Raw genomic sequence first — 56356 nt, 5'->3', positions numbered from 1 at the left:
CGATAAGGATAGTGACACCCCGGTCATCGCCAGGCGTCAGTGCCTTGGGCATGACGTTCAGGCAGTGCATGCAGCGTACGCAGTTGTGGTTGTCAACGGTGAGTGTGTCGTCGTCATTCAGTGTCAGCGCCTGTGTCGGGCAACGGCTGATAACGTTGTCCATCAGGTATTCACGACCCTTCTTGGCAACGTAACCCTTGATCTCTTCCTGGTCGACCTTCATGTCGTCGCGCCAGGTACCGATCACGGCAAAGTCAGAGCGTTCGATGGAGTTCTGGCAGTCATTCGGGCAACCGGAAACCTTGAACTTGAACTTGTAGGGCAGGGCCGGGCGGTGAACGTCATCGGTGAAGTTGTTTACCAGGTGACGGTGTGTCGCGTGCTCGTTGGTGCAGGACATTTCGCAACGGGCCGCGCCGACGCAGGACATTGCCGTACGTACGCAAGGACCGGCGCCGCCGAGATCCCAGCCGTACTCGTTGATTTCATCAAAGAAGTGCTGGGTGTTTTCAGTTGTAGTGCCGATAAACATGATGTTACCGGTCTGACCGTGGAAGGTCTGCAGGCCTGAGCCCCATTTCTCCCAGCTGTCAGCCAGCTTGCGCATGCTTTCGGTGGTGTAGTAATTGGCCGGTGTCGGCTGAACACGCAAGGTGTGGAATTCTCTGGATTCGGGGAAAGCATCGCCGACTTCCGAGAAGCGCGGGATGATGCCGCCGCCATAACCGAACACGGAAACGGTGCCGCCTTTCCAGTAACCCTTGCGGGTTTCGTAGGAGTGCTCCAGCTGACCGAGCAGCGAGTTGGTCACTTTACGAATACGTTCGTCCGGGTGATCGTCACGCAGTCGCTTGATGCCGGAAATAAAGCTCGGCCAGGGGCCGTTCTCCAGTTCGTCGAGCATGGGCGTTGGATAATGCTTGTCAGCCATGGCCGTCTCCTTCCTGTTGTATGTGTCGTGGCGTAAGCCGCCGTTACATTAATTAAACTGTCTTCTGTACTTCACATTTAATGAGATTGAAGTTCCCGTATCGGAACCGGATTCCCGATACGCGGAACTCCCTCACTGGGCGAGATGAAGTCTAGGAGTCTCGTGCACCTCAGAGAACCCTACCCTTGGGGTGTGTTTGAACAGCAACACTATCCCCAATGGGATAGGCCGGAATCGGCCCCACCGCGGCGGGCGATTATACGGTCTGCCCGGCTAAATTGCCAAGATTGGAGAATGTTTGAATATTATCAGTTGCTTATAGATTGATTGGTGTATAAATTTTTCTTCGGTGTACGCTTCCTTGCAAGTAACCCTTGAAAAAACCATGCATTAGCGGATTCGCGAGGGTACAAATCTGGTAAAATGCTTTTTTCACAGCAGCTATTCAAGGTCACGCCAAAAGATGCCAAACGCTTCCTGCAGCACGTTGTCAGTGGTGGACTCGCCGTTCGACCCGGATACGGATACGGCCTATGTCGCCTGGCGCGAACGCAAACTGGCCGACTGGCCGGCAGACAGCGCCGGGCTGATGACGGAAATTTCCGATGGTCTGGCCCCGCAGGCAAGTGAAATTGGTGCGATTCTATCGGCGCTGGCGCACACCAATATCGCGTTTTACCGTATAAAATCCCCGCAGCCAGGTGGCAAGACTATGATTCGCGCGCTGGGTCGCTTGCTGGGGCTCGAACGTCTCGATAGCAACCTGTGTGCAGATGACGACGGTATCACTTCTCTCACCGTGGTGGAGAAACGTCAGCAGGGCGAATATATCCCCTATACCAACCGACCGTTGAACTGGCATACCGATGGTTACTACAACTCCCTTGACCGACAGATACGCGGTGTCATTCTGCATTGCGTGCAGCCGGCGGAAACAGGCGGGGAGAATGCTTTCCTGGATCATGAAATAGCCTATATACAGCTGCGCGACGAGAACCCCGATTTTATTCGTGCACTGATGGCGCCCGATGCCATGGCCATCCCGCCCAATATCCAGAACGGGCAGCAGTTGCGGCCGCGCCAGACCGGGCCGGTATTTTCCATAGATCCCCGGGGTTGCCTGCATATGCGCTACTCGGCACGCGCCAGGAATATCGAGTGGAAGGCGGATTCAACCACACAGGCTGCGGCAGAATGTCTTTTGAACTTGTTTCAACAGGACTCGCCCTATATATTTCGCCACCGGCTTGAAGCGGGAGAGGGCGTCGTCAGCAACAATGCGCTGCACTGTCGTACCGGTTTCAGCCATGGAAGCGACGATGTTTCGCGACTTTTATACCGGGCGCGTTACTTCGACCGTGTGATGGACTCCGATGCAGGCTCAGGTGAATAACATGTTATGTCTTAGTGAGATCTTGTTGCAGCACCACGAATTGAAGTCATTTGACGAGTTGGTCAGCCTGGTTGAGGAAAAGGCCCGTGGTGGCGAACTGTTCTTCCAGATGGACGTGCGGCCACCCTACCTGGATACGCCGGAAGGCTGGGAAGATCGTCTGGAAGCGGCATTTGCTGCCGCGGGGAAAAGGTAACGACCAATGTTCTGGGAAGAAGACAAGGACGAGAACACGCCCTATACCGTCCCCGGCGACGTTGTCGATCTTGTCTATAACATCAGCTGCAAGTGTTTGCCGCTGGATCACGCGCACAGTTTTTCGCAGGCTATCCTCGGGGCTTTGCCGTGGATTGCTGAAGAACCGTTGGCAGGTATCCACCTGATTCACGGTGCTGAATCCGGCAACGGCTGGATGCGCCCCGAAGATCCGGTCAATGAGCTGTTGTACCTGTCGAAGCGCTCGCGTATGACGCTACGCGTACCGGCCAGTCGAATTGATGATGCCGGCGAGCTGACCGGCACCGAATTGGACATCGATGGACATCTTCTGGAAGTCGGCAAAGCGAAAACCCGCTTGTTCAGTACCATGTCGACCCAGTTTGCCCGCTACGTGGTGGTGCCCGAAGGCATGGACCACGAAGACGAGGAAATTTTCATGCGCTATGCCGCAGAACAACTGCAGGCACTGGAAGTGCCGGTCCGCAAATTGTTGTGCGGACGCGCGCATGCCATCCAGCACCCGGAGGGCGACCTCTATACGCGCAGTGTCATGCTCGCGGACCTTGAGCCGGAGCAGGCGGTTCGTCTCCAGCAGGTGGGTATAGGTTCACACCGGAAAATGGGCTGCGGTCTGTTTTTACCCCATAAGGGCATACGCGCGGTACACGAGGTGACGGCTGACAAGAAGTGATTTGTTATGCGGCTGTAGATTCCCGCGTGCGCCAGAATGACAAGGTGCGCCGGGATGACGAAAGTTTTATTAACTAGAGTTAACCTTAACTATATATATTAACTTAATGAAATAGATGGAGATATAGCATGGCTCTTGAAGTTGATGGCAAAACGGTAGAAACCACAGACAACGGTTACCTGGTCAATGCGGAAGACTGGACTGAAGCCGTCGGTCAGGCAATCGCTGATGCCGACAAGTTGGAAATGACCGAAAAACACTGGGACGTCGTGATGTACCTGCGTGATGAGCACTACAATAACGGCGGTGTCGAGCCTAACGAGCGCACCATCCTCAAGGCGATGGCCAAAAAGTGGGGCGACAAGCCGACCAGTAAAACCATGTACAACATGTTTCCGGGCATGCCCAGCAAGCAGGGCCGTAAAATTGCCGGTTTACCGCAGTCCACACGCAAGGGTGGCTATTGATTCCCGGCCTGCCCATTGGGGATATGGCGGGAATTAGCAATTCGTAATATATTTCGCCGCACTCATATTGAGCGGCGTATGCCTGTAGAACCAAACGCTTTGGAGGCAAGACCATGAGCGAGAAGACAGAGTTGATCAAGAAGTTGATCGAGATGCAGAAGAAGTTCATCGAGTATGAACATCAGCACGGCGTTTCCCAGGAAGAATATTTCGCGGCCCCTGAAGGTCACGAACTGGCCGGGTACCGTCAGGAATACCGTGATTTGTCCATGAAGCTGGTTGATCTGGCGCACAAGGAAAAAGGCTCGCACCCTTAACTCCAGGGCATTCGGGTTTTATGGCGGGCCGATGTGCAGTGCACTCGGCCCGTTTTTTATGCGGCGGGCTATAATGCTGCCCACAGGCGCATCAGGTTGACGTAGGCATGATCAACCCGAGTGGTTTCGCTGTCGTCGGGCCGGCTCTTCAGCAGGCTCTCGCGGGCCTGGTAAAGCTGGTAGAGGATTTCACGCCGCGCCGGGTCACGCACCATGCTCTGGGTCCAGGTGACGGCTACCAGCCGTTCGCCACGGGTGACTTCGGCCACATGGTGCAGGCTGGAAGACGGGTAGATAATCGCGTCGCCGGCGGCCGGCTTGAAGGCCTGGTCGCCGAAACCGGTACGAATGACCAGTTCGCCACCTTCGTAGCAGTCGGGTTCATTCAGAAACACCGTGGTGGAAATGTCGGAACGATATTGCCCGCCCGGTGGTCCCATGACCGGGTCGTCAATGTGATCGCCGTAATGCATGCCTTTGGTATAGCGGGCGTAGAAGGGTGAGGCGACACGAACCGGCATCGCGGCTGCCTGGTAGTGCGGATGCTGTACCAGTGCGCCCATCACGATACTGTTGAGGCGCTCCATCTGTGCGGCAGCGGATTGCAGTTCCTCGTTCTGTTTGACCTGTCTGGCGCGTGTGCCCGCCGACAGGCGGCCATCAACAAACGGGCCGTTTTCGAGTAACGCGTGAACCTGTTCGAGTTGTGTCTTGCCGAGTACGGCGGGAATGACAACCAGCATGCTGTATCCTGAATTTTAAAACGTGAGTCGGAGAATCCACGATGATATTGAAACTGACCATCGACGATCAAACCTTCAACATCGAAGTCCCTGAACAGATGTTGAAGGAGGCGGAGGAATTCTACGCCAAAATGGATGCCGATATGGACAGGGGATGGCAGATGAGCCGCTTCTGGGTCGAAAAGCCGGATTTGTACCAGCGCTGCCAGATTGTCGCAGACCGTGTGCTGGGTGCATTTCACACCGAGAACAAAAAAATGGTCAGCCTGATGTCCGGTTATATTCTCAGCCGTGTCCCGCACGTTGAAGAAGTGATCGTCGATACCACGGGTGATATCACCCTGACAGAAATTATCGCCTGAGTCTGGCCGGTTTATTTGTCCTGGGCGTCATCCGGGCGACTGAAACGCGGGTCGCACAGGTCCAGGCCGGCCGCCCGGGCGGCGTGGGTCTTCATCAGTTTCTCTATTTCCGCGCGCTGCGGGTAGGCATCGTCGACCTGCATCAGGTAGGACTGCCAGCTGGAGAAATCACTGGCCAGTTGTGCATCGGTACCATGGCAGGCGAGTACGGCGACCACCGACTCGCCAATTTTCCACGGGCCATCACCCTTGATGGGCCCCGGTATAAATCGAAGCGCATCTTCAATATTCATTTCCGGCCAGAACGGTGGCAGGTAGATCAAACCGTCGCTATAGGACAGTTTTTCAACCACAACTTCCTTGCGCCCGTCGGGAAGACGGATTGCCAGCGGGGCGGTTACAGTAAACAGGTCAGCCATAGACAGTAATATAGCAAAGGACGCGTTGTAACAGTATCAGCAGAAGGGCTCGGGTTTGCCGATGGCGTAGCCCTGCGCGTAGTCCACTGACAGCTTGCGCAGTGCTTCCGTAATTTCGTCAGACTCGACATATTCGGCGATCGACTTCATGCCCATAACGTGAACAACGTAGTTGATGGCGTGCACCATGGCCTGGCTCACCCGGTTGGTCGCCACGTCACGGACCAGTACTCCGTCCAGTTTCACATAGTCAACCTGGAGCCGTTTCAGGTAGTCAAAAGTGCTCAGTCCGGACCCAAAATCATCGAGTGCAAACCGACAACCTATGCTGCGCAGTCTGTTGACGAACTGACCGGCTATATCCATGTTGGCGATTACCGCGCTTTCGGTAATTTCAAAGCATAGCCGGCGCGGATCAACGTCTGTTTCTGTTATCAGTTCAGTGATGAAATTGAGCATCTTCAGGTCTGAGACCGACTGGCCGGAGAGGTTGATCGAGCAGGTGGCGATATGGCGTGTAGTTGCTGTGTTATTCGCCAGGTGGTGTAACGTTTTCTTCAGCACCCAGCGGTCGATAATCGGCATGAGGTGATAGCGCTCCGCAGCCGGCAGGAATGCCAATGGTGCGATAATGCGTTCCGCGTCTGTGCCTTTGTCATCGACCATGCGCAGTAGAACTTCACCGTGTACACGTTCCTCGAGGCTGCCCTCGATAGCCTTGATAGGCTGGAAATGCAGGGTAAATTCATCTTCCTCGACGGCACGCTGAATGCGCTGCATCCACTGCATCTGACCGTGTTGCTCGGCAATTTTTGCGTCATCGGGGCGAGATACGTGCACCTGGTTACGGCCATTCTCTTTTGCCACGTAGCAGGCGGAATCTGCGGCGCGCATCAGCTCCGTCAGGTCGGTTTCAGTGCTGTTGATGGGGACAACGCCAATACTCACACCGATCCGGAACAGGTTTTCTTCCCAGACAAAGCGGAAATCTTCGACCAGCTGCCTCAGCTTGTCGGCAATGCCTTCTGCGATGGTCAGAGGGCAGCCAACCAGTAATACACCGAATTCATCACCGCCCAGCCGTGCCAGCAGGTCCGACTCGCGCAGCGCCGAACGCAGTTGCCCGGATATCTGCTTTAACAGTTCGTCACCCGCGGGGTGACCGCAGGTATCGTTAACCACCTTGAACTGGTCCAGGTCCATGTAGAACATGGCATGCTGCTTTTCGCCGCGATTGGCGCTGTGAATGGCCTGTTCGACACGTGTGTCGAATTCGACACGGTTGATCAGTCCTGTCAGTGCGTCATGGGTGGCCTGGTAGGCGAGCTGCATGGCGAGTGCCCGAAGTTTGGTAACGTCGTGGAAGACCATAACCGACCCGATGACTTCAGCGTTCAGGTTCTTGATCGGTGCACCGCTGAGCTCAATCGCAGATTCACTTGCCCGGTCACGACGGAACAGAATAGCGGGTTCCTGCAGGTCGGCTTTCTTGCCTTTTTCCAGCCATTCCTCCATCGGTAACTCGACGGGTTCCCCGGGGTCTGCCTCGTTGCCAAGTTGCATGACATCCTTCAGAGGTTGTTTCCGTGCTTCATCAATAGACCAGCCAGTCATGTGTTCCGCCACGGAATTCAGATAGCTGACGTGACCGGCAAGGTCGGTTGTGATGACCCCGTCAGCAATTGACTCAAGGGTGACCTGCCAAAGCTCTTTCTCCCGGAACAGGTTGTCCTTGGCCAGACGTGCTTCTGTCGTATCGCGAGCCACACCTTCAAACCCTTCGGTATTTCCGCGTGCATCCTGGCGGTAGTGGGCATTGATCGACACCCAGATTTCCCGGCCATCACGGTGAAGCAGGCGGACTTCATGATTTTGTATAACACCGAAGGCTGATTCGAGCCGGTTTCGGAAGCTGTCGGCAGCCTGACGTGTGGCGAACAGATCATTCCAGGGACGGCCCTTGATATCGTCGACTTCATATCCCAGCATTATTTCGACCGAAGGTGAAACACGTGCAATCTTCCCGTCAGCGGCAACCTGGAAATAGGTATCCATCATGTCATCGAGGATGCGACTCAGCTCCCGTTCCGAAGCAATGATTTTCTGCTCGGCCTTTTCCCGTTCTGCTATTTCCAGCTGGAGGGCCTGGTTTGCGGTCTCGGCCTCCGCCTGGGCGGCAAGTGCTTCGTCGCGCGTCTGTGCAAGGTTTTTTACCAGGTCGGTGTTGCCGCGGGAAATCTGCAGGAAGCGTTCTATCAATGCTTCAATGCCACGGCTTGCCTGGGCAACGGCGAGTAGTGCCAGCAGGGCAAGTGACCAGCTTGTCACTGCAGGAATCTGCTGGAGTTGCGCATGCCATGCGATCGGCAACAGGCAGGCAGGAAAAGCAAAGGCCATTAGCAGACGTGTGTTGAGAGCAGAGCCGGTGAATACCCCGAGTCCCACTGCAATAACGGCGAGGGGGAATATACTTTGGGTCGATATATTGGCGCCCAGTGTGTATTCGAGTGCAGTAGGAACAGCGCCCCATACCAGACCGAGTAGCACGGCACAAAGGTATTCAAGGATGCCACCCTGATGTCCGTAGGCGCCACTGATGGCGCCCTTGTTGCTTTCGGGCATGGCGGACAGTACGCGCAGCGCCGAAACCGCTGTTAGAAAGCCTGTCAGCTTGTAAAGGTCCTGGAGCGGGATTACGCTGGATTGAATCGTGTAAACAAGCGCAATTGCCAGCAAGTGAAGACCGGTTTCCAGGAGTAGAAACCCTTTTCGGGTATTGGGTACTTCACTGGCCATTCACGGTCCCTGCAGTGTGTCGGTATCGTTACGCAACATTATGAATGCTATCGATAATACGTATCGGCACGCAGTATTGAAAGGAAAATGTACATTCGTATAGTCTGTAGTGATCCAGATGCTGGTCGAAGTGATCTTTAAAGTTGTGCGGCCATGAGCTCAAGTTTTCGAGTTGTAATACCTTCAGCGAAGACAGGGCTATTGATGCGTGTTTACCTGCAGGAATTTTTCCATTTCATAATGCTGTATGACATCAAACAGCAGGTATGACTGGCGAATAACCCGGTAGCCGCAATGGAGGTAGAATGCCAGGGAGTTATCTCGCGCATGCAGAATGATATGGTTTTCTCCGTTGCTTGCAGCATTGCATTCCAGTGCCGCGAGCAACTGCTTTCCCAGTCCTTGCTTTTCGTAATCAGGGTGCACGGCAACATAGCGAATCTGCGCGGTGGATGCTTTAACTGAATGAATGCGTCCGGTTGCCAGTATGTTGCCTTGCGTATCAATCGCCAGGTAGTGTCGCGCTGAATCATCCAGCTCGTCGCGTTCGCTGCCGTGTGGCTTTTGCCAGGGTGCGCGTAGTACTTCCCAGCGCAGCGCGTAGCCGGCTTCCAGCTCACAGGCATCTTTTGGCGGGCGAATTTCTACGTCTGTCACGTTCAGGCGAATACCACCCAGGTCGTGGCGATGTACTTGACACCTTTCTTCAGGGTGGCGCCACGATGTTCGTGTGTCCAGAAGGGCGGGAAAAGTACCAGCTTGCCCTGTTCGGGTTTGATTTTGATGTTCTGGAACAGAAACTCTGTTTCGCCGCCCGGTCCTTCCACGTCGTTGAGGTACCACACGGCGACCAGCTGGCGCTGGCTGAATTCATGACTGCCGCCATCGATGTGCCAATGGTAGTGCTCGCCCGGCAAGGTGCGCTGGATGGCGTAGCCCATATCCTTGAAGGGGCCCTTGAAGTAGGGATAGCTTTCTCGAAACTCCAGAATGGCCTGCCCCATAGAACGAAACAAGGCCTGGTCGATGTCTTTCCAGTGCGCTTTCCCGCTGACCACCAGGTCGGTGGACTTCTTGATGCTGCGGTCTTTCTCGGCGAGTTGCCCAACACGTCCTTCGTACTGCTCCTCGCTGTGCGCTTCGAAACGTTCTATAGCGGCCTGACACAGTTCCGGAGAGAGTGCGTTGTGCTTTTCGAAAATAAAGGTATTGGGTTGAACCTCCACGATGGTCCGCAGGGGTGTTGACAGTCGGGTTTGTGACATTGCGTGTAGTCCTAAAGCGCTTTCTTCTCGATGAGTGTTTCCATGTCTGTCCAGGCTTTTTTGACGCGACCTTCGTGGAGTTGCATGAGTTCGTCCGCGACCTGCAGCCAATGATCCCGGCCGACCTCTAGCTGGCGTTGCAGTTCATCACGGTTTCCACATTCTACCCAATGATTGTAGGCCTGGAACAGGGCCGGGTAGATTTGCTTGCGCATGCCGGACAGGTTGCCGAAGTAAAAATGCAGTGACGCAGGGTGTTCCTGTTCCAGCAGGGCAGGCAGGGTGGACAGGGCGTCGGCGAGGTGATCTCGTACGGCACGTGCCATCAGCTCCAGGCGTGAGCGGGGGAGGCTGGCGAGCATTTCCTCCCAGCCTTTACCGAGCTGTTTCCCTGCCTCGATTTCACCGATTTCGTGCAGAATCAACGTATCGGTTTCATGCCGGGTCATTGAATCCAGCGATGAATCGAGATTGTTGTCGAAATCGTAGCAGCCTATTGCACGCGCCATGGCATTGTCCGGGCGGTTCCAGCGCCATTCTTCATAACGTTCCCAGAGCATGCGACGCAGGGATTCCTGGCGGATAAACATTTTTCCGTCCAGCGACATGGCGGGTGGTGCCACCAGGTCGCGTGCATATTCTTCAGTCGTTATATACACGGAGTTCCCGTCTTGCTCGAAGCTGCGCTCAAGGCGTGCCAGCATGAACAGGGGTTTGGCCATATTGCCATAGCCGGCACTGTATATTAGCCGGTCATTCTTCAGTGCATCGTTGATGGCATCGCTGTCGAAGGGGTCGAATTGCTGCCCATCGATTTCTACTGGCTGAAAATTTTCATTTTCCAGCGTTTCCCAGAATTCCTCGCGTGCCGTCAGCCAGTCGCCGACTGCATCATTGGAAATGCGGGTGCCATAGGGCAGACGCTGTTCCCAGCGATAATACTCACGCATCTTCAGCAGGTAGACACACAGTGTGTAATCGCTGGCGAAGCGGGCGTCGGCAATATGGCAGTTATGCTGTACGGCAGACTGCACAGTTTGCAGGCGGGGAGTCAGGGCTGTTTGCCGGGCTTGCATACGCGGAGAAATACCTGAGTAAACTACTATGGTTTTTGATGCTAGCATGATGTAATCTGATGCGCCAGCAAGATAGTGGAGTACATTAAGTGCGTATTCGAAGTCGTTGGAAAAACAAGGGAAGAGCGCGAACAATCGAAGAAAATGCCGGCGCGCTGGCGTTTATCGAATGGCGTATTGCCGGGCAGGCACTGCTCAATCTTGAGAATGAAGGTTTTCAGACCGACACGCAACTGCAGCGCCTTGCCGTACTGCAGGAGTTGAGTGCATTCCTGATCCATGTGACGGACCGGTTGGTACACGGTGATCTCGATGACGAACAGCGGCAGAAATTCATTGTCGCACTGGCGCTGAAAATGGCCGATACCTACCATGATAACCGGGTGGATTCTGAAGGTCGGGGCCAGGACTTCCGGCCGGGCTTTATCGATACGCTCAACCAACGTTTGGCTGACTATGCCGAGTGCAGTTTTGACAACGGTGAGCCGGGATACCAGTTCAAGCGCTTCCTGGGTGAGTGTGTAACCAACACCATGGGTGAAAAAGACCGTAAGTGGATCAGTGACCAGGTCATGGAAATCGAAGTCCCGGATATGCTGAAAACCCTGAAAAAAGGTCTCGGAGACCTGTTCGAAACGGGCAAGGCTGCAGATGCCCCACCCACACAGGTCGGCGAAGGCGAATAGAACGAACAGGGCGTCAGAAACGCCGTTTACTGCCGTTTCGGCCTGTTTCTGGTAAGGTGTGTCTGTGCGCGGGGGGCGTACAGCAACAAAAATAATAAGTACGATAAAGTAAAGACCTGTTGGGGGATTAAGTCGTATGTACGAGCAGCTCTACGGATTTTCCGAACGTCCGTTTTCCCTGTTGCCGGATCCGGACTTCCTGTTTCTCGGGGAGAAGCACCGTGCTGCACTCGATACGCTGGAGCTGGCGATCTTCAACCAGTCCGGTTTTTGCGTTATCAGTGGCGAGATCGGCGCAGGTAAAACCACACTTGTTCGTGAGCTCCTTAATCGGCTGGATGGTGATACCCAGGTCGGACTGGTTTCCAATACCCACCCCTCGTTTGGCGAACTGATGCAGTGGGTCATGACGGCCTATGGCTTGCCGGGCGGATCAGACAATCACATAGAACTGCACAAGCGGTTTATCGATTTTGCCATCCAGCGTTATGCGCAGGGAAAACGCACGCTACTGATTATCGATGAGGCACAAAACCTGTCGATGGAAGCGCTGGAAGAACTGCGCATGCTGTCCAACGTTAACTCCGAGAAAGACCTGGTGTTACAGATTATTATGATCGGGCAGAACGAACTTCGGGATAAACTGCGCAGTCCCGAACTGGCCCAGTTTGCGCAACGCATCAGTATGGACTATTACCTTGGCGGTCTGGACGCTGATGAGACCTGTCTCTATATACAGCACAGAGTCACGCACGCCGGCGGCGCTGCAGATTTGTTTACCCGGGATGCCTGCCAGCGGGTTTTTGAATTCAGTCAGGGTATTCCCCGCGTCATCAATCGGCTTTGCGATCTCAGCCTGGTTTACGGCTACGCCCAGCATCGAGAGCATATTGGCCCTGATGTGATAGAAGCTGTTGCTCAAGAACAGCAACTTGGAAAAGCCATGGAAGAAGCGCGACAGCGCGCTGCGGTAATAGCACCAGAAGAGATCCCGGTTGCTGCTGCGGAGAAAGAGGTGCCTGCGCAGGTTCACGAGCCTGAGCAGGAAAGCAGTAAACCCCAGCCGGAACTGTCTGCGGAGCCGGTCCGGGATGCTAACGTGCGAGCGCCCGCAGACAAGCCGGAGAAGGTGGTGTCGTCCGATTTACACAAGCTGGTTGTGAATGCCGAAAAAACGCATGGTTCACGCGGAGAGCGCAGCGCCCTGTGGTTATTCGTCGCAGTTGTCGTGATGGTAGGCGCAACCGCCTGGGCGAGTCGCGAGGCGTGGTTGCCGGGGTGGGATGATTTGCTGGTGTCAGGCGAGAAGCTGCTGTCGGCCCCTGTGGCGCCAAAGGCAGCAAATGTGCCTGTGGCGGCGGAGAATAAGGGTCTTGCGGAGAAGGCCAGACAGGAACAGCTAAGGTTTGAAAAAGCCCGGCGAGAGAAAGAAGCACGTCTGGCAAAGCAGCGTGCAGCGGAGCAGGCGAAGCAGGAACAGGCGCAGCTTGAAAAAGCCCGGCGAGAGAAAGAAGCGCGTCTGGCAAAGCAGCGTGCAGCGGAGCAGGCGAAGCAGGAACAGGCGAAGCTTGAAAAAGCCCGGCGAGAGAAAGAAGCGCGTCTGGCAAAGCAGCGTGCAGCAGAGCAGGCGAAGCAGGAACAGGCGAAGCTTGAAAAGGCCCGGCGCGAGGAAGAGGCGCGTCTGGCAAAGCAGCGTGCAGCAGAGCAGGCGAAGCAGGAACAGGCGCAGCTTGAAAAAGCCCGGCGTGAGAAAGAAGCGCGTCTGGCAAAGCAGCGTGCAGCGGAGCAGGCGAAGCAGGAACAGGCGAAGCTTGAAAAGGCCCGGCGCGAGCAGGCTGAACGTGAAAATGCTGTACCGACTACAGCCGTCAGGCCGGTCAGCAGAAGCAGGACTCCCGTTCCGGCAGGCTGGACCAATACCCTTGAATGGTCAGAAGAAGATGATGACGAATTGCCTGTTGAAACACCTGTAGAGGAAACGGCGGTGGCTCCACCCTCAGAAACGCCCCGGTTGCCGGAAACAACAGTATCGACTGCGCTGACAGGCGAAAAAGAAGACCCGGATAATATAACGGAAACAGAGGGGTTCGCGACCAACCCGTGCAACGGCCCGACAGCACGTTTTCTTTCTACCTGTCGCTAGGTGCTGCACGGCAGGGTAGAATGCCCCGATGGATATTCAGCGCGACCTTGTCCGTCACTACCGGTGGCTCCGCCAATACGGTTACAACGATTCCCATAGCGGTAACGCCTCGGTGCGTGACCAGGCCCAGTTCTGGGTTACACCTACGGGTGCCTGCGCGGATCTGCTGGAAGACACTCAGCTGATTCAATGTCCGGTTGATGGAAAGCCGGCAGAAGGCGCGTCACTGGACGCAACCCTGCACGCGCAGGTCTACCGGAAAAATCCGCGCGCCGGCGCAGTGCTGCACAGTCACGGTGCCTACAGTGTTGCCATGACCCTGCACGGTGAAGACTTTGTCCCCTGTGACTTCGAGGGGCAGTACTACTTCGAGCGTATTCCTGTCATCAGTATTCCCTATGACCGTTACCTCGAGCTGGCGGCCGATGCGGTTGCAGATGCGTTGGCGAAACACAAGGTCGTCGTGGTACGCGGGCATGGTGTTTATGCTGCCGCGGAATCCATTAACCTGGCCTATAAGTGGACCTGCTCGCTCGAACTGTCGGCGAAAACCTGTTTCCTTGCCAGGCAGGCCGGCACGCTCTGACTTATTCCTTCCCCGCCGGTTGATATCTTTCCGGGCCTGCCTGATACTGTATATCCATACAGTAAACAGGATGGACGCATGGAAAACATCCGCTGGCCGCGCATGATTGCCCTGGTCGATATGAATGCCTTTTTTGCCTCGATAGAGCAGGCCGATTACCCGGAATGGCAGGGGTTGCCCGTGGGCGTGACAAATGGCCGGACCGGCACCTGCATTATCACCTGTTCCTACGAGGCGCGCGCCTACGGCATTAAAACCGGGATGCGCATAAAAGAAGCCAGGCAACTTTGCCCGGACTTTATCCAGGTGCCTGCGCGCCCTGAACGCTACGTGGAAGTATCCACCCGGATTATGGCGGCGCTGGAAGACATCACGCCCCGGGTGGAGGTGTTTTCTGTGGACGAGGCTTTCCTGGAGCTCACCGATTGTCAGCGACTGTGGGGGAGTGCCGGGCGTATGGGGCACCTGATCAAGCAAACGGTGCACAAGGTCTCGGGGCTATCCTGCTCGGTGGGTGTGAGTGGCGACAAGACGACGGCAAAGTATGCAGCCAAACTCAATAAGCCGGATGGCCTGTGCATTATCCCGCCCTGGGAGGCACAGCAGCGACTGGCCCCCGTCCCGGTTACGGAGTTATGTGGTATCAGTACCGGTATTGGCCGGTTCCTGGCGGAACGCGGCGTTCATACCTGCGGCGACATGAAAAAACTGCCGATCGGCGAACTGGCGCAGCGTTTCGGGAACCCCGGACGACGTATCTGGTACATGTGCCAGGGACAGGACCCGGAGAAGCTTGTGACACAGGTGCCGGCGCCAAAGTCTATCGGGCACGGCAAGGTCGTCCCGCCGAATACACGGGACAGGGCAGTCATTCATACCTGGTTGTTGCACATGAGTGAAAAGGTTGCGACACGCTTGCGCCGTCACGCGCTGGAGGCCTGTAAGTTCAGTATCGGCCTGCGTACTTCACAAGGCTGGGCGGGCGACACCCTGAAGACGGCTTTCCCGACACAGGATGGCGGCAGGATCATGATGCTGTGCGAACTTGTCCTGGGCGAATACTGGGACGGGGAGGGAATCTTCCAGGTCCAGGTAACAGCGCTTCATCCACAGCCGAAAGGGCAGCAGTTGAGTTTGTTCGGCTATGACACACGCAAGGTGGACGCGTTCAACCAGGTCATGGATTGTGTCAATGAACGCTATGGTGAGTTTGTGCTGGCACCTGCCCGCCTGTTGAAGCGCTCGGACATGCCGAATGTCATTGCACCTGCCTGGAAACCCTTCGGGCACCGGAAAACCATCTAGTTATGTGTGTTGGTGCAGGCTACAGCTACCTGGGGGAGTCATTCCAGGTGTACTTCAGCAACCCGAAAGCCACCTTGCCGGTCAGGACCCGAAGTGGTGGGTGCAGTCTGCTGCCGTGGGGGCGACGAAAAATCCAGCGGGGAGCCTTGCCGTTTGGCTGCTGTGCACGATTGGACAGCATTTATGCCGGGCGTTGGGACAAGTGGTTCCCTGTGCCTGTAAAAATTTGCGTGCAGCGCTTTATGGAACAGGATATGGAGGGGCGTACACGCTGGTTTGAGTTGCCGAAGGGCAAGTGGATACAGGGGCTGGTCGCACACGAACGTCATGAACAGCGGCTTTACGTTGTCGTGGTCGAGCCGCAGCTTTCAGATGCCTTGTATGAGCGCTGGCCGAGGATCTTCTGTTCCTGAAGGGCAAATGTTTCATGCAGGCAAAAAATACCGCTTCCGTTTCCGGTAAGCGGCATTTCAGATCAGCAAATATCCTGCTCAGGGAATTCGCAGCAGGACCTTGACGCGATCATCCACCGAATCCCCGTCAATGTAGCCGATGTTCCCCGGGTCGGCGAGAACACGTTCTATAACGGCATCATCATTTTCGACAGTGCGTGGCGGGTGTCCCTTGCCGGAGAACATGCGTCGTGACCAGTATTCAGACAGTTCGGTTTCAGACATACCCAGTATGCGAGTGACAAATGCCTTGCGCTGTTCCGAGTCATTGCGTTGATCCAGAGGTTTCAGGGGGACTCCGCCAGGGAAACGATCGGCCCGGTTCAGGTATAACCGTTCCAGCTGTTCGGCGTTGATGCTGTCAATGTTAACGGACGGGGCAACGATGACAGCCAGTTCGGCCCAGGCGTTAAACGCCAGCAGTATGGCTGACAGGGGTAGCAGTTTTAAGAAGATTTTCATGAATTAGCCCCTTAGAAGATTGCGTCGACAGCGAGGCTGTAGATAGTGATGTCATCGACCGGGCTGATGAGTAATCCGCGCGTTCCGTTCTCCGGTTCGATGCGTTGTACTTCAAGTTTGAGTGCGGCGCCGGTACCCAGTTCATAACGCAGTCCGGCTGTAACAGATGCCTGTTCCAGCGCAATGCCCGGGTCACCGCTGCTGTTATTGTCTTCCAGCTTCGCGTACGTGATATGCGGAAGGAAACGGTCTATCCGGTAGCCCAGGGTAGCGTACCAACCCTTCTGGCTGGGGAAAAAAGCATTGGCCGCGCCATCGATCTCGCGCTCGAAATATTCGCTGTAGGCAATAATGTTGTGCCAGTCGAGGTTTCCGCCAACGCTCCAGAAAATAACATCTTCCTTGGTGTTGATACCAAAATCGCTGGCACTGACGGCGGTCTGCAGGTATCCGCCACGCAGTGTTCCGGCCGGGCCAGTGAGGGCGATATTGATACCGGCCATGTTTTTGGCGTCGAAATTGGCGTAGGTGACGGTGCCGGCAGGCAGGCTCAGGGCGGGCAATGCCTCCTGGGGTACCAGCGCTTCTTCGTCGCTGGCGGTACCGAAGTAGGGTTGCACCAGCAGGTCGCTGCTGCCGACACGGACACGCAGCAGCAGGTCGGCACCCGTGATAGCGGTGATCGGGTTGCTGTTGTAAACCTCGGCCGGTGGTCGAATCCAGGGATAGGCATAGCCGACTTCGATATATTCCGAAATCAGGAAGGTCGGGAATTTTATTTTACCGCCACGGATATCGGTGTTTTCCCCCAGTGCGTAACTGACATAGCCCCAGTCAAATGTGGCATCGAAAGACTGTTCCTGGTCGGATGCACCGAGCAGTTGAGCGGTCACTGACATGCGTTTGTTGATGTCAGCGGAGATCTGTACGCCAATGCGTGTATCTTCGTCAAAACCGATATCATCGCTGATATTCCCGTTCTGGGTGTCGATATCATCGTTGCTGACCGCGGCGCCAACGGTAAAGAAGCCGTTGAACTGGATATTTTCCACTGCGGGCAGGGTACCGGCGTGAAGCAGCAGCAACGAGGCTGCCACGGTTTTCAGAAACCGTATCTTCATGGTTAATTCCCCTTGGCTTTTCATATAAAAACACTGTTGCGGCCACATACCGGGTGTAGCTTTAGTTATTTTTTATCAGGCGGCCAGAATAATACGGGTGGTGGCTCCGGACCGGCTCCCTGGTATGCTTTATGCGGGTATAAAAAAACGGGCCAGAGGCCCGTTCTTTAACGCGAGACAAGGTGCGGCGATTATTTGCCGACCCAGTTCGAGTAGTTGTCCATATTGCGCGCCTTGCCGTCTTCGTAACCGGCTTCATAGGCTTCTGTCAGACGCTGTTCCTCACGGGGCGGGTTGAGTACATAACCACTCTGCCAGCCTTCGATGTAATCAGCGTTCACGTTCTCTTTTTCCATCTTGACAGTAAAATCGTAGTAGTTCTGATCCATTGTTGCGATCTCCTTCGACAAGGTTTTGAAATCTTTATACCTGGAGACCGGGGATTTCGAACCGGTGTCCATCGGATGGCGCGCAAGTATACAGCTATATCAGGAATCTGCTATATATCCCCAGCGGGATAATACCATAATAAATATATGGTAATAATCCGTGCAGCGGAAATAAATCCCGAGTAGTTTGGTAAGGAAAGGAGTGATCTATATAATGCGCTCTTTTTTCGGAGGTTCAGACAATGAACGATGCAGTCAACAGTAACGAAGACGAAGTGGACTTCGCCAGTGGTATGGCCGCATTTGAGGCCAAGCATTTCTCCCGTGCCGCCCAGCTGCTGTCCCCCTTTGCGAATGATGGGAACCCCGAGGCCCAGCACCGTCTGGCGATCATGTACCAGAACGGTCTTGGCGTCGCCCAGCACGATGGTCTGGCGTTACGCTGGATGAAGGCAGCCGCCGAAAGCGGTTACCCGGTAGCGCAGCATGGACTGGGCTTCATGTACCTGGAAGGCGAGTGTGTCGTGAAGGACCCGGCCAAGGCAATAGAGTGGTTCGAGAAAGCAGCGGAGCAGGGGCTGGTGGGTTCATTGACCACACTGGCGATGATGTACGAGGAAGGTAATGGCGTCGAGCAGGATATCGACAAGGCCAATGAACTCTATCGGGCGGCTGGTTTCGAGCGTTAATGGAACTGTCGGCTGAAGATGCACTGCGACTCAATGTGCTGCTGGCCAATGAACTGGAAGCGGTGCGCATTGATGAGTCGCGGATGGTGGTATATGCCCTGTCTCCCGAAGGAGAGGCCAGTGTGCGACTGAATCCGCAGGGCAGGGATGACCAGTACCTGAAAAAGGTGCGTGAGCTGTTGTCCAGCCAGGTGCTGGGTTCACCCGGGGGTTACCCGGTGTTTTTACGCCGCTGGACACGCATGGGTCAGGCGCGCGACGACAGTCTGGAACAGCTGTTACTACTCGGTGAGCCCGAGGCGGTGGTGGCTGTTGTGCATGCCAATGGCCTTACTGATGAAATAGCCCGGCGTGCCTGGTGGGCCATGCCGGTGGCGGACAATGCACGGCGTATGCTGGAACATGAATGCGTAGTCAATGGAATGCTGGGACAGGAGCTGGCGGAGTTCCTGGTCGATTACCTGCCGTTTGAAACCGAGCACAAGGCTATGATCGAAACGATTCGCCTTGTGTTGCAACCGGGGTTGATTTCCGATGAGTTGCGGGAAAAGCTCTGGCGTTCCGCCAAGCGCAAGAATTCCTACTACATTGGTTTTATGGATGCATGTCCGGATAATTTGCCGGAACCGTCCATGCCGCGTAGCGACTGGCAACAGGTAAGCGATACGCTTTCATCACTGGTGGAAAGCGGTAACGCAGTAGCCGAACAGCTATGCCGTTGTCTGAGTGCGCAGGGACAGACGTTCCTGGCTACAGCAGAGGCGGCAATGGCCAAGCCAACCAACCAGGACGTGGTTGTCGAGTTCCTGAAGTCGATACAGCGGTATTTTTCATCAGTGTGCCCGCACACAGATTCAGCGGCCGATATGGAAACCATAGTCAGTGATGCTGAAGCCCTGCTCGATGTGCCGCCAGTCTGCCCAACCACCAGGGCCGTGTATGACGTTTTGCAGGAGCTGCCAGGACACAGTGCTGATGTGCGCGCCATGATGGCGCTGGGGTGGGTGGGCGAACCCCTGGTAAACCCGATTTTTTCACATACCGATTCCATCGGCTCGGTGATGCGCAAGAAAATTGTCCCTGTCACAGGGCCGATACAGCAGCAGTTTTCGCAGCTGCGTGGTAAGGTTAATTCATAGTCATCTACGAACAGGCAGGTTGTTCATGTCAGAAGTTATAATGTATTGCACCCGTTTTTGCCCCTATTGCACCAGCGCTGAACGGCTGCTGGGCAGCAAGGGCGTGGAGATACGTAAAATCCCGGTGGGTGGTGATCAGTCCCTGTGGGAAGAAATGGAGCGGTTGACCGGCCGCAATACTGTTCCACAGATATTTATCGGTGATTATCACGTAGGCGGTTATGACGATCTTGCTGCGCTGGAGCGTGATGGCGAACTTGATCCGCTGCTTGAACCCGTACTGGGCACTAACCGGGCCTGAGGACAGACTGCATTGGACTTTTTCCCGATATTCATGGCGCTCAGTGACCGCGATTGTCTCGTGGTGGGCGGAGGCAAGGTAGCTGCACGTAAAGTGGCCTTGCTGGTGCGCGCCGGTGCAAAGGTAGAGGTCGTTTCGCCGACCTTGTGTGACGAGCTCAGGAAGCTTGCGGCAGATGGTGAAATCACCCACAGCACGCGCAAGTTCGAAGACAGTGATATCGACAACAAGGCACTGGTTATAGCGGCCACCAACCAGCAGGAGGTGAACCGGCGTGTTTCAGCGCTGGCGCATGAAAGACACCTGCCGGTCAATGTGGTCGACCAGCCGGAGCTTTGCAGTTTCATCATGCCATCGATGATCGATCGTTCACCGGTACAGATTGCTATTTCCACTGGCGGCAGTGCCCCGGTACTGGCACGCCTGTTACGGGCACGCCTGGAAAGTTATGTGCCGGCGGCTTACGGGCGCCTGGCCAAACTGATGGACAGCTACCGGGACAAGGTCAAGCAACGCTTTTCGGATGTCGAGCAGCGCCGCCGCTTCTGGGAAGAACTGCTGGATGGTGAAATTGCCGAACTGATGTTCACCGGACAGGACGAACGTGCACGCGAGTACCTGGAAAACGCACTCAATAATGCAGATAACAAGGCGCAGGCGGTGGGTGAGGTATACCTGATCGGCGCCGGCCCCGGAGATCCTGATCTGTTGACTTTCCGCGCCCTGCGGCTGATGCAACTGGCCGATGTCGTGGTCTACGACCGCCTGGTTTCGACACAGATTCTCGACATGGTGCGCCGGGATGCCGAGCGTATCTACGTTGGCAAGGAACGCGACAATCACACCCTCTCCCAGGAAAACATCAACCAGTTGCTGGTACGGCTGGCGAAAGAGGGCAAGCGTGTCGTGCGTCTGAAAGGCGGTGACCCGTTTATCTTTGGTCGCGGTGGTGAGGAAATCTCCACCCTGATGGAAAACGGTATCAGCTTCCAGGTGGTGCCGGGTATTACGGCGGCTTCCGGTTGTGCGACCTATTCGGGAATTCCGCTCACTCACCGTGACTACGCCCAGTCTGTGGTCTTTGTTACCGGTCATTTGCAGGATGGTTCAGTAGACCTGAACTGGAAAGCGCTGGCACATCCCAACCAGACGATTGTGTTCTACATGGGGCTGCATGGTGTTGGCGTCATGTCTGAGCAACTTGTCAAACACGGTCTGCCGGCCTCGACACCGGTAGGGCTGGTGCAGCAGGGAACCACCCAGAACCAGCGCGTGATTATCACTGACCTGGAAAACCTGGAACATACCGTGAAAGAAGAAGCACTCAAGCCACCGACGATTATCATCGTCGGTACCGTCGTTGAGCTGCACAAGACCCTGCACTGGTTCAACCCCTTGCCGGGTGCTGACCCAAGACCTTTCGGCGGAACACCGCACGTCTGATGGAGCCGGAGTTCTGGCACCAGCGCTGGCGGGACAATCTGACCGGTTTTCACCTGCCCGGTGTCAATCCCCAGCTGGAGGCTTTCTGGTCACACCTGCCGGTTGAAGCTGGCGACCCGGTCTTTGTACCCCTGTGCGGCAAGAGCCTTGACATGCTGTGGCTGGCAGAGCGTCACCCGGTGACAGGTGTTGAACTCAGCCCAATCGCTGTGGAAGCTTTTTTCGAAGAGAACGACCTGCAACACAGGCCATCACAGGCTGGCAGGTTCAGCCTCTGTGAAAGCGAGCGCATCCGTATTCTATGTGGTGACTTGTTCGATTTACAGCCCGACCAGCTTGCCGACATCAGGGCCGTTTACGATCGTGCCTCACTGATAGCCCTGCCACCCGACATGCGGCCCCGCTATGTCAGTCACCTGGAGAGCATTTTGCCGACGGAGGTGGACATGCTGCTCATCACGCTGGACTACCCGCAGGAACAGATGGGCGGGCCGCCATTTGCCGTCAGTACCGGTGAGGTGGCCGACCTGTTTGGGGCGGACTGGTCTATTGAGCATCTGCACGAAGACGATGTGCTGGCACGGGAAGCTCGTTTCCGCGAGCGTGGGATATCACATATGACGGAGAACGTTTTCCACCTTCAGCGCCGCTAGTCAGTCACCGGACAGTTCCTCGTCAGTTCTGGAATCATCTATTAAGCGATTGAATCTCAATTAATTCTGTCTCTTGCCGTTACAGGGGCTGAGCTACGGGCCAATCCCGTGCTTCCAGGGAATTAGCAAGTCTTATCAACAGGATATAAGGACGTACAGGCATGAACAGGACTTATCCGGCCAGCATTGGCCCAGGCTTGAATCACACGCTGACTTCTACGCTGCTTCGATGGTTATTGCTGTGCTGCCTGGCGACCAGTTGGCCAGCATTGGCGGCTGACAAGACAGGTGGTGTCGATGCGGTATTGCTGATTGACAGTTCCGGCAGTATGGCCAAGAACGATCCTGACAAGCTGCGCGTGCCCGCCGCGAAAATGTTCATGTCACTGCTGGGCGAGGAAGATCGTATCGGCCTGATCAGCTTCAGCGATAACGGTTACCCGGTGCTTCACCTGACCGCGCCCGGCCCCAAAACCGATGCACGCATTCTTTCATCGGCAGACCGGGTGTCCTCGAAGGGTGTCTACACCAACCTGCATGCTGCACTGGAAAAAGGCCTGGCAATGCTGCAGAAGGAAGCCCGCCAGGGCCAGGAGCCGATGCTGGTGTTGATGTCAGACGGCAAGATGGACGTTGGTGATACCGATGAAGACTGGGCACTGACACAGAAGTTACAGAAAGACCTGGTCACCAGGGCAAAGGAACGTGGCGTCAAGGTGTACACCATCGCATTTACCGAAGCATCCGACGTAGATCTGTTGCGGGAGGTCGCAACCGAAACCGGCGGTCTGTTCAAGCTTGCACGTAATGACCAGGATTTGCATGAAGTATTCAGTGCTATTTTCGAAAGCGCAAAAGATCCCGACATGCTTCCCATCGAAGGAGGGGAGTTCAGGGTAGATGCTTCCATCGAGGAAGTGACTATTGTCGCTTCCAAGGAACGCGAAGATATCCGCATCTCACTGCAGACACCGGATGGCACCAAACTGGGTTCAGATGATGCCAGTGACAAAATGAAATGGTTCATGTCACAACACTTCGACATGATCACGTTGAAGGATCCGCAGCCAGGCACCTGGAAACTGCTTTATACCGGGGGCAAGAACCGCGCCTATATTGTGACAAACATGAGCCTCAACCATAGCCCGCAGACGCCGAGTCTCAAGGTTAATGAAGACATGGTGCTGGAAAGCTGGCTGGAGCAGGATGGCAAACTGCTGGACAAGGAAGCGGTACTGACCAATACAAACTTTTATATGGAAATCCAGGTGCCGAGCGGTGAAACGGCGCGCTTTGAATTAATGGACCATGGTCGGGAAGGTGACAGAAAAGCTGCGGATGGAAAGTACTCGACAGTACTTGCGTACGAGAACCCCGGCTCTTACCAGATCAATCTTATTGCAGAAGGTGAAACTTTCAGCCGGCAAAAAACGGTGCACTTCGAGGTGCAGGCGCTGCCTCCCGGTTTTATGCCGCCAGTTGTGATCGAAACACCTGAGCCAGTGCCTGCTGCCAGGCCCGAACCGGAGACCGAGCCTGTTGTAGACAAGAATGAAACAGTCGAAGTACCTGAAGCGGCAGACAGCGAAGAGGTGACGGGGGAAGAAAAGCCTGCTGACGAAGAACAGGCCGAAGCCAGCCAACCTGAAGAGAAAAAGATGGGCCTTGGCGCAGCGATCGGTATCTTTGCCGGTATCAATGTATTGCTGGGTGGCATCGGGTTTGCTGTCTGGTGGTTCCTGAAACGTCGCAAGAAAGGCGCCGGGGATGAGCCGGAAGACGGTGAGGCAGACGAGGAAGAGGATAACAAATAACCATGGAGGGAGTGCAGATAGGGCTATTTGCTTTCCTTGGCGTATTGGAACTGGCCATGCTGGCGCTGGCGGCCAGTGTGATTTTTCTGCTGCGCAGTAACCGGTTGTCACGCAGGATACATATACTGGAAAAGCTGTTAAGACAGCAGGAAGATATCCCTGATCCGGTTAGTTTTGACCAGTATCTGCGAGATGAGGTCATTCGTAATGAAGCACTGACAGAGAAGGCCGCAGCTTCGGAAGACGAGTCTGAAAAGAAGGCGGCCGAACTGCTGAGGTTTCGCAAACGTTTTCTTGAGATTGAACTTGAAGCGAATGCGCTGGTGGCTAACCCGGTGGCATTCCAGGATCGAATTGCCGCCGGTATTTGTGAGCTGGTGGAAATTATGCGCCCGGATGCGGAGACTGTCGAAGCGGAAGCAGAACCTTCTGCAACTGTCGAGTTTGAAGAGGCGCCGGACGATTCAGCTGATGAAGACCCTGGTCGCAAGCTCATTGATACCTCCGAAGAAGAAATCAATCACCTGAAAGACGTTATCAATAACCAGCAGGATGCTATGTCTGCGTTGCGTGCCCAGCTGGAAGGTCATGCCGAAGTCGAAGGTATGGAGGATGCACTGAAGCAGCTGGAAGACTTCGAGAAACAGAGCACGGAACTTGAAAGGTGCCTGCTGGTGCTGGAGAAAGAGAACAAACGTCTCAAGGATGCCCAGCGTGAAGGTGGTGACGCGGTAAAGACTATCGACCCGGCCGACCCGGCCCGGTTGACCGGGCTGAAGAATATGGTTGGCGGGCAGCAGGAAACAATCGAAAGCCTCAGAAAACTGATCGTGGAACTTATGCCGGAGGCGAGCAAGGCCGGCGAGCTGGAAGAGACGCTGAACCGGATTCAACGGGCTAACCAGGAGTTGTCCGGCTGCGTAAGTGTACTGGAAGATGAAAATGCCATGCTGCGCAGTGAGCTGGAGATGATCGTCCTCCAGCTTGATGAGCAGGAAGCACAACAGAACGAGGAAGGTGCCCCGGCATCAACCCTCGAGCAAATCCAGGAGATGGAAATCAAGGTCCAGGAGCTGGAGGCACTGGTCGAGTTCAAGGATGCCACCATCGAGGAGCTGGAGAAGCAATACAATGCCCTGGAAGTAAAATACCGCGAAGCTACCGGCGAGTAGAACCCCTGAAACCGGTTTGGGCCGCCTGGTACAGCTGGACTGCATGAATCAGGCCCGTACAGGTATACTACCGCTTCAGATGCCGGCATCGGGCCGGTTTCGTGTTCTGACAGCCGTATTGCATGCCACCAAAAAAACGCAAAGCCCGTCGTCGTACCAGCAAACGACGTAAAAGCAAAACTTTCCATTTTTCCTGGGTCAAACTTCTCCTGGTAATGCTGGTGATTGTCGTGGGCTATGTAGGCTGGCTGGATTTCCAGGTGTATCGCCAGTTCGAAGGCAAACGCTGGTCACTGCCGGCACGGGTATATGCCCGTCCTCTGGAGTTATATACCGGGTTGGCGTTACGGCCCGCGCAGTTCACCAGTGAACTGCGTGCGCTTGGGTATCGTTTTGTCAGTAAACCACGTCGTGCCGGTGAGGTGTCGCGTGATGGCAACCGCTATCAGCTGATTACACGTCCCTTCACCTTCTGGGACGGCCGCGAACGATCGCAAACCCTGCGCGTCGCATTTTCCACGCAGCAGGTGACGCGTCTGCAGGACGATCGCAATGGAAACGAGCTGGCGCTGGCACGGCTTGAGCCACTGGAAATCGGCAGTATTCACACGGCCCGGCAAGAAGACCGTATCCTGGTGCAACTCAGCGAAGTACCGGACACCCTTACCGAAGCATTGATTGCTGTCGAAGATCGTGAATTCTACCAGCACCATGGTGTGTCGTTGCGTGCCATTGCCCGCGCTTTCTGGGTAAATGTGCGGTCCGGTGAAGTCGTGCAAGGTGGAAGTACTCTTACCCAGCAACTGGTCAAGAATTTCTTTCTCACCAACCAGCGTAGTCTGTGGCGAAAGATCAACGAAGCAATTACCGCATTACTGCTGGAACGTCGTTACAGCAAGGATGAAATTCTTGAGGCCTATCTGAATGAAGTCTACCTTGCGCAGGACGGACAGCGTGCCATCCACGGCTTTGGACTGGGCAGTCGATTTCTGTTTCAGCGCCCGCTGGATGAGCTTGACACCGCGCAGATGGCCTTGCTGGTGGGTATGGTCAAGGGGCCATCCTATTATGATCCGCGCCGCCACCCGAAACGCGCGAAGCAGCGCCGTGACCTGGTGCTGCGGGTCATGTACGAGCAAGGCCTTATAGACCAGGCAACCTATCAGAAGTCGAGCAATGAACCGCTTGGACTGGTACGCGCCGCAGCCGGTACCAGCAAGCAGTTTCCTGCCTTTCTCGACCTGGTGCGGCGACAGTTACGACGTGACTACCGTGAAGAAGACCTGGTCAGCGAAGGGCTGAAGATTTTTACCACGCTCAATCCGCAGACCCAGTGGGCCTTGCAGAAAAGTCTCGATCAACGCATCAAGCCGTTACTTGAGAAACATGCAGAAATGCAGGGTGCCGGGCTGGTGACTCATGCGGCCAATGGAGAGGTGCTGGCGCTGGCCGGCGGCAGGCAGGCCGGTTTTTCCGGCTTCAACCGTGCGCTGGATGCGAAACGTCATGTGGGTTCACTGATCAAGCCTGCGGTGTATCTCACTGCGCTGGAACAGCCTCAGCGCTACAGTCTTGCCACGTTACTCGATGACGGACCGCTGGAGTATGAACAGACTGATAGTATCTGGGCGCCCAATAATTACGATCACGAGTTCCACGATCAAGTAATGCTCTACCAGGCGCTGGCACATTCCTATAATGTCGCCACGGCACGGCTGGGTCTGGATCTTGGTGTTAAAACAGTCATCAGTACGCTGCGCCGCCTCTCTGTCTCCAGTCCACTCAATCCATACCCGTCATTGTTTCTCGGTGCCACCGACCTGAGCCCGCTGGAAGTGACGCAGTTGTACCTGAATTTTGCCAGTGGTGGCTTTCATATCCCGTTACGCGCCATCCGGTCTATCCTGAACGCCGAGGGCGAAACACTTCAGCGCTACGGGTTGCAGGTATCCCGTGTCATCGATCCACAGCCGGCCTACCTGATCAATCATGCCTTGCAGTCCGTCGTGAAAGAAGGCACAGCACGCGCGCTCAATTACCGTTTCTCGGAAGAACTGGGGCTGGCCGGCAAGACCGGTACCACTAACGACCTGCGTGACAGCTGGTATGCCGGTTATGACGGCGCGCAACTGGCAGTGATCTGGATGGGGCGTGATGACAACCAGCCGATGGGGTTGACCGGTGCCAGCGGCGCCATGCAGGTGTGGTCCGCCCTGTATGCGCAGACCGGTGCAGTACGCAACCAGCCGACGACCCCGGAGGGCATTGTCTGGCACGGCGTGGACCGCAACAGCGGTGGCCTGGCCGACACGGGTTGTGCCGATACCGTACAATTGCCTTTTATTGAAACAGGTGCTCTGCCACCGCCCGCGCCCTGCGCCGGTGGCGGGGCACTACAGTGGATACCTGAATGGTTGCAATGAAGCGTGCTTTTTTCCTTCTGACCCTGTTGCTGGGTGCCTGCAGCACCCGTCCGCCGGGCCAATTACCGCCGGTTGTCGACAGCGGCTCACGATCCAGCGAGTCGCTGCCGCCCGGCGAAATGCCCGCGCCGGTTATCGAGGCCCAGCCGGAGAACCGTGCCAGCCGCGGTGCTGTAGTTGCGCTGCTGGACCGTGCCGAGCATTACCGGCGGCTCGGCGATACCCGCTCTGCCGCTGCCACACTGGAACGCGCGCTGCGTATCGATCCGGGCAATGCCCGTTTGTGGTACCAGCTTGCAGCGGTACGCCTGGAACAGGGTAAACCGGCCCAGGCCGAGCAGCTGGCACTGAAATCCAACGCGCTATCGGCCGGAGACCGGGCCTTGCAGGCAAGAAACTGGGCATTAGTGGCCCGTGCCCGCTGGGCGCAGGATAATTCGGCCGGGGCGCGCGAGGCCGAGCGCAGAGCCGCACAAGTGCGTCGCTGACGGGGGTTCCGTGTACAATTGTCACATCCACAACCGATAACGATAAAGATGATCCCGTGGGCGTTTATTCTGTAGACAAGCTGATTACCGAAGCACGTCGCCTGGCGGCGGAGTTTCGTCGTACTACCGGTAAACCCCTGCCGGGTGTCAGTGGAGAAATTGCGGAGCATGATGCGGCCCGGCTGCTCGGTCTGGAATTATGCAAGGAACGACCCGGAGGCTATGATGCTATCGGTCTCGGACAACGTGAAGGTGACCGTGTACAGATCAAGGGTCGGGTCATCTTTGGCGAGGAGAAATCCGGTCAGCGCATTGGCCAGCTCAAGCTCGACAAGGACTGGGACAGCGTGGTGCTGGTTATTCTGGATGAGGACTACGAGGCGACTGAAATCTACGAGGCCAGCCGTGAGGAGGTCGAGGATGCCATGGACGATTCATCTTCGAGCAGTCGAAAGAAACGTGGGGCAATGACGGTTGCCCGTTTCAGGATTATTTCCCGACTGGTGTGGACGCGTGAGGAAGGCGCACGCGACGACGAAGTCTGGGACAACCATTCCGACGCCTGACAGAAACCTGTTATGACAGCAAACCCACTGGCTGATGATATTACGCAGGCCGCTGCCTGCCTGGGTGGCGATGGCCTGCTCGCGGGTGAGGTGCAGGGTTTCGCGGCGCGTCCCCAGCAACAGGAAATGGCGGCGGCGGTAGAGCAGGCACTCACTGATGCTTCTACCCTGATTGTCGAGGCCGGAACCGGAACCGGTAAAACGTATGCCTACCTGGTGCCGGCACTGTTATCGGGTAAAAAAATCATCATTTCCACCGGCACCCGTCATCTGCAGGATCAGTTGTTTCACCGTGACTTGCCTACGGTGCGTTCCGCGCTGGGTGTACCGCTCAAGGCTGCCTTACTGAAAGGCCGTGCCAATTATCTTTGTCACCAGCGCTTACACATGACACGTAGCGAAGGACGCCTCGGTGACCGTCGCCAGGCCAACCAGCTGGAACAGGTATTCGACTGGTCAGGGCGCACCGCCAGCGGCGATATTGCTGAATTGTCGAATATCCCCGAGGACGCTTTCATCTGGCCCAGGGTTACCTCGACAACAGAGAACTGCCTCGGCTCGGAATGTGACTGGTTTTCCGATTGCCATGTAATGAAGGCGCGTCGCGAAGCACAGGATGCGGATCTGGTGGTCATCAATCACCACCTGTTGTGTGCGGACATGGCGCTCAAGGAAGAGGGTTTTGGGGAGCTGTTACCCGGTGCCGAGGCGTTCATTATCGATGAAGCACACCAGCTGCCGGAAACGGCTTCACGATTTTTCGGCATGGCCTTGTCAAGCAGGCAACTGCTGGAACTGGCGCAGGATGCGATCAATGAGTATGTCGGCGAAACCGGTGAGCTGGATGGCTTGCCTGATGTTGCCCGTGAACTGGAAAAGGCTACCCGTGAATTTCGCCTGGAAATGGGGCAGGGTGAGCAACGCGCCCCCTGGTCACGGCTGGACGGTAACCCGGCGCTGACAGAAGCACGCGAAGCATTGAAAACCGCACTTGCCGATCTGGCAATACAACTGGAGCCCTTGTCGGAACGCAGCCGCGGGCTGGATAACTGTTACCAGCGCGCCCTGCGCGTACAGACCTTGCTGGCACAGACAACCGAGCAGCCACCGGCCGATTATATTCACTGGTTTGAAACCTGGCGACAATCATTCCGTATCAATCTCACGCCGCTCGATGTGTCTGAAAATTTCAACAGCCAGCGCCACGCCTTGCCTGACTGCTGGGTCTTTACATCGGCGACCCTCTCGGTAAATGACAGCTTTTCTCACTTTGCACACAAGCTGGGGCTGGAAGATGCCACTACCCTGCAGCTGGACAGCCCCTTCGACTATGCCAACAACGCGTTGTTCTATGTGCCAAAGGGTATGCCGGAACCGTCGAGTCCGGACTATACCCGTCACATGCTCGATGAGACGGAAGCGATTATCGAAGCAGCACGAGGACGCACTTTCGTGCTTTTCACCAGCTACCGCGCGATGAATCTAGCACGTGAACGCCTTCGCGACAGTTGCCAGTTTCCGCTACTGGTGCAGGGTGATGCGCCACGCAATGAATTACTTGAACGTTTCCGTGAACTGGGTAATGCCGTATTGCTCGGCACCAGCAGTTTCTGGGAAGGCGTCGATGTGCGGGGCGAGGCGTTATCGTGCGTCATTATCGACAAACTCCCGTTTGCGTCCCCGGGCGACCCGGTCTGGCAGGCGCGAATTGATGCCATGAAGGAAGGTGGTGGCAACCCCTTTATGGATGAGCAATTACCGCATGCTGTCATTACCCTGAAGCAGGGCGTCGGGCGTTTGATCCGGGATATGAATGATCGTGGCGTGCTGGTTATCTGTGATCCGCGCCTGCTCGGTAAACGCTATGGGCGTGTATTCCTGAACAGCCTGCCGGACATGGGGCGCACGCGCGACCTGGATGATGTGGTGAAATTTTTCCACGCCAGTGATGCATTGAGCCTGTAGCCATGCTGCGCCTGCTTGCCATCGAGACTGCCGGTGAGGCCTGTTCCGTTGCCCTGTACCAGGGCGGGGAAGTGACGGAACGTTTCGAAATCGCACCACGCCGTCATGCTGCACTGGTACTGCCGTGGGCCGAGGCGCTGATGGCCGATGCAGGTATTGCGCTCAGCCAGCTTGATGCAATTGCCTTCGGGCGTGGTCCGGGCTCCTTTACCGGCTTGCGTATTGCGGCCGGCGTAACGCAGGGTCTCGCGTTTGGTGCCGATGTGCCGGTTGTACCTGTCTCTACACTGGCGGCGCTGGCATATGGCGCACATGTAGCCAGTGGCAAGGCAAATATACTCGCTGCAGTTGATGCGCGGATGAAGGAAGTCTACTGGGGAGCCTACCGGTTCGATGGCAGGGGTAACGCGGAACTGATTGGCGAAGAATGTGTCTGTGCGCCCGACCTTGTACCGTTGCCCGCTGGTGATGACTGGTATGGTGCCGGGAGCGGCTGGGAAAGTTACGTCGATGTGTTGTCAGGACAATGTGGTTTGCCGGAAGCGGATAACCTTTCTGACTGGCAGTCTCATGCAGCCGATGTGGCACGGCTGGCATCAGTCCTGTACCAGGCAGGTGAGATGGTTTCCCCGGAACTGGCCAGCCCCGTTTATCTGCGCAACAACGTCGCCGACAAACCCAAACCGAAGGTGTGACATGCAGGAAAATCTGCTACAACAGGTCGTCGATATCATTCAGGAAAATCCCCATAGCGGAGCGGGCCTGCAGCTTTATGCGCTCATCAGTACACTGAGAATGGAAAAAAGCGGTTACCTGTATATGTTGCGTAAACTTCGGGATCTGTCCCCCGAACACCGCAAGCTTGCCTATGGGTTGATGGAGTTAATGGCTGAGAATGGTAATCAGGGTGAAGCATGGGACGCCGCGCTGCAGGTGATGGATGGGGCTGTACGGGGCGGGTAGTAAAGTGAACAGGTTCGGGCAGGTCCGAAACCCGGTAACCCTCCGGTGTCGGAGGGTTACCGGTTATCTAACGGCGTAAAAATCAGTAAACGTAAGACCAGTCCGCCTTTGGTGCCAGGTGGTCCTTGGCAAGCATCTCGACCAGGTGACCCATTACACGCACAGTGTTGCTGAGTTCTTCAGGTGTCAGTGGCCGTCCTTCATCAGCAGCCTTCACATTGGCATCGTTGATGTGTTGCAATATCTCGATCATCAGCTTGAAATGCTTGGCGCGCGCTTTCCCTGCCTGTTCGCGGGTAGCGGACTTGCTGCGTGATTCCTTGAAGGCGGTTTCACATTGCTCCAGTTTCTGCTGGAGCGGGTACTCAGCGGCAGAAACATTGTGGCTGCCGAAGGCCAGCAAGCTGTAAATTACAAAAGCAATTACAAATGATATCGGTTTTTTTGTCATTGAACTCTCTCCTGGGGATAGCAGGTCGCTTGAATTATGGCCACAGATCAAGTCTTACAGGCCCGGTATTATCTTGTATTTCATCTAAAATAGAGAGCTTCGGGCATGGAAATATTCCCTGTGTTACAGGCATTATTTGCAGTGCAACAGATCTTATGAAAAAAACTTATAAAATAACTAATATAACCAATGATATATAAACTACTATTAATGTCGAATATAGTTATGCTGAAACAGCTTCCGGTAATTTGCCCGAAGCAGTAGAATGCGCACCCCAAAGCCTGTTGTATGAGCTGATCGTATGAAAACCCCGGAACTCCTTGCCCCTGCCGGCACGTTCAAAAACCTGCGCTATGCGATTACGTATGGTGCCGATGCCGTTTATGCGGGCATGCCGCGTTACAGCCTGCGTGTACGCAACAATGATTTCAGTACGCTTGAGCGTCTGGCCGAAGGGATAGCGTTTGTCCATGCGGCGGGGAAGGCATTTTTTCTTGCCAGCAACGTTTTGCCGCACAACAGCAAGGTCAGTACGTTCATTCATGACATGGAACCGGTCATCGCACTGCAGCCGGATGCGATTATTATGGCGGATCCCGGCCTGATCATGATGGTGCGCGAACGTTGGCCCGACATACCGATCCACCTTTCAGTGCAGGCCAATACCATGAACTATGCCAGCGTGAAATTCTGGCAGCAGATCGGCGTCAAACGCATCATCCTGTCACGCGAGTTGTCGCTGGACCAGGTCGAGGAAATTCGCCAGCAATGCCCGGATATAGAGCTGGAGGTTTTTGTTCACGGTGCGTTGTGTATTGCCTACTCCGGCCGCTGCCTGTTGTCGGGTTATTTCAATCACCGTGATGCCAACCAGGGAAGCTGTACAAATTCCTGCCGCTGGGATTACAAGGTGAGCGAGGCAGCTGAAGATGATGCCGGGAATTTGATTCCGGTCACAGTAGAGCCGGAAGAAATAACACCAAGGGTCAGCCTTGTCGAAGAAGCGAACCGCCCCGGTGAACTGATGGCCGTGGAGGAAGACGAGCACGGCACTTATATAATGAACTCCAAAGACCTGCGTGCAGTCGAGCATGTCGAGCGGTTGGTGAATATGGGCATTGACAGCCTGAAGATAGAAGGGCGTACCAAGTCCCACTACTATGCCGCACGCACGGCACAGGTATATCGCAAGGCGATTGACGATGCTGTGGCCGGCCGTTCATTTGATCCAACACTGCTCGGCAAGCTGGAAAATCTGGCCAACCGCGGTTACACCGATGGATTTTTTCAGCGCCACCACGAGCAGGATTACCAGAACTACCTGGACAATCATTCTAAAAGCGAGCAGCAGCGCTTCGTCGGTGAGCTGGGCAAATATGATGCCGACAACGGCATGCTGGAAGTGATTGTCAAAAACCGTTTTTCCGTGGGGGATGAGCTGGAACTGATCCTGCCGGAAGGTAACCGCACCTTCACACTGACCGAAATGCATAACCGGAACGGACAGGCTGTCGATGTGGCGCCGGGCAGTGGACACCATATGCGCATCCCCATGCAGCCGGGCAATTTTGATATGGGCTTGCTGGCGGTTAATTACTGAGCCATGATTTCTTGCTGCGCGCATTTTTAACAGGAGTTACTGAAATGAAATTTTACCGGTTGTGCCTGCTAGCCTTCTTGTTTATTGCGCAGACTGTTCAGGCAGAGCGCACGGTTCTGGTATGGGAAACCGGAAAAGACCTCGAGACATCTTATGATGTGGTCTATAAATCGCTTGAAGATAACCGGTTCTTTGTGGTTTTTGAGCCTGATATCCAGAAAAATCTCAGCCACTTCGCCGAACGCTGGGGTAAGGACTACAACCGTAACGGGCTGGAAGGCATCCGTTCCATGATCTTTTGTAATGGCTGGTACGCCAATGCGGTGAGTAACGCTGACCCGGATATGCTGGCGTTGTGCCCGTTGCATATCACGCTGGTACAGAAAGACGGTAATACACGCGTCCTGTTTACACGACCAACGGTCATCGCAGCCGACAGCAAGGCACTGGACGTTGCACGCGAGATTGAACAGGGTGTTTCAAAAGCGCTGGATGAAGCGATTGCTGCATTGAAGACTGAACAAAAAAAATAAACAGGTTTCCCCGGGTATTTGACAAAAAAAGCGATATCCAGGGAATCGCCGGCAGGGCTACTGCCACCATAGCGACAACACCGGAACATAAGTGACTATCCCGAGCCACACCAGCATCAGCAGGAGGAAGGGGAACGTCGAACGGAACAGGGTGAGCACCGGTTTTTCGAAACGTTGACTGGCGATAAACAGGTTGATACCGACCGGTGGTGTGGAATAGCCGATTTCCAGGTTGGCGAGGAAAATGACACCGAGGTGAACCGGGTCGATACCGAAGCGCTGCGCAAGTGGAAGAATCAGTGGAACGACAACCACGGTCGCGGAAAAGATATCCATCATTGCACCAACTGCCAGCAGGAACAGGTTCAGCAACAGCAGGAACTTGAGCGGAGTGTCTATGCTGGTCTCCATCCATTCCAGCAATCGCATGGGCAGTTGTGCGTCAATCAGCAGGTTGGTCAGACCCATGGCCACGCCAAGGATTATAAGAATACTGCCAACCAGTACTGCGGTATCACCCAGCAGGGGGATCAGCTGTTTGCGTAATGAGATGGACCGGTGAACCAGGCTTTCCAGTACCAGGACGTAGAGTGCGGTACAGGCTGCGGCTTCACTGACAGTGACGTAACCGCCAAAGATACCTGTCACGATCAGTACCGGCAGCAACACATCACCCAGGCCACTGTGCAGGGCGCGGCCCAGTATGTGCCATGAAAATGGGTGGTGTGGAACGCTGAAGCGTGACCCTACAAAGGCAGCGTAAACTCCGAGCATAACCATCAGGGTCAGCCCGGGCACAATACCGGCAAGGAACAGGTCATCGATATTCACACCGGCGACCACACCGTACAGAAGGATTGCCAGACTCGGGGGGAACAAAAGTCCCAGTGAGCCGGATGTTGTCAACAGGCCAAGTGAAAATCGTTCCGGGTAATGGACTTTCATCAGCACCGGGTACAGCAACCCCCCAAGTGCAAGTATGGTTACTCCCGATGCACCGGAAAAAGAGGTAAAGAAAGCACAGGCAGCAATGGCGACAATGGACAGGCCACCGGGTAGCCAGCCAAGCAGTGCATTAAACAGGCGTATCAATCGCTGTGGTGCGCCACCGGAAGACAGGATGACGCCCGCCAGGGTAAATAGCGGGATGGCAGTCAGGTTGGGTGAGGATGCCAGCCGGTTCAGCTCGACGATCAGCAGTGCGCTGTCCAGCTCACTGTAGTGTGCATACAGCAGGCTGCCTGCGCCCAGCACCGCAAACAACGGCAGCCCGAACAGGGCAAGCATGATAATGGCCGCTACGGCAAACGGCATGCGTCGTCATCCGGGCCCAGCAGCGCTGCAAGCAGGAAGTGAATGGTCAGTAAGACAAAACCGACCGGGAGAATCAGTCCGACAATAACCTGCCAGCGCTCATAGTCCTGCGCATAGGTCCACTCATCCCGCCAGAAGCGGATGGACGCGTCTGCGAAGAACATGCAGATAACAGCGGCCAGCGCACGTAGTGGACGATACAGGTGCGCCTGTGTTCGTGTGGATAACAGTGTACAGGCAACATCAATCTTGATGTGGCGGTTACGGTCAACGGCAAGCGTGGCGCCGAAGAAGGTGACATACAGGACAAGGTAGCGGGTCAGGGTGTCAGCTTGTGTAATACCTGCATCAAAGGCATTGCGCGCGATAATTTGTGCCACTGCAAGGACCAGAAGCAGTAACAGGCTGGCGGCTGCGAACAGTAGTTCCAGCTGCAGCAGTCTGTCTCGAATAAGGCTCAGGAGTTTCATGGTATCACTGACCCGGATGATGTTTCAGGGGGCGGGGGTACCTGCTGTTGCACGGGCATGCCTGTGCTGGTCCAGGAGTTTTCGCGTTTGTTCGAACACGCTGGCAGGGATGTAATTCGATTTAATCAGCGCATCTGCCGCACGGTTACGCAGCGCCAGCAATTCGGCATCGCTCATGCCTTCATCCGGTTCGATAAACTCCAGGCCGCGTTTTTTGAGTTCATCAATACTCTTTGCATTGTCGACACGTGTTGCAGCCACCAGTTTCTCTCCATAGCTGTTGCCGGTCTCGCGCAGCAGGGCCTGCAAGTCTTTCGGCAGTCGGTCAACAAACCGGCGTGTCACTATGAGACCTCCCATCCCGTTCGTCAGCGGGATGCTGCTGATATATCTGGTCTTGGTGAACCATTGCAGGGCAATGGCACCCAGTGGTGGTGCGTAGACAGTATCGATCAGGCCTGTGGAAAGACTGGTGTAGACGTCGATAATGGAAAGCGGGACAGGTGATATGCCGCTGGCCTGAAAAAATGCCTGACCAATCGGGTCGCCCTGCCATAGCCAGACCCGGCGAGAACGCATATCTTCCAGCGAGCGTATCGGTTCGGTTGAAAACATGTGGATGAAGCCGACTTCCATCCAGCCGAGCAGTTCATAGCCATTGTCATGGAACCCCTGCTGGAAGGTCTTTGTGAAGTGGCGTCGGACCAGGTCGACTTCATCAATATCATTAAACAGAAAGGGAAGTTCCAGGACGCGTGCCGGTGAGTACATGCGCCCGATGCCATAGCCGGTAAAGGCGCCACCCTGCAACTGGTTGAAGCGCATCTTTTTCAGCACGTCGGGTTCATCCCCCTGTACGCCACCAGGATAGAATTTGAAAACCAGGCGTCCCTTGCTGCGGGTTTTAACTTCCTGCCCCCATTCTTCAAGGATATTCATCCAGGTCGTACCGGGGGGTGCGAGTGTGGCAAATTTGATAACGTGCGTGGTACCGGCTGTTGCACAAAAGGGAAGAAGCGCAGCAAACAGCAACCAGTTTAATACTATGAAACTGCGCCTCATCAGAACCACTCCTTTTCAAGGCCGAGCAGGTAACGTGCTCGTGCGCGCGCTATCTGGTTGATCAGCGCCATGTCCGGGTAAGTCCCGGCAGGGGTGTTGACGACACCCTCCAGCAGGCTGTGAAAACGTGACTGGTTCAGGCGCTGGCGTTCAAGGTATTCAGCCTGAAGGACATCAAATATCAGCAGCTTGCCTTGTGTGACAGCGCGTGCAGCCGAAAAGTTTTTCTCCGCAAGGTCAAAGTTTCCCCCAAGCATGGGTGCGCGGCTGCCGTAGTAGACACCGTAGTAGCCATAAGCACTACCGGCAAAGTAGTCGGGTTCCAGTTCCAGGACACGCTGCATCAGGCGTTCCGTACTGCCAAGCTCGGCCAGGCGCGCGGGTTCGGTGCGGTTGAGATCGATTTGTTTTGCCCAGCAGGAGGCCGTCCAGAACAGGGCGGGAACAGCATTGCGACCAAGCCGCGAAACGGCCTTGTCTATAGTGTCGGTACTGGCCTTGTGTAAATCGATTTCGACACCAAAGCTGTGCAGGGCACGAAAACCATAATCGGTGCAGCGCTGGTACAGGGCTTCTGCCCGTTTTCTGTCTTGCAGTTCGGTAAAACCAAAAGCGTACCCGTACAGGCCTTGTGCCGCGTTGGCGAGTAGTACGGGGTTACCGGGGTCTTCAGCAATCAGGCCTTCAATCAGCTTGATATTGGCGGGGATGGCGGCTTCTGCAAGTACCAGGTCAGTTTCACGGTTCATCGCCTCGACAGCGCCATCCATGATGGAGACCGAGGTGCGGGCGACCATTTGTCCCATACTGCAGGCACCCAGCAAGGGTGTGAGCAGGAAAATCAGCAGGTATTTTCGTAAAGTGAAATCCACTATCCATTTCCCCCGTCATTGCGAGCGCAGCGAAGCAATCTCCGACAGGCTCACGTTAACAGATTTCGCAACATAACCGTGTAAATGTCGGAAAGCCGGTCCAGTGATTCGACGGCAACACACTCGTTGACCTGGTGAATCGTGGCGTTCACCGGCCCCAGTTCCAGTACCTGCGCGCCGGTGGGAGCGATAAACCGGCCATCCGACGTACCACCGCTGGTGGATAATTCCGTTTCTATCGCCGCAACTTCACGAATCGCACGTTGTGCGGCATCCAGCAGTTCGCCTTCAGGCGTCAGGAACGGTTCACCGGACAGCCGCCAGTCGATGTTGTAGTTCAGCCCGTGACTGTCCAGCACTTCACAGACCCGTTCACGAATCTGCTGTTCGGTCAGTTCCGTGGAGTAGCGCAGGTTGAACATGGCCTGCAATTCACCGGGGACTACATTTTCCGCACCTGTGCCGGAATGGATGTTGGAAACCTGGAAGCTGGTCGGCGGGAAGTGGTCGTTGCCCTGGTCCCATTCAATGGCTGCCAGTTCTGCCAGCGCCGGAGCTGCCAGGTGTATCGGGTTTACAGCCAGGTGCGGGTAGGCCACATGTCCCTGCTTGCCGTGTACCGTGAGTTTGCCATTAAGTGATCCGCGGCGGCCGTTCTTCACCATGTCGCCGAGTTGCCTTGTGCTGGAAGGTTCGCCAACCAGGCACATGTCTATCTGTACTCCATTCTCTACCAGGTGCTGGACAACTTTTACGGTGCCGTTGATAGAGGGTCCTTCTTCATCACTGGTAATGAGAAAGCCGATCGAACCCTGGTGGTCAGGGTGTGCCTCTGTAAAGGTTTCACAGGCGGTGATCATGGCGGCCAGCGAACCTTTCATGTCAGCGGCGCCACGGCCGTACAACATGCCGTCACGAATTTCCGGCTGGAAGGGGTCTGATGTCCAGTCTTCCAGTGGCCCGGTCGGGACGACGTCGGTGTGACCGGCGAATACAACCAGCGGTGCGCTGTTGCCACGCCGTGCCCAGAAGTTTTTCACTTCACCGAATGGCAGATCTTCGGCTGTGAAACCGATGGCTTGCAGGCGTTGTTGCATGAGTGCCTGGCAACCGGCGTCTTCCGGTGTTACCGAGGCGCGGCCAATCAGGTCTTTTGCGAGTTCGAGTGTGTTTGACATGAGTCACAGTGTACCGGGTTTGATGTGGATGCTGTAGCACCAGCTTGCTCTGTATATACTGCCCGGTACCCGGATGCCCCGGGATTATGCAAACAGAGACTGGTATTGTTCCGGGTTAAACCCGAGTACCCGATGTTCTCCTGTGTCCAGTAACGGGCGTTTGATGATGCCGGGGTTATCCAACATGCATTTCAGTGCGGTTTCGCGGTCGATATTGTCACGTGCCGACTGCGGCAGCTTGCGCCACAGCTGGCCGCGGCGGTTGAGCAACTGCTCCCAGCCGAGTTCTTTCTCCCAGGCCTTCAGCTGTTTCGCATCCAGCCCGTCTTTCCGGTAATCATGGAAACGGTACTCCACACCGTGCTCGTCAAGCCAGCGCATGGCTTTCTTCATGGTGTCACAGTTTTTTATGCCGTAAATCGCAATCATTTTACAATCCGTGTGCTTCCGTCATGCCGGCGCAGGCCGGCATCCAGTTGTTTCAATGAGATGGATACCGGCCTTTGCCGGTATGACGGATTAATCAGATGTTTCGCAGCAGTTCGTTGATACCGACCTTGCCCAGCGTTTTGGCATCAACCTTCTTGACGATGACCGCGCAGTACAGGCTGTATTTTCCGTCTTTCGAAGGCAGGTTGCCGGATACCACCACAGAGCCGGCGGGGATGCGGCCATAGGTGACCTCATCTTTTTCGCGGTCATAGATACGCGTGCTCTGGCCAATATAGACCCCCATGGAGATCACCGAGCCTTCCTCGACGATGACACCTTCGACAACTTCCGATCGTGCGCCGATGAAGCAGTTGTCTTCGATAATGGTCGGTGCGGCCTGTACCGGTTCCAGCACACCACCGATACCGACACCGCCGGACAGGTGAACATTCTTGCCGATCTGTGCGCAGGAGCCGACCGTGGCCCAGGTGTCGACCATGGTGCCGGAATCGACATAGGCACCGATGTTGACGTAGGAGGGCATCAGCACCACACCGGGTGCGATATAGGAACCGAAGCGCGCTGTTGCGGGGGGTACAACACGCACACCACCGGCGCGAAATTCGCGGGCATTGTAATCGCTGTACTTTGATTTCACCTTGTCATAGTAATTGGTGAAGCCACCCTTCATGAATTCGTTGTCCTCGATGCGGAACGACAGCAACACGGCTTTTTTCAGCCAGTCGTTGACTACCCAGTCACCCTCTTTCTTTTCCGCCACGCGGGCTTCGCCGCTATCCAGCATGCGAATCGCTTCAAGGGTGGCTTCCTTGACGTGGGTTTCGACGGTACGCGGGGTAATATCGGCACGTCGTTCAAAGGCTTCTTCGATCGTGGCTTGCAAGTCGCTCATAGCGGTCTCCTGAAACGGTTATAACTGTTCGGTAAAGGTTCGGATTCTTTGTGCGGCGTCGACGCACTCATCGAGTGGTGCAACCAGCGCCATACGCACATGGTTGTGTCCCGGGTTGCCATCGCGGGTGTCACGCGACAGGTAACTGCCGGGCAGAACAACGACGTTCTGCTGGCGATACAGCTCACGGGAAAATTCGCAGTCATCGAGCGGGGTACGCTGCCAGAGATAAAAACCCGCCGGTGGTATGTCAATCTCCATCGCCGGTGACAGTATATCTGCAACTGCCAAAAACTTTTCCCGGTACAGGCGACGGTTTTCCACTACGTGCGCTTCGTCGAGCCAGGCGCGGATACTGGCATCCTGTGTGGCAGGCGGCATGGCGCAGCCGTGATAGGTGCGGTAGCGAAAGAAGGCCTGGATAAGATCGGCATCGCCAGCCACGAAGCCTGAGCGCAGGCCCGGTGCATTGGAGCGTTTGGACAGACTATGAAACACCAGGCAGTTTTTGTAGCTGTCGTTGCCCATTTGCGCAGCGGCCTGGAGCAGACCGGGCGGCGGCGTGTCCTCATCGAGGTAGATTTCCGAGTAGCACTCGTCGGACACTATGACAAAATCATGCTTGTCCGCCAGTGCGATCAGTGACTGCATGGCAGCATTGTCGATAATACGACCGGTCGGATTACCCGGTGAGCAGAGATAGAGCAGTTGGCAGCGTTTCCATGTTGAGTCCCCGATAGCGGCGAAGTCCGGCAGGTAATGACTGTCGGCCGTGGCATTGACGAATACCGGCGCGGCACCGGCCAACAGTGCAGCGCCCTCGTATATCTGATAAAAGGGGTTCGGCATCAGTACTGCGGCATTGCGTGAGCGGTCGATCATGCACTGGGCAATAGCAAACAGCGCCTCGCGAGTGCCGTTGACCGGCAGGGCGTGACGCTCCGGGTCGAGGCTGTTGGCCGGCAGGCCAAAGCGTGACGTCAGCCAGTTGCAGATCGCAGTGCGCAGCGTGTCTGTGCCGCGCGTTGACGGGTAGAGCGACAGGCCGTGCAGGTGCTCGATCATCGCTTCGGCGATGAATGTGGGGGTCGGGTGTTTGGGTTCCCCGATGGACAGGCGAATCGTCTCCAGCCCGGCTGGCGGCGTGACGCCGGCAAGCAGCCTGGCCATGCGCTCGAACGGGTAGGGTTGCAGGCGTGACAGATCGGGGTTCATGGCGTGGAGATGACTGAAAAAATGAAGGCGAGAGTATACGCAATCTTATGAAACCGTGCAGTCATCCGCTTTTACCCGTCTTCAGCCTGTTATTGACCGCCACATTATGGGGCCTGGTCTGGTACCCGCTGCGGTTGCTGGAGGCCCAGGGCCTGCAGGGTCTGTGGCTGTCATTGTCCAGTTACGGTGCTGCCTTTCTGATCGGTCTGCCCTGGTTGTGGCAATCGCGCGGCGAATGGGTGCGCGAGGGGCCGGTACTGGCATTGATGACGCTGGCGGTCGGCTGGTGCAATGTGGCGTTCGTTATCGCCATTCTCGATGGCACCGTGGTACGCGTGCTGCTGCTGTTCTACCTTTCACCCCTGTGGGCACTGATGCTGGGCTGGCTGATACTCGGCGAACGGCCGGGTACCAGCGGGTTCCTGGTGTTTGTACTGGCCATTTCCGGTGCAGTCATCATGCTGTGGAACCCGCAGCTGGGCCTGCCCTGGCCACGTGACGAGGCCGACTGGATGGCGGCATCTTCAGGGCTGGCGTTTGCTTTCGCCAATGTGATGGTGCGTAAACTGAAGCACGCGGGCATGCCGGCCAAGGCATCGGCCAGCTGGCTGGGCGTGGTGCTGGTTGCGGCAGTGTGGATTCTGGTCGTACACGAGCCCATGCCGGTTGTCGAAGGCTCTGTATGGCTGGGTGCGGCTATGCTGGGCTGGTTCGGCTTCGTCATTATGACCGTAACCGTTATTTATGGCGTCACACATATGCCGGTGCACCGTTCGGCGGTGATCCTGTTATTTGAGTTGGTGATCGGTGCGGTGTCCTCTATTCTGCTGACCGACGAGCAGGTGATGATGCAGGAGTGGGCCGGTGGCGCGCTGATTCTGGCTGCAGCCTGGTTTGCGGCCCACGAGCATATCGGGGAAACCTCATGAGCGAAGTGCTGGGTATACACCATGTCAGTTTCGTGGTCGCGGATGTACAGCGCTCACTGGAATTTTATCGCGATATCCTCAGGCTGGACACTGACCCGCAGCGGCCCGACATCGGCTACCCGGGTGCCTGGCTGGAGGTTGGTGAACAGCAGATACATCTTTTGCAGGTGCCAAATCCCGACCCGGTAACAGACCGGCCCATGCATGTAGGCCGAGATCGTCATGCTGCGCTCGCGGTCAGTGACCTTGGACCTGTTCTGGATCGTCTCGAACAGGCCGGCGTGGACTGCACACACAGCCGTTCAGGGCGTCGCGCGGTGTTTTTCCGTGACCCTGACGGGAATGGTGTTGAGCTGGTGGAAGTGCAACGCACACAGGGGGATAGTTTTCCCTAGCCCTCCCTGTGGTATATGCAGCTTGCTACGGGTTGTTGTCCATAATCCCGGCAGGGCATGCTTCAAGGTTTAAACGGGTTGATCCAGCGCCTGCACAAGCGCTTCGCGAAGAGCATCCTGTGCTGCGGTATCGAGAACATTTCCCTTGCTGTCAGTTACAAAAAACACATCCTCGGCCTTTGAGCCAAAGGTCGCGATCTTGGCGTTTTGCAACACAATACCCAGCTCATAAAAGACCTGGCCCACGCGTGACAGAAGCCCGGGGTAATCTGTGGTAAAGAGCTCGACAATAGTGCGTCGCTGTGCGTCGTCCTGGTGGAAGCTGACCTGTGTGGGTATATGAAACTGGCGTATGCGCCTGGGTGGGCGACGCGAGGGGATCTTTACAGTGCCGCTTTCTGACAGCAGTTCCTGTTTCATCAGTGTTACCAGTTCTTCAGCGTCATAGCGGTCAACAACCGGTTCTCCGGCAGAGTTCAGCAGCAGGTAAGTATTTACCGCGTAACCGCGCCTGGATGTGATAATACGTGCATCGGTAATAGTCAGCCCCATCTGGTCGATGAGAGCGGTAGTTCGATTGAACAGGCGGTCAATTACGGGTGTATACAGGAATAATGCGCTGCCACCCCGTTCCGACCTCGGGCATAGTTCGACACGTACACCTTCCAGGCTGCCTTCACCGAGGATGGCTTTCGCATGCCAGACCACCTCATCGACGCTGTAGCGCATAAAGTAGTCTTCCGGCAAGTCCTGCCAAAGCTTGTCGAGCAACGTGACATCAATTGAATCTTCCGCCAGTTTTCCTGCGGCTCTTTTTTTGATATCGCTGATAAGTTCATTGCGATGTAGTGGATTTTCAAGTCCACGACGCAAGGCGCGCTTGGTCGCGTCGTACAGATCACGGAACAGGGCGTCTTTCCAGGAATTCCACAGTGTCGGGTTGGTGCCGCGTATGTCTGCAACAGTGAGCAGGTACAGGTAATCCAGACGGGTGCGGTCACCAACCTGTGCGGCAAACTCGTGGATAACGTCCGGATCGGTTATGTCGCGTCGCTGTGCAATCTGGGACATCAGCAAGTGGCTGCGTACCAGCCACGAGACGAGTTTGCAGTCATATTCACTTAGCCCGTGTTGCTTGAGAAAAGTGTAGGCGTCTTCTGCCCCCAGTTCTGCATGGTTCCCGCCACGACCCTTGGCGATATCATGAAAAAACGCGGCCAGGTAAAGCAGCTCGGGTTTTGGGATTTCCGCTGCGATGCGGCTGCACTTGGGAAGCTCGTGCGCCATTTCCGGCACCGAAAACCGGCGCAGGTTACGCACCACAAACAGTGTGTGTTCGTCGACGGTATAGGCATGGAACAAGTCGTGCTGCATCTGTCCGACGATAAGTTCAAATTTGGGGTAGTAGGCGGCCAGTACGCCATAGCGGTTCATGCGCCGCAGTTCGTGAGTCAGGCCGGTTGGCTGGCGAAAGATCTCCATGAACAGGCTGCGGGCACGAATATCCTTACGGAAATCATCGTCGATCAGATGCAGGTGATCGCGTACCAGACGAATTGTCGATGCGCGCACACCCTTGATCTCGCTGTGCTGCTGCATGAGCAGGAACAGTTCCAGCAGGGCAAAGGGGTAGCGCCGGAAGACATTATTCCCGGTGACTTCGAGGAATCCCTTGCGTACCTGGAAACGCCGGTTCAGTGGCGTCGCCTTGCTGTGGTCATCCTCGTAGAGAATGATTTCCTGCAACAGTTGCAGCAACATTTCGTTCAGCCGGCTGAGCGACTGGATGGTCAGGTAGTAGTCTTTCATGAACCATTCGACCGCCAGTTTGTGGTCGTGGTCGGTATATCCGAAGTTCTGTGCCAGTGTGCGCTGGTGATCGAACAGCAGCCGGTCTTCGCGACGGCCGGTAATCTGGTGCAGACCGAAGCGGACTTTCCATAAAAAACGCTGCCCCTGCATCAGGGTTTCATATTCACCTGGCGTGATGTCTTCGCGCTCTACCAGTTCTCCGAGATCCTCGGTGCCGAAGTGGCGTTTGAATACCCAGCCGATCATCTGTGCGTCACGTAATCCGCCGGGCCCTTCCTTGACATTGGGTTCCAGGTTGTAGACAGCGTCGTCAAATTTATTGTAGCGGGCACGTTGTTCCTCAAGCTTGGCAGTAAAGAAGTCGCGGTCGGGCCACACGTGGTCAGACCCAGTGAGCCGTCTCATGTCATCGAAAAGGGCTTCATTACCACACAGCAGGCGTGCTTCCATCAGGTTGGTGGCAACAGTAATGTCGGCGCGCGCCTGTTCCTGGCAATCTTTCAATGTGCGTACACTGTGTCCGACTTCCAGGCCAATATCCCAGAGCAGCATGAGGAAGGCTTCTAGGGCCCCGGCAGTTTCAGTGTCTTCGTTCTGTGCCAGCAGAATCATGATATCGACATCGGATCCTGGTAAAAGCTCGGCGCGCCCATAGCCGCCCACGGCAACCAGTGAGCCGTCGAGCGTCGCAAGTTTTGTGTTCCAGCAGCGAATCAGTACCTGGTCGACCAGCCAGCTGCGCGCAAAAATCAGGTCTTCGATATCAGCCCCTTCATCGAAGCGGGTCATAAGATGCTCATTGGCGCCTTTAAGAAATGCGCGGACATCAGCGGGTGACAGCGTGTCGCCGTTGAATGCCTGGTCCAGTGCGTCGAGATCGAACCAGCCAACGACTATGTCACTCGACAGGCGAGTGATAGAGCGAGTGTCGCTGTCGTCCGGACTCATCATATGTTTTCACCCTTGCGCAGGGTGAGAACTTCATAGCCATTTTCCGTCACCAGGATGGTGTGTTCCCACTGGGCCGACAGGCTGTGATCCTTGGTGACCACGGTCCAGCCATCCTTCAACACCTTGGTGTGCCGTTTACCCACATTGAGCATGGGTTCGATGGTAAAGGTCATGCCGGGTTGCAGTACGGCGCCGGTGCCGGGCTTGCCGTAGTGCAGTACCTGGGGATCTTCATGGAATTCCCGGCCAATCCCATGACCGCAGTATTCGCGCACGATAGAAAAGTTCCGGCTTTCTGCCAGTTGCTGGATTGCGTGGCCAATATCACCGAGACGTGTGCCGGGCTTTACCAGGCGAATACCCGTGCACATACACTCATAGGCTGTGTCGGCAAGGCGCCTGGCAATGACAGTGGGTTCCCCGACAAAAAACATCTTGCTGGTGTCGCCGTGGAAGCCATCCTTGATCACGGTGATATCGATGTTGAGCGCGTCACCATTCTTGAGTTTTCGGTTGCCGGGAATGCCGTGACAGACCTGGTGGTTTACCGAGGTGCAGATGGATTTCGGGAAGCCGCGATAGTTGAGTGGGGCGGGGATGGCGTCCTGAACATTCACTGTGTAGTCATGACAGATCTGGTCGAGTTCATCGGTGGTGACGCCGGCACGGACGTAGGGTTCGATCATTTCGAGTTGCTCGGCGGCGAGGCGGCCGGCGACACGCATTTTTTCAATCTCTTCGGGGGTTTTTATAGATATGCTCATGGTTTCCTGTCGCTGCCGTGTCCGGCAGCGCTGGCTGATCGGTCAGACGTGAGATATAGGGGGCCTAAGTGGCCGGAATAATTGCTGTTACGCCTAGTGTATGGTATAAAACGCGGCTTGTTAACAGGGTAGTCGGAATCTTCCGCTGCCCGGTAACTTGAATCCACACATACGTCGGCACATACAGTTGGGTGCCTTCGGCATGGCGAGAGCCATCCGCGGGTTACTGTTATGGGACGTATGGAGGCCCAACCCTTACAAAGAGGTTTATTATGTCTAGTGTAACCATGCGCCAGATGCTTGAGGCAGGCGTACATTTCGGCCATCAGGCCCGTTTCTGGAACCCGAAAATGGCCCCGTACATTTTCGGCGAACGCAGCAAAATCCACATTGTTAATCTGGAAAAGACGCTTCCGCTGTACCAGGATGCGCTTAATTTCATCGGCAAGATGGTGGCCAACAAGGGCATCGTGCTGTTCGTAGGCACCAAGCGTTCCGCACGCGACACCATTCGCACCGAAGCCGAGCGCTGCAAAATGCCCTATGTCAATCATCGCTGGCTGGGCGGCATGCTCACCAACTTCAAGACCGTACGCCAGTCTATCAAACGCCTGAAGGATCTTGAGGCGATGGAGCAGGACGGCACCTTCGAGAAGCTGAACAAGAAAGAAGCCCTGATGCTGACGCGCGAGAAAGACAAGCTGTCTCGCAGTCTGGGTGGCATCAAGGACATGAACCGACTGCCCGACGTCATGTTTGTGGTTGATGTTGGTCACGAGAAGATTGCGATTGCCGAAGCCAGGAAGCTCGGTATCCCGGTCGTTGGTGTGGTTGATACCAATAACTCGCCGGACAATGTCGATTACGTGATTCCGGGCAACGACGACTCCATTCGTGCCATCCAGCTTTATGTGCAGGGTGTGGCAGATGCTGTTGAAGAAGGTCGCAGCACCATGGCGCAGGTCGGCGGCAGCAAGGATGACGAATTCGTCGAAGTCAGCGGTACCGCCCAGTAACATCGGGCCAAACCGGTTTTTTCCAGCATTACAGAATTTTCAAGAGGTATTAAACATGGCAATCTCTGCAGCGCAGGTTAAAGAACTGCGCCAGCGTACTGGCTGCGGCATGATGGAGTGCAAGAAAGCACTGGTTGATGCGGACGGTGATATGGAGTCAGCGGCCAAAGCCCTGCGCAAATCAGGTCTGGCCAAGGCCGACAAGAAAGCCGGCCGCGTGGCGGCTGAAGGTGCGATCGTCATCGAAGTGGCTGGTGACGGCAAAACGGCTGCGATGGTCGAGGTGAATTCCGAAACCGACTTCGTGGCCAAGAAAGAAGACTTCCAGGATTTTGCCCGCGCAGTCGCAAAGCGGATTCTGACAGACGCGCCGTCTGACCTGGACGCCCTGATGGCCATGCCGCTTCAGGACGGTGGTGAAACTATCGAGGATGCGCGCCGTGGCTTGATTGCCACTATCGGTGAAAATATCAATGTGCGTCGCTTCGTACGTCGTGAAGCGTCTACTGGCAACCTTTCCAGTTACCTGCACGGTGATCGTATTGGTGTGCTGGTTGAAGTGGAAGGCGGTGATGCCGGACTGGCGCGCGATGTGGCTATGCACATTGCTGCCTCAAAGCCGGTCTGTATCGATGAAAGCGAGGTGCCTCAGGAAATGCTCGACAAGGAAAAGGACATTTTTTCCGCCCAGGCAGAGGCCAGTGGCAAGCCCGCCGAGATTATCGAGAAAATGGTCAACGGCCGCATTCGCAAGTTCCTTGGTGAAATTACCCTGATTGGTCAGCCTTTCGTAAAGGACCCTGACCAGACGGTTGGGAAGTTGTTGAAAGGGACCGGAGCCAGCGTCAAGGGTTTTGAGCGACTTGAGCTTGGTGAAGGGGTCGAAAAGAAGACCGAGAACTTTGCTGAAGAGGTTATGGCGCAAGTTCAGGGTAGCTGAGTCATCGCCTTCTTGCCGGGGAGGACGTGAAGTCCGCTTGCCGGTATGATTAACGGGGTCGCAATGCGGCCCCGTTTCGTACCTGCGTACGATGTTCGTGAATCACCGCTGGTGTCACAGCGCCAGTAGTGATAAATTTACTTAAAATAGTTCTATAACCTATTGTAAATAAAACTATGAACCAAAAGAAACTGGTCTACCGTCGCATTCTCCTGAAGATTAGCGGCGAAGCGCTGATGGGAGACGCTGACTACGGGATTGACCCGGCAACCATTCTGCGTGTTGCAGGGGAAATTCATGACCTGGCCGAACAGGGCGTGGAAATTGGCCTGGTGATCGGTGGCGGCAATATTTTTCGTGGCGCCGGGCTCGCCCAGGGTGGCATAGACCGGGTGACCGGTGATCATATGGGCATGCTTGCCACAGTCATCAATGCGCTTGCCATGCAGGACGCGCTGGAAAAACTGGGTAGTCAGTGCCGGGTGATGTCTGCTCTCAAGATCAACCAGGTAAGTGAAGACTACATTCGCCGCCGTGCCGTCCGTCACCTGGAAAAGGGCCGTATCGTGCTGTTCGCCGCCGGCACCGGTAACCCGTTTTTTACCACTGACTCTGCGGCCAGCCTGCGCGCCATCGAAATCGGCGCCGAGATTATGCTCAAGGCTACCAAGGTCGATGGCGTCTATGATTCAGATCCGATGAAAAATCCGGATGCCGTGCGCTACGAAAAACTCAGCTATGACGAAGCGATCGTGAAAAAACTTGGTGTCATGGATACCACAGCACTGGTGTTGTGTCGTGACCAGAATGTACCCGTGCGTGTGTTCAATCTGTTCGAGCCGGGTAACCTGTTGCGGGTGGTTCAGGGCGAAGCAATCGGAACACTGGTGGAGTAAGGGTAATGATCGAGGAAATACTGGACGACGCCAATTCGCGAATGAGCAAAACGATCGAGGCGTTCAAACAGGCGTTGAGCAAGATACGCACGGGCCGGGCACATCCCAGTCTGCTCGACCACGTAAAGGTCGATTATTACGGTTCGGATGTACCGCTAAGCCAGGTGGCAAACATCAATGTGGAAGATTCGCGCACGCTGGTGGTCAATCCCTGGGAAAAACAGATGGTGCAGGCGGTTGAGAAAGCCATCATGAAATCCGATCTCGGGCTCAACCCAAACACGGCCGGTACCGTTATCCGTATTCCGATGCCACCGCTGACCGAAGAGCGTCGCCGCGATATGGTGAAGATTGTGCGTAATGAGGCAGAAGGCGCCCGCGTAGCGATTCGTAATATCCGCCGTGACGCCAACAGTGATTTCAAGGAACTGCTCAAGGAAAAGGAAATTTCTGAAGACGACGAGCGCCGTGCCAGCGATCGCGTACAGAAGCTGACTGACCAGTATGTAAATGAAGTAGAAAAACTGGTTGAGGTCAAGGAAGCGGAATTAATGGAAATCTGATCCGGCATATTCCGGAAACAGGCTGAATAGATCACGCACATGTCACAGGAGCCAGTCCAAGCCGGAGCGGGAATCGCTGAACAGCGTTTGCCACGCCATGTCGCCATTATTATGGACGGTAACGGACGCTGGGCCAGAAAACGCATGCTGCCGCGTTATATGGGGCACCGTGAAGGCGTCAAGGCAGTACGCCGCATTGTTGAATCCTGTCGCACACAGGGTATAGAGGTGCTAACCCTGTTTGCCTTTTCCAGCGAGAACTGGCGCCGTCCGAAAGCCGAAGTCGGCCTGCTTATGGATCTGTTCATTCGCACCCTGCGCAAGGAAGTTGCACGCCTGCACAAGAATAATGTGAGGGTGAGGTTTATTGGTGACCGCAGTGCATTCAACGAGAAACTGCAGTCGCTGATGAGTAGCGCAGAAGAGCAAACAGCGGGAAATACGGGCATGACGCTGGCCATCGCTGCCAACTATGGTGGTCGCTGGGATATGGCCGATGCCGCCAGGCGGCTTGCAACGCGTGTGGCCAGCGGCGAGCTCCAGCCGGAACAAATCAACAGTGAATTACTTGGCAAGGAGCTGTCGATAACCGACCTTCCGGAGCCCGACCTGTTTATACGCACCGGTGGGGAACAGCGCATCAGTAATTTCATGTTGTGGCAGCTTGCCTATACCGAGTTGTATTTTACCGATTGTTTATGGCCGGACTTCGATGCAGCATCCTTTGAAGAAGCGTTGCGGTCCTTCTCAGGTCGACAAAGGCGTTTCGGAAAGACCGGCGAGCAGGTGGAGCAGTCCGGACGTGCTTAAGCAGCGTATCATCAGTGCACTGATTCTTGTGCCTCTGGTGGTGCTGGCAGTACTACGTCTCGATTCCGGCAGCTTTGCCATGGTGGCTGCTGTTGCCGTGTTGCTGGGCGCCTGGGAATGGGGTGCATTGATCCCCTTGCGCAGCTTGCCGGCGCGCGTTTCTTTTGTCGTAGTGACGTTGGCATGTGTTGTCCTGGTCTGGCAGTTTGCGCAGAGTGAGCTGCTGGTTAACAGTGTGCTGTGGAGTGCGATGGGTGGCTGGATTCTGATGTTGTTCTGGATTACTGCACCAGCGCTGGGGCGCGCGGACACCTCCTTTAACGCGTTATTGAAAGCGCTTCTTGGTATCGCGGTACTGGTCAGTACCTGGCTTGCGCTGGTGGTCTTGCACAGTCGTCCGGACGAAGGGCCTCGCTGGGTATTGTTCCTGCTGCTCCTCATCTGGTTTGCTGACAGTGGTGCCTACTTTGCCGGTCGACAATGGGGCAGGACAAAACTCGCACCCGAAGTCAGTCCAGGCAAGACCTGGGAAGGGGTCATGGGAGCGCTGACCGTGTGCACCCTGTTTGCCTTTGGTTTTGGCCGCTATATTGGTTTGCAAGGTGCCATGCTGGCCAGTTTTACACTGGTTTGCCTGGTGACGGTTCTGTTTTCCATAGCCGGTGATTTGCTGGAGAGTTTGCTTAAACGCCATCACGGCGTGAAAGATTCCGGAACGCTGATCCCGGGACATGGTGGCGTACTGGATCGCATTGACAGTCTGCTGGCTGCGGCCCCGGTGTTCGTTTTTGGTTTGAGGTGGATTTCACTGTGAAGCCTCTTGGCATGACCATTCTTGGAGCAACAGGCTCCATTGGCGTTAGCACACTGGACGTTATTGAACGAAACCCTGATCGCTACCGTGTTATTGCATTGACGGCCAATCGCGATGTCGATGGTCTGTTGCGCCAGTGTATTGATCACCAGCCTCACTATGCCGTTATGGCGGATACAGATTCCGCCGAACAGTTACAACATCGTCTTCGCGAGTCTGCACCGGATATCGAAGTGCTGGCCGGTGAAGAAGGTCTGCGTCATGTAGCGAGTCTTGATGAAGTGGATTGTGTCATGGCGGCCATTGTCGGTGCTGCCGGTCTGATGCCTGCACTGGAGGCTGCCCGATCCGGCAAGCGCATCCTGCTCGCCAACAAGGAAGCCCTGGTGATGTCCGGCGCCCTGTTCATGCAACAGGTTCAGGAAGGCGGTGCTGTACTGTTGCCTGTGGACAGTGAGCACAATGCCATTTTCCAGTGCATGCCAGCGTCTTTTGTTCCGGGCTCAGGGCACCCGGATGGTGTAAGCAATATACTGCTTACTGCATCCGGTGGACCTTTCAGGACAACGCCTGTTGAAAAGCTGGCGGGCATTACACCCGAGCAGGCTTGCGCCCATCCCAACTGGGACATGGGCCGTAAAATATCAGTCGATTCTGCCACCATGATGAACAAGGGGCTGGAAGTCATCGAGGCATGCTGGCTGTTCTCGACGGATGCGACGCATGTCCAGGTGGTTATACACCCGCAAAGTGTCATTCATTCCATGGTGCAGTATCTCGATGGTTCGGTCCTGGCACAGCTCGGGAATCCGGATATGCGTACCCCGATCGCGCATTGCATGGCCTGGCCTGAACGTATCGATGCCGGTGTTCAGGCGCTGGATATTGTCGGGATCGGCAGGCTGGATTTTGAAGCGCCCGACCTGGAGCGTTTTCCGTGTCTGCGGCTGGCCCAGGAGGCATGGCAGTCCGGCGGCACTGCATCTGCCGTGTTGAATGCAGCCAATGAAATTGCAGTGGATGCTTTTCTGAATCATCAGCTTGCCTTTACCGCCATACCTGGCGTCATCGAAACCACATTGGCACATGTCGGCGTGCATGATGCTTCAACACTGGAGGTGATTCTCGATGCTGACCACCAGGCGCGGGAGTATGCAGGTGAGTTGATCAGTGGTGCGTCATCGTTTGGAGAACTGGCATGAGTAGTTTGCCCGGTATGATACTGGCCTTCATTGCCGCTATCAGTGTACTGGTGGCTGTACATGAGTTCGGGCACTTCTGGGTAGCCAGAAAGCTCGGGGTCAAGGTGTTGAGATTTTCGATCGGCTTCGGGCAACCGCTGTGGAAGACCCGTTTTGGCTCGGACAATACCGAGTTCGTGGTCGCAGCTCTTCCACTGGGTGGCTACGTCAAGATGCTCGATGAGCGTGAAGCCCCGGTCGATGACAGTGACCGTCCGCGTGCCTTCAATAACCGGCCATTGTGGGTGAGATCAGCGGTCATTCTTGCCGGTCCCCTGTTCAACTTCCTGTTTGCCATTTTCGCTTTCTGGCTGATGTTTGTCAGTGGTGTGCCGGGTATCAAGCCGGTGATTGGTGAAGTCGAACCAGGTTCCATTGCGGCGCAGGCAGGCTTCCAGGAAGGGGATGAAGTTCTTTCTGTCGATGGCAAGGGTGCTGCAAGCTGGGATGATGCCTCGATGTTTTTGCTCGATGCTGCATTGGCCCGACGGCATAGCCTGGTCGAGGTTCGTACCGTCGATGATCGTTTGCAGGATCGTGATATCGATTTCAGTAAAGCCCCCGATGCGTTGGCCAAAGGTGGCCTGCTGAAAAACCTCGGGCTGTCAATCTGGCGTCCAAAGGTCCCGGCCGTGATAGACCTGGTGTTGCCTGACAAGCCGGCTGAACGTTCGGGAATGAAGCCGGGTGACAAGGTGATCGCGGTTGATGGCAAACCGGTTGAATTCTGGCGCGAGTGGGTCGGTTATGTCCGCTCACACCCTGGGCAGGAAATAACGGTTCGAGTGTTGCGTGGTGGAGAGACGGTCGATCTGAAGCTGATTCCAGAGCCTGTCGAAGAAGCCGGTGAAACCGTAGGCAAAATCGGTGCTGCGGTACAGAGACCGGAAAACCTGCGTGATGACCTGCGCATCACAGTACGCTATGGCGTGGTTGAAGCGGTTGGGCGTTCTGTCGCCAAGACCTGGGAAACCTCGGCCCTGACGGTGCGGACCCTGTGGGGGATGCTGGCCGGACGCGCCTCAGTCGAAAATATAAGCGGCCCGCTGAGTATTGCCCAGTACGCGGGTTATTCCGCGAGTGCAGGGTTGGCAAGCTTTCTTAAATTTCTTGCCATTGTCAGTGTCAGTCTCGGAATACTCAACCTGCTTCCGGTACCGATTCTCGACGGTGGGCATCTGCTGTATAACATCATCGAGTGGATACAGGGAAAACCTCTGTCCGAATCTGCGCAGCAGGTCGGTCAGCAACTCGGTATTGTGTTGTTGCTGCTGCTGATGAGTCTTGCTTTTTATAATGATTTGTCCCGGTTATTCGGGGCCTGACGGTTTGCGGAAATTTTTATGCGATTGAGTTTGAAACCACTGGTACTCGGCATGATGCTGGCGTCGTCGGCGCATGCTTTCGAACCTTTTAACGTCGAGGATATTCGTGTTGAAGGGCTGCAGCGTATCGCGCCGGGGACGGTCTTCAACTATTTGCCGGTGAAGGTCGGTGACCGCTTCAATACATTTGAGTCAGAGCGTGCCATCCGCGCACTGTTCAAGTCCGGCTATTTTCGTGACATTAGCCTGGAGCGTGACGGGGGTATTCTTGTAGTGCAGGTGCAGGAGCGTCCTGCCGTCGCCAGTATCAAGATCCAGGGTAACGATGACATTGAAACCGAGCCGTTGCTGGATTCACTCGAAGACATCGGTCTTGCCGAGGGGCGGGTATTTAACCGGTCCTTGCTTGAACAGGTAGAGCAGGAACTGGAGCGTCAGTATTTCAGTCGTGGCAAGTATGGCGTAAAGATCAAGACCACGGTAACTCCCCTGGAGCGAAACAGGGTCGGTATTCTTATCGATGTGTCCGAGGGTGTCGTCGCGCGTATCAAGCAGATCAATATTGTCGGTAACAGCGTCTTTGACGATGAGACATTGCTTGACCAGTTTGAACAGCGAACACCGGGCTGGCTGACCTTCTATACCAAGTCTGACCAGTATTCCAGGCAGAAGCTGGCAGCGGATCTTGAGACCTTGCGTTCCTTCTACCAGGATCGTGGCTATATCAAGTTCAACGTAGATTCCACGCAGGTGTCGATCACGCCGGACAAGAAAGATATCTACATCACAATCAATATCACCGAAGGCGAGCAATATCATGTCAGTGATATCAAGCTGTCAGGTGACCTGGTGGTGCCGGCAGAAGAACTGTTCCCCGAATTCCGGATCAATGCCGGCGATACCTTTTCGCGCAAGAAGGTGACCAATACGGTTACCCGGCTTACCGACCACCTGGGCAACAAGGGCTATGCTTTCGCCAACGTCAATACTATCCCCGAGATCGATGAAGAAACACGACAGGTATCCCTGACATTCTTCGTGGACCCGGGCAAGCGGGTGTATGTCCGCAGAATCAATTTTGCCGGTAATACCAAAACCCGTGACCAGGTCATGCGCCAGGAAATGCGCCAGATGGAGGGCGGCTGGTTTTCTTCAAAGAAAGTCGAACGTTCGCGCACCCGTTTGCAGCGCCTGGGCTATTTTTCTACCGTTAATGTGGAGACTCCGGCTGTGCCTGGCGCCACCGATGAAGTTGACGTGAATTACTCCATCGCAGAACAGCCTTCAGGCAGTATTTCGGTGGGTATCGGTTTCTCCCAGACATCGGGTGTGTTGTTGAATGGCAGTATTTCCCAGGATAATTTCATGGGTACCGGCCGGCGCGTATCGGCATCGGTCAACAACAGCTCGGTTAACCGGATCTTCAGCTTTTCCTACCAGAACCCGTATTACACAGTGGATGGTGTCAGCCGTGGGTTTGGTGCTTTCTACCGCGAGACGGATGCGAGCCAGGCAAATATTGCCAATTATTCGACCGATACCTATGGCGCCAATGTGACCTACGGTTTCCCGGTCAATGAGTACGACACCTTCAATTTCGATTTGAAAGCCGATAGTCTCAAACTCAGGGCGTCAGACTTCTCGTCTGCACAAATCACGGACTTTATCGATAACTTTGGCGACGAGTTCAAAAGTCTGACACTGGTTGGCAGTTTCTCGCACGATACGCGAAACCGCCGGGTATTCCCGAGCAGTGGTGGTGTGCAACGTATAAGTGTAGAGACCAAAGTGCCTGGCTCCGAGCTGGAATACTACAAGCTCAACCTGCGTGCGCAGCAATACGTGCCTTTGACGCGCCTGTTTATATTGTCGACGAAATTACAGATAGGCTGGGGTGATGGTTTTGGTGATTTCGACAATCTTCCTTTCTTCCAGAACTTCTTTGCAGGCGGAACGCGTTCCGTGCGTGGCTACCGGGATAATTCGCTGGGTCCGCTTGACTCCAGCAATGATCCGCTCGGTGGCAGTTTCCGCACAGTGGGTAACCTGGAGGTCGTATTTCCACCGCCCTTTATGGCCGACAGTAAAAGTGTAAGACTAAGCCTGTTTTATGATGTTGGTAATGTGTTTTCTTCAACGCAGGACTTCAGTGCAGAGGAGCTGCGTATGTCGGCGGGTCTTTCTGCAGTCTGGTTGTCGCCAGTGGGCCCGTTGTCTGTCAGTATTGCCCAGGCATTTAATGACCAGAGCGGGGACGATACCCAGTTCTTCCAGTTCAATCTTGGCGCAGGCTTCTGACGCAGGGTTCTGCTGATTTTATTTAAAGTATATTTCGAGGAGAATGATGTGAACAAGTTCAAGGTAATACTGGCCGGGCTTTTGATGCTGGGCGCGCTTTCATCACCTGCGTATGCAGAAACA

Annotated in this window: 59 protein-coding genes (2 of these 59 cut by a window edge); 38 read left to right on the top strand and 21 right to left on the bottom strand. The window is 55.4% G+C overall.

Annotated features, from left to right (window positions below; all coding sequences use genetic code 11):
* Nucleotides 1–931, bottom strand: the 5' portion of a protein-coding gene (gene dsrA, locus DFR30_RS08785) for a dissimilatory-type sulfite reductase subunit alpha (RefSeq protein WP_132972384.1). It extends 317 nt beyond the left edge of the window; 931 of the gene's 1248 nt are visible here — the first part of the coding sequence; it begins with the start codon at nucleotides 929–931; its stop codon lies off the left edge, out of view.
* A gap of 463 nt (nucleotides 932–1394) precedes the next feature.
* Between dsrA and DFR30_RS08780 the strand changes: the two genes are divergently transcribed.
* The 5 genes from DFR30_RS08780 to DFR30_RS08760 all read left to right on the top strand — a co-directional run bounded on the left by DFR30_RS08780 (nucleotide 1395) and on the right by DFR30_RS08760 (nucleotide 4018).
* The gene (locus DFR30_RS08780) at nucleotides 1395–2324 is read left to right on the top strand and encodes a TauD/TfdA family dioxygenase (protein WP_243640711.1); all 930 of its coding nucleotides are present in this window, start codon (nucleotides 1395–1397) and stop codon (nucleotides 2322–2324) included.
* Nucleotide 2325: 1 nt separating this feature from the next.
* Entirely contained in the window at nucleotides 2326–2520 is a 195-nt protein-coding gene (locus DFR30_RS08775) for a sulfur relay protein DsrC (RefSeq protein ID WP_132972382.1), read from the top strand.
* A 6-nt stretch (nucleotides 2521–2526) separates the two neighbouring features.
* On the top strand, nucleotides 2527–3234 hold the full coding sequence (cas6, locus tag DFR30_RS08770) for a type I-MYXAN CRISPR-associated protein Cas6/Cmx6 (protein WP_132972380.1): 708 nt from the start codon (nucleotides 2527–2529) through the stop codon (nucleotides 3232–3234).
* 128 nt (nucleotides 3235–3362) lie between these two features.
* Entirely contained in the window at nucleotides 3363–3701 is a 339-nt protein-coding gene (locus DFR30_RS08765) for a TusE/DsrC/DsvC family sulfur relay protein (RefSeq protein WP_132972378.1), read from the top strand.
* A gap of 113 nt (nucleotides 3702–3814) precedes the next feature.
* A complete protein-coding gene (locus DFR30_RS08760) occupies nucleotides 3815–4018 on the top strand; it encodes a hypothetical protein (RefSeq protein WP_132972376.1) in 204 nt (67 codons plus the stop codon).
* Between the two features lie 68 nt (nucleotides 4019–4086).
* On the opposite strand, the gene DFR30_RS08755 is transcribed toward DFR30_RS08760, so the two are convergent.
* A complete protein-coding gene (locus tag DFR30_RS08755) occupies nucleotides 4087–4761 on the bottom strand; it encodes a Fe2+-dependent dioxygenase (RefSeq protein WP_132972374.1) in 675 nt (224 codons plus the stop codon).
* Between the two features lie 41 nt (nucleotides 4762–4802).
* Between DFR30_RS08755 and DFR30_RS08750 the strand changes: the two genes are divergently transcribed.
* Nucleotides 4803–5123, top strand: a complete 321-nt coding sequence (locus tag DFR30_RS08750) for a hypothetical protein (RefSeq protein WP_132972372.1) — start codon at nucleotides 4803–4805, stop codon at nucleotides 5121–5123.
* Between the two features lie 11 nt (nucleotides 5124–5134).
* Here DFR30_RS08750 and DFR30_RS08745 read toward each other — a convergent pair whose 3' ends face one another.
* The 5 genes from DFR30_RS08745 to DFR30_RS08725 form a co-directional block, all read right to left on the bottom strand.
* The gene (locus tag DFR30_RS08745; RefSeq protein WP_132972370.1) at nucleotides 5135–5542 is read right to left on the bottom strand and encodes a hypothetical protein; all 408 of its coding nucleotides are present in this window, start codon (nucleotides 5540–5542) and stop codon (nucleotides 5135–5137) included.
* Between the two features lie 36 nt (nucleotides 5543–5578).
* A complete protein-coding gene (locus tag DFR30_RS08740) occupies nucleotides 5579–8338 on the bottom strand; it encodes a bifunctional diguanylate cyclase/phosphodiesterase (RefSeq protein ID WP_132972368.1) in 2760 nt (919 codons plus the stop codon).
* Nucleotides 8339–8536: 198 nt separating this feature from the next.
* On the bottom strand, nucleotides 8537–8995 hold the full coding sequence (locus DFR30_RS08735) for a GNAT family N-acetyltransferase (RefSeq protein WP_165869149.1): 459 nt from the start codon (nucleotides 8993–8995) through the stop codon (nucleotides 8537–8539).
* A 2-nt stretch (nucleotides 8996–8997) separates the two neighbouring features.
* Complete coding sequence (locus tag DFR30_RS08730) at nucleotides 8998–9603, bottom strand: 2OG-Fe(II) oxygenase (protein WP_132972364.1); 606 nt, start codon at nucleotides 9601–9603, stop codon at nucleotides 8998–9000.
* A gap of 11 nt (nucleotides 9604–9614) precedes the next feature.
* Nucleotides 9615–10679, bottom strand: a complete 1065-nt coding sequence (locus DFR30_RS08725; RefSeq protein ID WP_243640710.1) for an Sfum_1244 family protein — start codon at nucleotides 10677–10679, stop codon at nucleotides 9615–9617.
* 89 nt (nucleotides 10680–10768) lie between these two features.
* Here DFR30_RS08725 and DFR30_RS08720 point away from each other — a divergent pair, with 89 nt between their 5' ends.
* From DFR30_RS08720 to DFR30_RS08700, 5 genes are all read left to right on the top strand, one after another.
* Nucleotides 10769–11365, top strand: coding sequence for a hypothetical protein (locus tag DFR30_RS08720; RefSeq protein ID WP_132972362.1), 597 nt, complete (start codon nucleotides 10769–10771; stop codon nucleotides 11363–11365).
* Between the two features lie 136 nt (nucleotides 11366–11501).
* On the top strand, nucleotides 11502–13508 hold the full coding sequence (locus tag DFR30_RS08715) for an AAA family ATPase (RefSeq protein WP_132972360.1): 2007 nt from the start codon (nucleotides 11502–11504) through the stop codon (nucleotides 13506–13508).
* Between the two features lie 28 nt (nucleotides 13509–13536).
* Nucleotides 13537–14094 (top strand): class II aldolase/adducin family protein, encoded by a 558-nt coding sequence (locus DFR30_RS08710; protein WP_132972358.1) that lies wholly within the window; start codon nucleotides 13537–13539, stop codon nucleotides 14092–14094.
* Between the two features lie 78 nt (nucleotides 14095–14172).
* Nucleotides 14173–15399 (top strand): DNA polymerase Y family protein, encoded by a 1227-nt coding sequence (locus DFR30_RS08705; RefSeq protein WP_243640709.1) that lies wholly within the window; start codon nucleotides 14173–14175, stop codon nucleotides 15397–15399.
* Between the two features lie 2 nt (nucleotides 15400–15401).
* Nucleotides 15402–15812, top strand: coding sequence for a hypothetical protein (locus DFR30_RS08700; RefSeq protein ID WP_132972356.1), 411 nt, complete (start codon nucleotides 15402–15404; stop codon nucleotides 15810–15812).
* A 78-nt stretch (nucleotides 15813–15890) separates the two neighbouring features.
* Here DFR30_RS08700 and DFR30_RS08695 read toward each other — a convergent pair whose 3' ends face one another.
* The 3 genes from DFR30_RS08695 to DFR30_RS08685 all read right to left on the bottom strand — a co-directional run bounded on the left by DFR30_RS08695 (nucleotide 15891) and on the right by DFR30_RS08685 (nucleotide 17823).
* Nucleotides 15891–16313: a phosphate ABC transporter substrate-binding protein gene (locus tag DFR30_RS08695; RefSeq protein WP_132972354.1), complete on the bottom strand. Its 423-nt coding sequence runs from the start codon at nucleotides 16311–16313 to the stop codon at nucleotides 15891–15893.
* Between the two features lie 11 nt (nucleotides 16314–16324).
* Nucleotides 16325–17434: a hypothetical protein gene (locus DFR30_RS08690; RefSeq protein ID WP_132972352.1), complete on the bottom strand. Its 1110-nt coding sequence runs from the start codon at nucleotides 17432–17434 to the stop codon at nucleotides 16325–16327.
* Between the two features lie 191 nt (nucleotides 17435–17625).
* Nucleotides 17626–17823, bottom strand: a complete 198-nt coding sequence (locus DFR30_RS08685) for an Alvin_2107 family globule sulfur oxidation protein (RefSeq protein ID WP_132972350.1) — start codon at nucleotides 17821–17823, stop codon at nucleotides 17626–17628.
* Between the two features lie 242 nt (nucleotides 17824–18065).
* Here DFR30_RS08685 and DFR30_RS08680 point away from each other — a divergent pair, with 242 nt between their 5' ends.
* The 13 genes from DFR30_RS08680 (at nucleotide 18066) to DFR30_RS08620 (ending at nucleotide 31439) form a co-directional block, all read left to right on the top strand.
* On the top strand, nucleotides 18066–18512 hold the full coding sequence (locus tag DFR30_RS08680; protein WP_132972348.1) for a tetratricopeptide repeat protein: 447 nt from the start codon (nucleotides 18066–18068) through the stop codon (nucleotides 18510–18512).
* Complete coding sequence (locus DFR30_RS08675; RefSeq protein WP_132972346.1) at nucleotides 18512–19651, top strand: sulfur reduction protein DsrS; 1140 nt, start codon at nucleotides 18512–18514, stop codon at nucleotides 19649–19651. Before DFR30_RS08680 ends, DFR30_RS08675 begins: the two co-directional genes overlap by 1 nt.
* Before the next feature lie 25 nt (nucleotides 19652–19676).
* A complete protein-coding gene (gene grxC, locus DFR30_RS08670) occupies nucleotides 19677–19952 on the top strand; it encodes a glutaredoxin 3 (protein WP_132972344.1) in 276 nt (91 codons plus the stop codon).
* A gap of 12 nt (nucleotides 19953–19964) precedes the next feature.
* Complete coding sequence (gene cysG, locus DFR30_RS08665; protein WP_132972342.1) at nucleotides 19965–21395, top strand: siroheme synthase CysG; 1431 nt, start codon at nucleotides 19965–19967, stop codon at nucleotides 21393–21395.
* A complete protein-coding gene (locus DFR30_RS08660; protein ID WP_132972340.1) occupies nucleotides 21395–22048 on the top strand; it encodes a thiopurine S-methyltransferase in 654 nt (217 codons plus the stop codon). The genes cysG and DFR30_RS08660 overlap by 1 nt, the downstream gene beginning before the upstream one ends.
* 161 nt (nucleotides 22049–22209) lie before the next feature.
* Entirely contained in the window at nucleotides 22210–23862 is a 1653-nt protein-coding gene (locus tag DFR30_RS08655; RefSeq protein WP_132972338.1) for a VWA domain-containing protein, read from the top strand.
* Nucleotides 23863–23864: 2 nt separating this feature from the next.
* Complete coding sequence (locus DFR30_RS08650; RefSeq protein ID WP_132972336.1) at nucleotides 23865–25034, top strand: hypothetical protein; 1170 nt, start codon at nucleotides 23865–23867, stop codon at nucleotides 25032–25034.
* A 122-nt stretch (nucleotides 25035–25156) separates the two neighbouring features.
* Complete coding sequence (gene mrcB / locus DFR30_RS08645) at nucleotides 25157–27457, top strand: penicillin-binding protein 1B (RefSeq protein WP_132972334.1); 2301 nt, start codon at nucleotides 25157–25159, stop codon at nucleotides 27455–27457.
* Entirely contained in the window at nucleotides 27445–27945 is a 501-nt protein-coding gene (locus tag DFR30_RS08640) for a tetratricopeptide repeat protein (protein WP_132972333.1), read from the top strand. The genes mrcB and DFR30_RS08640 overlap by 13 nt, the downstream gene beginning before the upstream one ends.
* A gap of 56 nt (nucleotides 27946–28001) precedes the next feature.
* Complete coding sequence (locus DFR30_RS08635) at nucleotides 28002–28511, top strand: DUF6998 domain-containing protein (RefSeq protein ID WP_132972331.1); 510 nt, start codon at nucleotides 28002–28004, stop codon at nucleotides 28509–28511.
* 12 nt (nucleotides 28512–28523) lie between these two features.
* Nucleotides 28524–30476: a DNA repair helicase YoaA gene (yoaA, locus tag DFR30_RS08630; RefSeq protein ID WP_132972329.1), complete on the top strand. Its 1953-nt coding sequence runs from the start codon at nucleotides 28524–28526 to the stop codon at nucleotides 30474–30476.
* A gap of 2 nt (nucleotides 30477–30478) precedes the next feature.
* Nucleotides 30479–31171 (top strand): tRNA (adenosine(37)-N6)-threonylcarbamoyltransferase complex dimerization subunit type 1 TsaB, encoded by a 693-nt coding sequence (gene tsaB / locus DFR30_RS08625; RefSeq protein ID WP_132972327.1) that lies wholly within the window; start codon nucleotides 30479–30481, stop codon nucleotides 31169–31171.
* Between the two features lies 1 nt (nucleotide 31172).
* Nucleotides 31173–31439, top strand: a complete 267-nt coding sequence (locus DFR30_RS08620; RefSeq protein WP_132972325.1) for a hypothetical protein — start codon at nucleotides 31173–31175, stop codon at nucleotides 31437–31439.
* An 82-nt stretch (nucleotides 31440–31521) separates the two neighbouring features.
* Here DFR30_RS08620 and DFR30_RS08615 read toward each other — a convergent pair whose 3' ends face one another.
* On the bottom strand, nucleotides 31522–31890 hold the full coding sequence (locus DFR30_RS08615) for a hypothetical protein (RefSeq protein WP_132972322.1): 369 nt from the start codon (nucleotides 31888–31890) through the stop codon (nucleotides 31522–31524).
* Between the two features lie 301 nt (nucleotides 31891–32191).
* Between DFR30_RS08615 and trhP the strand changes: the two genes are divergently transcribed.
* Nucleotides 32192–33490: a prephenate-dependent tRNA uridine(34) hydroxylase TrhP gene (gene trhP / locus DFR30_RS08610; RefSeq protein WP_132972320.1), complete on the top strand. Its 1299-nt coding sequence runs from the start codon at nucleotides 32192–32194 to the stop codon at nucleotides 33488–33490.
* Between the two features lie 44 nt (nucleotides 33491–33534).
* Complete coding sequence (locus tag DFR30_RS08605; RefSeq protein ID WP_132972318.1) at nucleotides 33535–34023, top strand: DUF302 domain-containing protein; 489 nt, start codon at nucleotides 33535–33537, stop codon at nucleotides 34021–34023.
* 57 nt (nucleotides 34024–34080) lie between these two features.
* Here the strand turns inward: DFR30_RS08605 and DFR30_RS08600 are convergent, their stop codons facing one another.
* From DFR30_RS08600 to dapC, 8 genes are all read right to left on the bottom strand, one after another.
* Nucleotides 34081–35337, bottom strand: a complete 1257-nt coding sequence (locus DFR30_RS08600) for a TRAP transporter large permease (protein ID WP_132972316.1) — start codon at nucleotides 35335–35337, stop codon at nucleotides 34081–34083.
* Nucleotides 35322–35807: a TRAP transporter small permease gene (locus tag DFR30_RS08595; protein ID WP_132972315.1), complete on the bottom strand. Its 486-nt coding sequence runs from the start codon at nucleotides 35805–35807 to the stop codon at nucleotides 35322–35324. The genes DFR30_RS08600 and DFR30_RS08595 overlap by 16 nt, the downstream gene beginning before the upstream one ends.
* A gap of 24 nt (nucleotides 35808–35831) precedes the next feature.
* Nucleotides 35832–36869: a TRAP transporter substrate-binding protein gene (locus tag DFR30_RS08590; protein ID WP_132972312.1), complete on the bottom strand. Its 1038-nt coding sequence runs from the start codon at nucleotides 36867–36869 to the stop codon at nucleotides 35832–35834.
* Nucleotides 36869–37741, bottom strand: coding sequence for a TRAP transporter TatT component family protein (locus tag DFR30_RS08585; RefSeq protein ID WP_132972311.1), 873 nt, complete (start codon nucleotides 37739–37741; stop codon nucleotides 36869–36871). The genes DFR30_RS08590 and DFR30_RS08585 overlap by 1 nt, the downstream gene beginning before the upstream one ends.
* Before the next feature lie 50 nt (nucleotides 37742–37791).
* On the bottom strand, nucleotides 37792–38919 hold the full coding sequence (gene dapE / locus DFR30_RS08580) for a succinyl-diaminopimelate desuccinylase (RefSeq protein WP_132972309.1): 1128 nt from the start codon (nucleotides 38917–38919) through the stop codon (nucleotides 37792–37794).
* A gap of 84 nt (nucleotides 38920–39003) precedes the next feature.
* Nucleotides 39004–39348: an ArsC family reductase gene (locus tag DFR30_RS08575; protein ID WP_132972307.1), complete on the bottom strand. Its 345-nt coding sequence runs from the start codon at nucleotides 39346–39348 to the stop codon at nucleotides 39004–39006.
* A gap of 94 nt (nucleotides 39349–39442) precedes the next feature.
* Complete coding sequence (gene dapD, locus DFR30_RS08570) at nucleotides 39443–40264, bottom strand: 2,3,4,5-tetrahydropyridine-2,6-dicarboxylate N-succinyltransferase (protein ID WP_132972305.1); 822 nt, start codon at nucleotides 40262–40264, stop codon at nucleotides 39443–39445.
* Nucleotides 40265–40282: 18 nt separating this feature from the next.
* Nucleotides 40283–41479 (bottom strand): succinyldiaminopimelate transaminase, encoded by a 1197-nt coding sequence (gene dapC, locus DFR30_RS08565; protein WP_132972303.1) that lies wholly within the window; start codon nucleotides 41477–41479, stop codon nucleotides 40283–40285.
* A 47-nt stretch (nucleotides 41480–41526) separates the two neighbouring features.
* Here dapC and DFR30_RS08560 point away from each other — a divergent pair, with 47 nt between their 5' ends.
* The gene (locus DFR30_RS08560) at nucleotides 41527–42408 is read left to right on the top strand and encodes a DMT family transporter (RefSeq protein WP_132972302.1); all 882 of its coding nucleotides are present in this window, start codon (nucleotides 41527–41529) and stop codon (nucleotides 42406–42408) included.
* Complete coding sequence (locus DFR30_RS08555) at nucleotides 42405–42803, top strand: VOC family protein (RefSeq protein WP_132972300.1); 399 nt, start codon at nucleotides 42405–42407, stop codon at nucleotides 42801–42803. The genes DFR30_RS08560 and DFR30_RS08555 overlap by 4 nt, the downstream gene beginning before the upstream one ends.
* Nucleotides 42804–42872: 69 nt before the next feature.
* Here DFR30_RS08555 and glnD read toward each other — a convergent pair whose 3' ends face one another.
* Entirely contained in the window at nucleotides 42873–45566 is a 2694-nt protein-coding gene (glnD, locus tag DFR30_RS08550) for a [protein-PII] uridylyltransferase (RefSeq protein ID WP_132972298.1), read from the bottom strand.
* On the bottom strand, nucleotides 45563–46330 hold the full coding sequence (gene map / locus DFR30_RS08545) for a type I methionyl aminopeptidase (RefSeq protein WP_132972296.1): 768 nt from the start codon (nucleotides 46328–46330) through the stop codon (nucleotides 45563–45565). The genes glnD and map overlap by 4 nt, the downstream gene beginning before the upstream one ends.
* Nucleotides 46331–46602: 272 nt before the next feature.
* Here map and rpsB point away from each other — a divergent pair, with 272 nt between their 5' ends.
* The 10 genes from rpsB to DFR30_RS08495 all read left to right on the top strand — a co-directional run.
* A complete protein-coding gene (gene rpsB / locus DFR30_RS08540; protein WP_132972294.1) occupies nucleotides 46603–47346 on the top strand; it encodes a 30S ribosomal protein S2 in 744 nt (247 codons plus the stop codon).
* Between the two features lie 55 nt (nucleotides 47347–47401).
* Nucleotides 47402–48286, top strand: a complete 885-nt coding sequence (tsf, locus tag DFR30_RS08535) for a translation elongation factor Ts (protein ID WP_132972292.1) — start codon at nucleotides 47402–47404, stop codon at nucleotides 48284–48286.
* Nucleotides 48287–48462: 176 nt separating this feature from the next.
* Complete coding sequence (pyrH, locus tag DFR30_RS08530) at nucleotides 48463–49182, top strand: UMP kinase (protein ID WP_132972290.1); 720 nt, start codon at nucleotides 48463–48465, stop codon at nucleotides 49180–49182.
* A gap of 5 nt (nucleotides 49183–49187) precedes the next feature.
* Nucleotides 49188–49745, top strand: coding sequence for a ribosome recycling factor (gene frr, locus DFR30_RS08525; RefSeq protein ID WP_132972288.1), 558 nt, complete (start codon nucleotides 49188–49190; stop codon nucleotides 49743–49745).
* 39 nt (nucleotides 49746–49784) lie between these two features.
* On the top strand, nucleotides 49785–50555 hold the full coding sequence (locus tag DFR30_RS08520) for an isoprenyl transferase (RefSeq protein ID WP_132972286.1): 771 nt from the start codon (nucleotides 49785–49787) through the stop codon (nucleotides 50553–50555).
* Nucleotides 50548–51369: a phosphatidate cytidylyltransferase gene (locus tag DFR30_RS08515; protein WP_132972284.1), complete on the top strand. Its 822-nt coding sequence runs from the start codon at nucleotides 50548–50550 to the stop codon at nucleotides 51367–51369. Before DFR30_RS08520 ends, DFR30_RS08515 begins: the two co-directional genes overlap by 8 nt.
* Nucleotides 51366–52571 (top strand): 1-deoxy-D-xylulose-5-phosphate reductoisomerase, encoded by a 1206-nt coding sequence (gene ispC, locus DFR30_RS08510; protein ID WP_243640708.1) that lies wholly within the window; start codon nucleotides 51366–51368, stop codon nucleotides 52569–52571. The genes DFR30_RS08515 and ispC overlap by 4 nt, the downstream gene beginning before the upstream one ends.
* The gene (gene rseP / locus DFR30_RS08505) at nucleotides 52568–53935 is read left to right on the top strand and encodes an RIP metalloprotease RseP (RefSeq protein ID WP_132972282.1); all 1368 of its coding nucleotides are present in this window, start codon (nucleotides 52568–52570) and stop codon (nucleotides 53933–53935) included. The genes ispC and rseP overlap by 4 nt, the downstream gene beginning before the upstream one ends.
* A gap of 18 nt (nucleotides 53936–53953) precedes the next feature.
* Nucleotides 53954–56233 carry an outer membrane protein assembly factor BamA gene (bamA, locus tag DFR30_RS08500; protein WP_132972280.1) on the top strand — a complete coding sequence of 760 codons (2280 nt, stop codon included), beginning with the start codon at nucleotides 53954–53956 and terminating at the stop codon, nucleotides 56231–56233.
* A gap of 48 nt (nucleotides 56234–56281) precedes the next feature.
* Nucleotides 56282–56356: the start of an OmpH/Skp family outer membrane protein gene (locus tag DFR30_RS08495; protein ID WP_132972278.1), read on the top strand. 450 nt of this gene lie beyond the right edge of the window; 75 of the gene's 525 nt are visible here — the first part of the coding sequence; the start codon lies at nucleotides 56282–56284; its stop codon lies beyond the right edge, outside the window.

It is taken from the genome of Thiogranum longum (genome assembly GCF_004339085.1).
Taxonomy (GTDB): Bacteria; Pseudomonadota; Gammaproteobacteria; order DSM-19610; family DSM-19610; genus Thiogranum; species Thiogranum longum.
Note: the sequence above shows the minus strand (reverse complement) of the source record. Positions and strands in the feature narration are given on the sequence as shown.

Bases quoted from the DNA above. Each gene is read 5' to 3' on its own strand.
- dapD (WP_132972305.1), bottom strand. From the start codon at position 40,264: ATGAGCGACTTGCAAGCCACGATCGAAGAAGCCTTTGAACGACGTGCC.
- tsaB (WP_132972327.1), top strand. From the start codon at position 30,479: ATGCTGCGCCTGCTTGCCATCGAGACTGCCGGTGAGGCCTGTTCCGTT.
- cas6 (WP_132972380.1), top strand. From the start codon at position 2,527: ATGTTCTGGGAAGAAGACAAGGACGAGAACACGCCCTATACCGTCCCC.
- DFR30_RS08660 (WP_132972340.1), top strand. From the start codon at position 21,395: ATGGAGCCGGAGTTCTGGCACCAGCGCTGGCGGGACAATCTGACCGGT.
- DFR30_RS08520 (WP_132972286.1), top strand. From the start codon at position 49,785: ATGTCACAGGAGCCAGTCCAAGCCGGAGCGGGAATCGCTGAACAGCGT.
- DFR30_RS08755 (WP_132972374.1), bottom strand. From the start codon at position 4,761: ATGCTGGTTGTCATTCCCGCCGTACTCGGCAAGACACAACTCGAACAG.
- DFR30_RS08675 (WP_132972346.1), top strand. From the start codon at position 18,512: ATGGAACTGTCGGCTGAAGATGCACTGCGACTCAATGTGCTGCTGGCC.
- DFR30_RS08575 (WP_132972307.1), bottom strand. From the start codon at position 39,348: ATGATTGCGATTTACGGCATAAAAAACTGTGACACCATGAAGAAAGCC.
- bamA (WP_132972280.1), top strand. From the start codon at position 53,954: ATGCGATTGAGTTTGAAACCACTGGTACTCGGCATGATGCTGGCGTCG.
- map (WP_132972296.1), bottom strand. From the start codon at position 46,330: ATGAGCATATCTATAAAAACCCCCGAAGAGATTGAAAAAATGCGTGTC.
- DFR30_RS08765 (WP_132972378.1), top strand. From the start codon at position 3,363: ATGGCTCTTGAAGTTGATGGCAAAACGGTAGAAACCACAGACAACGGT.
- DFR30_RS08680 (WP_132972348.1), top strand. From the start codon at position 18,066: ATGAACGATGCAGTCAACAGTAACGAAGACGAAGTGGACTTCGCCAGT.
- DFR30_RS08655 (WP_132972338.1), top strand. From the start codon at position 22,210: ATGAACAGGACTTATCCGGCCAGCATTGGCCCAGGCTTGAATCACACG.
- DFR30_RS08740 (WP_132972368.1), bottom strand. From the start codon at position 8,338: ATGGCCAGTGAAGTACCCAATACCCGAAAAGGGTTTCTACTCCTGGAA.
- DFR30_RS08560 (WP_132972302.1), top strand. From the start codon at position 41,527: ATGAAACCGTGCAGTCATCCGCTTTTACCCGTCTTCAGCCTGTTATTG.
- DFR30_RS08620 (WP_132972325.1), top strand. From the start codon at position 31,173: ATGCAGGAAAATCTGCTACAACAGGTCGTCGATATCATTCAGGAAAAT.
- DFR30_RS08775 (WP_132972382.1), top strand. From the start codon at position 2,326: ATGTTATGTCTTAGTGAGATCTTGTTGCAGCACCACGAATTGAAGTCA.
- dapC (WP_132972303.1), bottom strand. From the start codon at position 41,479: ATGAACCCCGATCTGTCACGCCTGCAACCCTACCCGTTCGAGCGCATG.
- DFR30_RS08705 (WP_243640709.1), top strand. From the start codon at position 14,173: ATGGAAAACATCCGCTGGCCGCGCATGATTGCCCTGGTCGATATGAAT.
- tsf (WP_132972292.1), top strand. From the start codon at position 47,402: ATGGCAATCTCTGCAGCGCAGGTTAAAGAACTGCGCCAGCGTACTGGC.
- DFR30_RS08700 (WP_132972356.1), top strand. From the start codon at position 15,402: ATGTGTGTTGGTGCAGGCTACAGCTACCTGGGGGAGTCATTCCAGGTG.
- DFR30_RS08590 (WP_132972312.1), bottom strand. From the start codon at position 36,869: ATGAGGCGCAGTTTCATAGTATTAAACTGGTTGCTGTTTGCTGCGCTT.
- DFR30_RS08690 (WP_132972352.1), bottom strand. From the start codon at position 17,434: ATGAAGATACGGTTTCTGAAAACCGTGGCAGCCTCGTTGCTGCTGCTT.
- DFR30_RS08745 (WP_132972370.1), bottom strand. From the start codon at position 5,542: ATGGCTGACCTGTTTACTGTAACCGCCCCGCTGGCAATCCGTCTTCCC.
- DFR30_RS08710 (WP_132972358.1), top strand. From the start codon at position 13,537: ATGGATATTCAGCGCGACCTTGTCCGTCACTACCGGTGGCTCCGCCAA.
- DFR30_RS08730 (WP_132972364.1), bottom strand. From the start codon at position 9,603: ATGTCACAAACCCGACTGTCAACACCCCTGCGGACCATCGTGGAGGTT.
- mrcB (WP_132972334.1), top strand. From the start codon at position 25,157: ATGCCACCAAAAAAACGCAAAGCCCGTCGTCGTACCAGCAAACGACGT.
- grxC (WP_132972344.1), top strand. From the start codon at position 19,677: ATGTCAGAAGTTATAATGTATTGCACCCGTTTTTGCCCCTATTGCACC.
- yoaA (WP_132972329.1), top strand. From the start codon at position 28,524: ATGACAGCAAACCCACTGGCTGATGATATTACGCAGGCCGCTGCCTGC.
- DFR30_RS08750 (WP_132972372.1), top strand. From the start codon at position 4,803: ATGATATTGAAACTGACCATCGACGATCAAACCTTCAACATCGAAGTC.
- DFR30_RS08555 (WP_132972300.1), top strand. From the start codon at position 42,405: ATGAGCGAAGTGCTGGGTATACACCATGTCAGTTTCGTGGTCGCGGAT.
- DFR30_RS08760 (WP_132972376.1), top strand. From the start codon at position 3,815: ATGAGCGAGAAGACAGAGTTGATCAAGAAGTTGATCGAGATGCAGAAG.
- DFR30_RS08780 (WP_243640711.1), top strand. From the start codon at position 1,395: ATGCCAAACGCTTCCTGCAGCACGTTGTCAGTGGTGGACTCGCCGTTC.
- DFR30_RS08595 (WP_132972315.1), bottom strand. From the start codon at position 35,807: ATGAAACTCCTGAGCCTTATTCGAGACAGACTGCTGCAGCTGGAACTA.
- rpsB (WP_132972294.1), top strand. From the start codon at position 46,603: ATGTCTAGTGTAACCATGCGCCAGATGCTTGAGGCAGGCGTACATTTC.
- DFR30_RS08725 (WP_243640710.1), bottom strand. From the start codon at position 10,679: ATGCAAGCCCGGCAAACAGCCCTGACTCCCCGCCTGCAAACTGTGCAG.
- DFR30_RS08685 (WP_132972350.1), bottom strand. From the start codon at position 17,823: ATGGATCAGAACTACTACGATTTTACTGTCAAGATGGAAAAAGAGAAC.
- DFR30_RS08600 (WP_132972316.1), bottom strand. From the start codon at position 35,337: ATGCCGTTTGCCGTAGCGGCCATTATCATGCTTGCCCTGTTCGGGCTG.
- dapE (WP_132972309.1), bottom strand. From the start codon at position 38,919: ATGTCAAACACACTCGAACTCGCAAAAGACCTGATTGGCCGCGCCTCG.
- pyrH (WP_132972290.1), top strand. From the start codon at position 48,463: ATGAACCAAAAGAAACTGGTCTACCGTCGCATTCTCCTGAAGATTAGC.
- frr (WP_132972288.1), top strand. From the start codon at position 49,188: ATGATCGAGGAAATACTGGACGACGCCAATTCGCGAATGAGCAAAACG.
- glnD (WP_132972298.1), bottom strand. From the start codon at position 45,566: ATGATGAGTCCGGACGACAGCGACACTCGCTCTATCACTCGCCTGTCG.
- rseP (WP_132972282.1), top strand. From the start codon at position 52,568: ATGAGTAGTTTGCCCGGTATGATACTGGCCTTCATTGCCGCTATCAGT.
- trhP (WP_132972320.1), top strand. From the start codon at position 32,192: ATGAAAACCCCGGAACTCCTTGCCCCTGCCGGCACGTTCAAAAACCTG.
- DFR30_RS08640 (WP_132972333.1), top strand. From the start codon at position 27,445: ATGGTTGCAATGAAGCGTGCTTTTTTCCTTCTGACCCTGTTGCTGGGT.
- DFR30_RS08715 (WP_132972360.1), top strand. From the start codon at position 11,502: ATGTACGAGCAGCTCTACGGATTTTCCGAACGTCCGTTTTCCCTGTTG.
- DFR30_RS08695 (WP_132972354.1), bottom strand. From the start codon at position 16,313: ATGAAAATCTTCTTAAAACTGCTACCCCTGTCAGCCATACTGCTGGCG.
- DFR30_RS08650 (WP_132972336.1), top strand. From the start codon at position 23,865: ATGGAGGGAGTGCAGATAGGGCTATTTGCTTTCCTTGGCGTATTGGAA.
- DFR30_RS08615 (WP_132972322.1), bottom strand. From the start codon at position 31,890: ATGACAAAAAAACCGATATCATTTGTAATTGCTTTTGTAATTTACAGC.
- DFR30_RS08605 (WP_132972318.1), top strand. From the start codon at position 33,535: ATGAAATTTTACCGGTTGTGCCTGCTAGCCTTCTTGTTTATTGCGCAG.